Raw genomic sequence first — 48,490 nt, 5'->3', positions numbered from 1 at the left:
CGCTCGCCTAGGGGTATTTCGAGGCGGAACACGAACAAGAAAAACGCGCCGCGGATGAAACCGGGGCGCGTCTTGGAAATCAGCAGGTCGATGCCTGATTCACTTTTCGGCGCTCTTGACGAGGGTTGCCTTCTTGCCGACGCGTTCGCGAAGGTAGTGCAGCTTGGCGCGACGCACCTTGCCTTTGTGAGTGACCTCGATCTTGGAAATGCGCGGGGTGTGAAGGGGGAAGACGCGCTCGACGCCTTCGCCGTAGGAAATCTTGCGCACGGTGAATGAGGCGTTCACGCCGGATCCGCGACGGGCGAGGACGATACCGGCGAAGATCTGGATACGCTCCTTGCCGCCTTCCACCACGCGGGTGTGAACCTTGACGGTGTCGCCAACGTTGAAGTCTGCAACGTCGCTCTTCAGTTGCTCCTGTTCGATCTTATTGATGATGTCCATGGCGTCGTCCTTTACTTTAAATGCAAAAAAAATGGTTCCTCGCCAGAGCGAGGGGCGGGATAACTAGGGGAACTCCACCCTCTTTGCAACCGCGAAGTTCGGAGTTTTCCGGGAATTTTTCAGGCCTTTCCGTAGACGCTTTCGGGGTCGAAAGCCTTGCCGTCCTCGATGAAGCTCATTTCGCCCGTGGAGGTCTCGATTTTGCGGTAAAAACAGCCGCTGCGGCCGGTGTGGCAGGCGCCAGCGCCGATTTGCTCGACGTAGAGAACGAGGGCGTCCTGATCGCAGTCGGTGCGGATTTCCCGGATTTTCTGGACGTGGCCGGAAGTGGCGCCCTTATGCCAGATTTCCTGACGGCTGCGCGACCAGTAGACGGCTTCGCCTTTTTCCAAGGTGAGCTGGAGGGACTCGGCGTTCATGTAGGCGAGCATCAGCGGTTCCTTGGTGGTGGCGTCGATCGCCATCGCTGGCATCAGGCCATCGCCATCGAATTTCGGGGAGAAGCCGAGACCTTCTTCGATCTGCTTCTTGTCGCCTCGTGCGGGGAAAGTGCTCACGTGCGAGGCTTTAGAGACGGACGGGGCCAGGAGCAAGCGGGTTTCTGTCTGGTCCGGCTAGCCGGACGATCCGCCGAAGCTCCGATACTTGAATCGTTCGCGACAGCTCGGGCAGGTGGTGCAGTTCCACTCGTCCCCTTCGTGAACGATTCTCCCGTGGCTCTTTGTCCTGACTTTGCAGCGATCGCATTTCGGTGTGAGGACGATGAAGAAGCAGGGGAGACAGATGAGCCAAGCCGCCCCACCTGCGATGAAGATCCAGGTGAGAAGCACCTGCAGGGCAACAGCTTCTGAGGAGGATGGTTCGCGGTTGGTCGCGATGATGCCTGCGGTGAAGGGAATGAAAAACAGGCTAGTGGCCTTGAGGGCGACTTCCGTGTGAAACCTTTTGGCAATTCTCGCTGAGCTTTGATCCATGACCCCCCCCTGCGTGGATATTCGGGCTGGATGAAGCAGATCATGCTGGGTCGGAGGAGTCGAGCTTGCTGGTGATTTTCCATTGGCACTGGCGGGGGATTACGGGCATAGGGGCGACGCTTTTCCGCTATGGATTCACTAACAGTCATCAAGGCAGGGACGGGAGTGCTGACGAAGGTCAGCGATGGGACGCTCGATGGGGCGTCGCTGGTGCGTCTGGTGACGGCGATCGCGGAGCTGACCGAGCAGGGGCATCGCTGTTTGCTGGTGAGCTCCGGGGCGGTCGGCGCGGGGGTTTCGGCGTTCGGGCTGGATGGTTATCCTTCGGATATTGCGACCAAGCAGGCTTGTGCGGCGGTGGGTCAGGCGCGCTTGATGCATATTTACGAGAGTTTGTTTCGGAACTTCGATTTGTCGGTGGCTCAGGTTTTGTTGACTGGGGAAGATTTGCGAACGGAGGCTCGCAGCACGAATGTGCGGAATACCTTGGAGCGATTGCTTTCTGAAAAGGGGATTGTGCCGGTGATCAATGAAAACGACTCGGTGGCGGTACAGGAGCTGAAGTTTGGCGACAACGACATGCTTTCGGCGAATGTGGCGCGACTGATCGGGGCGAAGCGGCTGATTTTGCTGACCAGTGTGGATGGTCTGCTTTCGCCTGAGGATGATGCCTTGATTCCGGAAGTGGCCGAGGTGGACCAGGTGATGGCCTTTGTTAAGGATGAGCAGGGCAAATTCTCGATCGGTGGGATGACTTCGAAGCTCAAAGCGGTGAAGTTGGCGGTCGAATCGGGGGTTGAGACTCACATTGCGAACGGACGTTGTCCGGAGAGACTGGGCGGAATCCTTGCGGGGCAGTCCGGGATTTCGACGCGCTTCTTGGTCGGGTAGCCGTCAGGCTTGCCCTGGATGGATTACCGAGGGTTGCAAGCGGGGCGAAGGGCTGTTTGATTCCGGCCATGAACGAAGGCGAGGTCCAGGCAGCGGTTGAAGTGATGGCGCGGCAGGCGCGGGCGGCGGCCTTGAAGTTGTCGCAGCTCACGACGGAGCAGAAGGATGCCATCCTGCTGGCGATGGCGGCGGGGCTGCGGGCGGCGACGGTGGAAATCATCGAGGCGAATGCCAAGGACATCGCGGCCGGGGAGGAGAAAGGGCTGGGGAAGGCGATGCTGGATCGGTTGCGGCTCGACGAGGTGCGGGTGGATGCGATCGCGGGTGGGATCGAACAGGTGGCGGCGCTGCCAGATCCTGTTGGAGCGGTGATGGAAAAGTGGGAACGCCCGAATGGCATGCGCTTGGAACAGGTGCGGGTGCCGATTGGAACGATTGGAATCATTTTTGAGAGTCGTCCGAATGTGACGAGTGATGCGGCCGCGCTGTGCTTCAAGACAGGCAATGCGACGATCCTACGTGGCGGCTCGGAGGCGATTCATTCGAACCGTGCGATCGCGAAGGCACTGCAGGAGTCCGGAGCGGCGGCGGGTTTGCCGGATCATGCGATTCAGTTGGTGCCTTTCACGGATCGTTCAAGCGTCACGGCGCTCTGTCAGATGGACCAGTGGTTGGACGTGATCATTCCTCGTGGAGGAAAGGGCTTGATCGAAACGGTGGTGGCGCAGGCGAGGATGCCGGTGATCAAGCACTACGATGGGATTTGTCACGTGTATGTGGACGCGGCGGCGGAACTGGAGATGGCAGTGAGTTTAGTGGTGAATTCCAAGACGCAGAAGCCAGGGGTTTGCAACGCGCTCGAAACGCTGCTGGTGCATGCGGATGTTGCGGATGCTTTCCTGCCGATGGTGGCCGAGGCGTTGAAGGCGAAGGGTGTCGAGTTGCGTGGGTGTGATCGGACCCGCGCGGTGATCGATTGCAGCGAGGCGACCGACGAGGATTGGGGGACGGAGTATCTCGATTTGATCCTGGCGATCAAGGTGGTGGATTCGCTGGAAGAAGCGGTGGAGCATATCAATACGCACGGTTCGCATCACACGGATTGCATTGTAACGGCGGACGAGGAAACGGCGGAAGGGTTTCTTCGGTCGGTCGACTCGGCCTGCGTTTTCCATAACGTCTCGACGCGATTTGCCGATGGGGAGGAGTTCGGTTTTGGGGCGGAGATTGGAATTTCGACGGAAAAGCTGCACGCGCGTGGGCCGATGGGATTGCGCGAGCTGACGAGCTATCAGTATCGGGTGCGTGGTGACGGTCAGGTGAGGGGGTGAGAGTCACCTGGAGAAATTGAACCGGCGCGACGCGCCGGGGTAAGAGATTCTGGCTCCATGGGCTGAAGCCAATGGCTAGCATGAATCGTCCCGACGGGACGGGGAATGCGATAGCAGTAAGCGCCTTGCTGGACGCTTGCTCGTTTGAATTGGGTAAGTAGGCTTCGCCCGTGTCAGACGAGGTAAGATCCGAGCAGAGCCCGAGGAGCGTCATGGGCTGGTTGGGTCTGATGTTTTTCCTGCTCGGGATGTCGCCCGGCTTTTATGTTCCGGCGCTGACCAATCTGCTGACCGAGAAGGGATTCAGCAGCATGATCATTCAATGGGCCTGGCTTGCGGGTCCGGTGGCGGCCTTGGTGTCACCACTTTGCGTCGGGGCCTTGGCGGACAATCGCTTTGCCGGCGAGAAGGTGATGGCCTGGCTTGGTCTGATCAGTTCGGTGCTGCTGGCCGCGGCCTTCCTTGTGCTCGATCTGGGCCTGCCGCCGTGGATGTTCGTGGTCTTGATGTTTTTGTGTGCGATCGTTTCCACTCCGATGTGGAGCATGCTTGCGACGATCTCGATGGTGCATCTGCGGTCGGGGGAGCGTGAGTTTCCGATTGTTAGATTGGGTGCGACCTTCGGTTGGGCGCTTGCCGGTTTGCTGACGAGTTATGTGCTGAACGCCGATGGCTCGGTGCTGTCCGGCTACGCGGCGGCGGCGGTGAAACTGCTGGGAGGGTTCGTGGCATTTTTCCTGCCATCGACGCCGCCGCCGGGGCGGTCGAGATCGTGGCGAACGCTGTTAGGCCTGAGTGCTTTTCGACTTTTGAAGGAAAGGGACCATCTGGTTTTCTTCAGCGTGACCGCTTTGTGGTCGATTCCGATTGCGGCGTTCTACATGTGGGCGCCGAGGCATTTGGCGGAGCTGGGCGATCAAAGGGCATCGGCGACGATGGCTCTTGGACAGGTCAGCGAGGTGGTGTCGATGATTGCCTTGGCGGCCTTGATGACTCGCTTTCGAGTGAAGACCTTACTGACGCTTGCGCTGGTTTTATCCGTGCTTCGCTATGCGCTTTTCGCGTGGTCCGGGATGGTCGGGACGCGGACGGGCTTGATGATCGGGATATCGCTCCACGGATTTTGCTACACCTTCTATTTCATCACGGCGCAATTGTTTCTCGATCGGCGGGTGCCTATCGAAATGCGAGGCCAGGCCCAAGGTTTGCTGTCGCTTTTCAGCAATGGGATTGGGACCTTGATCGGGACGGTGCTGGTGAGGCTGTGGTATGATTACGCGGTGGTGGGTGATCACGGAAGCTGGACGACCTACTGGACCTTGCTTGCGGTGGTGATCGTGGTGATCACGATTGGCTTTGTGCTGCTCTATCGCGGGGTGACGCCGGACCCGGATTCAGGGTAGTTTCCACGCCGAACGCCTGGCGTCGTACTCCGCTTGGGGAAGGAGGACGTAGAGCGGTTGTTTGGTGGGGTCGAGCCAGGCGATGAGTTGGCTCAGGTGGTCTTCGCTGAGTGTCGTGCAACCGGCGGTAGGCTTGGTTCCGCCGGCTCGCCAGATATGGAAGAAGATCGCGCTGCCACCGCCGGGTGTGACTTTCGGCGGGGCGTTGTGGGCGACGAAGAGTTTGAGCGAGTGGGCGTGGTCGCCTTGCCGCATTTGCTGCTTCTTTTCCCACGCGGTCGACGGTTCGTGATCGATGACGAGGTGGCGGTTGTAGCTTGGCGAGTTGGAGTCTTCGACCCACAAGTCACGTTTGGTGATCTGGCGGTAAGGGAGCTTGGGGTGTTTTTGGATGGCCTCATCGTATCCCCAGGCACCGCCGAGATGGAAAACGCCCGCTGGGGCGCGCCAATCGCCTTCTTTTTTCAATTTGGTGCCGGGTGGATTGGGATGAATTCCAAGTCCCCAGGCGAGTCCGCTTTTTCCGATCCGGCAGGGCCAGGGTCCGAGGGCCTTGACCCATTGATTGCCACGTTTCTCGTAGGCGGTGAGGGTGACGTGAGTGGCGCCCCAGTCGCTGGCAACGGCGACGACGCATTGGGTCGACTTGGAGGGGAGCTCGAAGGCTGACAGTGGGAGCGCCAGCATGACGAGTGCGAGGAGTGTGCGGAGCATGAGGGAAAATGGCATGAAGTGGGAGGCTTGCAAGATCACGTCCTAATGAAGTCGGCGTTGTTCGAGGCAAAGGAAGGCCGCGCCTGAGCCCGCGGGGTCGATGGCAAATTGATCGGCCGGGTCGTCGCGGTCCGCGAATGGTGCGAGAAACTCGGACTGGGAGAGAAGTGATACCATTGCGATGTCGCCTGCGGGCCACTGGATGAGATCGCTGAAATTAACGTCGGCCGTGAGGTCCTGATGACCGGGTCGTGCCCGGACTTCGGGGCCGGTCAGGCAGGTTTGGTGGAAGTAGGCACGCAGGCTCCCCATGGGTTGGCGGTGGTAGAGGTCGCGGTCCCGGGCTCCGTAGTCGATGGTGAGGAGTCGACCCTGTTTCCAGTGAGGCAGGGTCCGGTCGAGCCACTCGTGGTAGCTTTGATGGACTTCGACAACCTGAGCATCCTGCCAGTTTTGCTCGAAGATTGTGCTCGCAGGGAGTTGCTCAGTGGTTCTCCAGATCTCCTGTTGGGGGAGTAGAAAGGACTCCTCCCACTGTTCTCCGGTTTTTCGAAAACGGCGGATGGGGAAGGCATCGACAAACTCGTTGGAGTAGATGCAGGCCCTGCCGTCGCAGGCTTCGAGGGCATCTTCGATGCTTTGGTGCCAGTGAACCCGCTTGCCGAGCAGGGACTCTTGCTTGTCGCGGAGGGGGGCGGAGGTTTCGACCAAATGGAGGTGGGTACGCAGGCGGCGGTGCCAGGGGAGACTTCGGAGAACTGTCAGTGCGAGGGCTCCTTCGCCTGGTCCCAATTCGATCAGGTCGTGGCAGTTTTCCTCACGAAGCGAGTGGTTTGCCCATGCGGCGATGGCTTTGCCCAGCACCTGGGTCAGCCCGGGGGTGGTCGTGAAATCTCCGGATTGGCCGACTCCGCGGATACGGCGGGCATAGTAGCCTCGGGCCGGATCGTGGAGCGCGGCGGCCATGAATTCGTCGAATCTCAGGGCTTGGGTGGGATCGGTCCAGGGGAACATCGGCGGCTCAAGTCTGGGCGATGAGCGGAAAACTTACAACTCGAGGGAACGATTTGAACGACGCAGGCTTGACCCGACGCTGATCCATTGGAGCATGCAGAGAGTGAAGGGATTGGGAATTTTGTTGATATTGGCGATGTTCAGCATCGGCTGCAGGGAACGTGGAGAAGGACAAGTCCCCGAAGGAGAGCCCGTGTCGCCCCTCAAAAAAGTCGACGAAATCATTGAAAAGGTGGAGGGAGTGAAGCCTCCGATACCTCCTGTGAAGCCACCGCCGGCCGAAACGGGCGAGGAAGAGACCTTGACGATACCGGTAGCCGAAGCCGTTCCTGACAAGGCTGGCTTCGTGATCAGCCCTTACAATGGCAAGTGGATTGATGTGACCGGCGTGAAGCCGGGAACCTTGATGGCGGATCCCCATTTCACTGAAGAGAAGAAGTTTTTCCGAGTGCCCGAGATCGTGCTGCCACCAGCAGTTGAGCCAAAGACACCTAAGGCTGACACGGAATCCGAGGACACGGAGTCCGGGGAGGCGGAATCGGAAGACGCGGAATCGGAAGGGACAGAGGAAGAGCCGCCATCCACAACGGATGAAGCCGCGGCGGAAGTTTAGGGACGCTTCGGGTCAGCGGCTGGGAATCACCTCGACGGTGAATCCTTTCAGATAACTGGTCTCGGGGAGTGCGGGAAGCACCGGGTGGTCGGCTCGTTGGGAATGCTCGGCAACGAGGCGAAGGCTGCGTTTGGCATCGACCGAAGCGGAGACGATGTTCTGTAGAAAGAGTTCGCGGCTGGCGTGGTGTGAGCAGCAGAAGCTCGCGAGTTGGCCTCCCTTATCGAGAAGCTTGAGCGAACGCAGGTGGATTTCGTTATAGCCGCGCATCGCTCCGCTGAGGGTCTTCTTGTTACGGGTGAAGCTGGGTGGATCGAGGATGATGAGGTCGTAGGGGTCTTCGGCTGCTTTGAGGAAATCGAAGACGTTGTGTTCGATCACTTCGATCTCCAGGCCGTTGCGCTCGGCGTTGAGGCGGGCGCTTTCGCAAGCGCTGGCGGAGATGTCGACAGCGGTCACACTGGCAGCACCGGCCTTGGCACAGGCGAGCGCGAAGCCGCCTTGGTTGGTGAAGCAGTCGAGCACCCGCTTGCCTTTGGCGAGTCGCGCGATCTGGGCGTGGCTTTCGAGTTGATCGAGGTAGAGGCCGGTTTTCTGGCCGTCCATCAGGTCGATCTCGAAGTCGATCTCATTGGCATTAACGGTGAAGACGCCGGGATTGGCACCTTCGAGCATTCGGATCTCTTGTTCGATTCCCTCCGCTTTGAGAACGGGGGCGTCGTTTCGGAGGACGATCGCTTCCGGCGAGATCAATTCGCGCAAGGCGTGAGTGATCAGGTCGAGCCGTTGGCGCATGGCCAGGGTCAGAGTCTGGACCACGAGATTCGGACCGTAGCGGTCGACGATCAGGCCCGGGATGCCGTCGGACTCGCTCCAAACGAGTCGGCAGAGGGTTTCGTCGATGCCGAGTCGACGGCGCAGATCGATCGATTGGCGGATGCGGCGGAGAAAGAAGTCGGCGTCGAGGTCCTGCCGACGTCGCGAAAAACGTCGGGCAATGATCTGGGAATCTGGATTGTAAATCGCCGATCCGAGCGGCCGGTCGCGGAAATCCTTCAGGGTGACCACGTCACCTGGTTGGGGGTCACCGAAGGTTTTTTTGACTTCGGTGCCGTAGATCCATTCGTGGCCATGGAAGATTCGGGCGCGGGGAGCAATGACAAGGCCGGGCATGGCCGGGAAGAAACAGGGCAAATGGAGCCGAGGCGAGGAATAAGTCGAGTAGTCGGCCGCCTCATTGAGGTCCGTTGCTGGCCGATTTCGGGGACCTGATGGCTTGCTCTGCCGGGAACTCCTTGAGATTCCCCTTGCTAGGGCGGCGGGTGCCATCTAAATCCCAGCCCTTCAAGACCATGGGACAGAAGCACAGAACCACCGTAAAACGCCGCCGCAGGAAGAATTACCTCAAGCGAAAGAAGGAACAGGCCAAACTTGGTGGCATCGCCACGAAGAAGGTGGGTGCCAAGAAATCCGCTGCGCCAGCGAAAAAAGCGGCCAAGAAGGCAGCGAAGAAGGCCGCGGCTAAAAAGGCTCCCGCCAAGAAGGCCGCGGCTAAGAAAGCTCCTGCCAAGAAAGCTGCGAAAAAGGCTGCCAAGGAAGTCACCGAGGAGGTCACCAAGGAGGTGGATTCCGGCGAAACTCCCGCAGCCGAGTAACTTCTGGCTGAAAAGAATTTTCGAAGGGTCGATTGCCGATGGCAGTCGGCCCTTTTTGTTGGTCGAGACCGATGATTCACCGTTGCCGCAGGCATGGGGGGCTGGCAGCATTCGAGCGCGATGGCATTTACGGTGGATCAGGCAGTTTCGATGATCGAAGGCGCTCACGAGAGGCAGCGTCTGGCTCATGCCTTTCTAATCAGTGGCCCGCGTGGCTGCGGCAAGGAGGAGCTGGCGGCGCGCATCGTGAAGACTCTGCAAGGTGGTGGGGGAGGCATCGATCTTTTCGGCGAAGCCGTGAAGGAAGAGGTGCCACCGCTCGACGAATTGTCAGGGGAGTGGGTTCGGATTCTTCGCCCTCAGTCGAAGTCGCGACGGATTCGGGTGGAAGACATGCGCGAGCTGGAGAGATCGCTGCACATGGTGGCGGGACCGGATTGCTGGAAGATCGGAATCATTGTCGACGCTGACCGGATGATGCCGCAGGCGGAAAATGCCTTTCTCAAGACTTTGGAGGAACCACCTCCACGGACCTTGCTTTTGCTCCTGACCGGTAATCCGGGAGCCTTGTTGCCGACCGTGATTTCCCGCTGCGTCAGGATGCCCTTGCTCGGAAAGCCGGACCTCACGGGCGAGGGCGGCGAGGACTTGGTGGAGGCCCTGAATTTGGCGGCCTCGTCTGGTCTCGGTTCCGCAGCGGTGGCCCTGGGATTGAAGTCGGTTTTTTCCATGATTCTCGCCGAGCGGAAAGCAGAGGCGGAAGCATCGGCCCATGAGATTCTCAAGGAAGAAGAGAAAGCCCTGCGGCATGCCGTTGAGGGCGATTGGCTCAAACGTCGGGAGGAGGGACTGAAGGCTGTTGCCGAGTCGGAGTATCTTTCGGAGCGGGCACGACTCTTCGATGTGCTCCAGGCATGGCTTGCCGATGTGCTGCGGGTCAAGACGGGCTCGGCGGGCTTGGACTTTCCGGCGAATGAGGAATCGATCCGTGAAGTTGCCCGGATGGAATCCTTGCCTGCGTTACTGAAGCGGATGGAAGCCATCGAAGAACTCCGGGTGACGCTGGAGACCAATGCTCAGGAAGGACTCGCACTCGAGGTGGGATTTCTCAAAGCCTTCGGGTAAGTCCCGCTTCGCTTTAAAACTCGCCACCGCGGACTTCTTCGGGACTGACGGGAATTTCGAAAGTGCTGCCAACTTCCTTGGCCGCGGATTCGAGCAGGGGCTCCAGCCCTTCGAGGACGATCTCGATACCCTCTCCCCACGCTTGATCGGTCCATGCTGGTTCCGCGACTTCGAGCAGGTGGTTGAGTGCGGGTTCGCCGAGAAATGGTTCGAGTCCGTAGCCAACCATCAAGGCTGATTTTCCGACCACGGGGTCCAAGGCCAGGAGGATGGTGTGGTTGTCACCCGCGGTGTGAGTGGCCTTCGAGATGCCACCCATGTTGAACATCCAGAAGACGTAGAGCGGGAAAGGATGTTCGAGCGGAAAGCTGTGGCATGTCACTTGAATCGTGATTTGGGGAAATCGGGTCTCAAGTCTCTTGATCTTCTTGTGAAGACGGCGGCGGTCTCTCTCGTTGAGGGCCTGGGTGTCGTCGCTGATTCCCTTCTCAAGCCGTGGGACCGGCCCGAGCAGTGCAGCGGCACGGCTCAGGTTCATCTTGCATCCAGGGCATTCCTGAACGGTCTCGGTCAAGCGGGTCTGACAGTAGGGGCAGAGCATCTTATTCCTCCACCTGAGCGTTGTCTTCGGATGTGATGACGATGCGGATGGCGTTCTCGGGCTTGAGGTATCTCGCGGCCAGTTCGTTGATCTCTTCGAGGGTGATCGACTCGACGTCCGCCCGGCGATTGCGTGCGAGCTCGATTTTTCTGGGATCCTCCTGACTTCCGGAAAGCACGTTCGACAGCCAGTAGGTGTTGTTGCGTAGCGATTTGTCGATGTCCGCCAAGGCCGGCTTTAATGCCCGGTCGAGTTCATCTGCGGTGGCTCCGTTTTCCGCGAGGGTGGCGGCAAGGCTTTGGCTGACGTCGACGAGCCGCTCCACGTCCTCGGGCTTGCCGACGCTGAGCGTGATCATGTGGGCATAGTCGTCGAGTGCGGTCGAGCCGGTGAATCCCGCTTGCGGGCTGTAGGAAGCCCCGAGCTTTTCGCGAATCTCTTCGCGCAGTCGGTCACCGAGGATCTCACCAAGGATGTTCAAGCGGCGGGCGTGGACTTCATTTTTCCGAAGCCCTTCGGTTTCCCAGACGAGCACGGCCCGGCCTTGGGGGATCTTGCTTTCGTAGGTGAAGGTCTTGGTCTGCGGAGCTGTCGGAAACGAGACGCTGCGGGCGTCGTCCGGCAGGGTTTCCAGTTCCGTGCGTTGCTCAATGGCCCCGAAGGTTCGCAGCAGCGCGGGTAGGACTTTTTCGATCTCGAAATCGCCGACGATACTGATTTCGATGGGTGCCTTGGTGAAGGATTCCTCCAGCCATGGTTGAACGTCATCCACGGTGTAGGCGAGCAGGGTCGCGGGGTCTTCCGGAAAGCTGAAACGAGGATCATCTCCCTTGAGCCAGCCGCTCATTTGCTGCATCGGGCCGGCGGCCGTGTGTTTGAGTTGCTGGAAAAGATTGGGAATGTTCTTGCGGAACTGGGAGACCGCCTCGGAACGGTAACCCGGGTAGAGGATTTGGGCGGCCATGGCTTCGAGTTGAAGGTCCAGATCTTCCGGAGTGGTTTGCCCGCTCAGTCCGAAGGAATCTTCTCCCACCTGAAAGCCAAAGCCGATGTTCCTGCCGGCGAATATCCGCTGCAGGTCATCGACGCTGTGTTCGCCGATTCCGCCATCTTCGATCACCGCGGTGGCGAATTCCGCCAGACCGATCTTGCCCTCGGGCATGCTGAGGCGACCGAGTCCGATCCGGATGCTGATGGAAATACTGTTCTTCTCGAAGTCGGTAGGCTTGAGGTTGACGGCCACTCCATTCGAAAGGCGCATGCGGGTAATGCCGAGGTCTTCGATTTCCTCCCGGAGCTCGACCGTGCCCGGCTCTCCTAAATCCGTGTAGGCGAAGTCGATGACTTCCTCTTTCTTAGGCGGATCCACCGGCTGATTACTGGATTCCTCGTAGAGCTTGGCGAGGGTTTCATCGGCACCCGGAGGTTCCTGCTTTGTCGTGAGGATCAGGTGCATGCCGCGGTCCGCCCAGAAGTCAGTGAATGCCTTGTGGCAGTCGGCGGCAGTCAGTTGCTCGAGCCCCTGCTCGACGATCGCGAGGTCGGTTTCCGGCGTGGTCAGCACCCGGCCGTCATTCAGGGAGCGTGCGATGGCGGTGGCCAGTCCGTCGGAACGGCGGGTGTCGGCGGACTTCACGGCTTGCTGGTAGGCGTTGAGGAGGTTGGCCTTGGCTTCGGTGAGTTCGGCAGCGGTGAAGCCGTATTCCAAGGCGCGTCGAAACTCCTGTTCGAGCACCGGCACGGAGTCCTGCCAGCGATCATCGGCGACGCTGATATCGATGCTGCCGAGTTCGACGAAGTTGAAGAGATCCTGTCGGCTCGCCGAACCTCCGAGGATGGGGGAGTCTTCCTCCTTGGCCAGACGATCGAATCTTAATCCGAGGATCGAGTGGGCGACGCTGAGAGGAATGCGTGAAATCCGGGTCTCGGTGGTGTCGGTTTTCGGAGTGTATTCGGAGACGGTCAGCAGGCCGAGATCGGTTCCGGCAACTTCCGCGTCGGCAAAGACGGCGGGTTCGATTCCTTCCGCAGGAGTCAAGCTGCCCAACTCGGGATCGCCTCCTGCATTTTCGGGGTTTTTGAGGCTCCCGAAGGTTTCCCGAATCCGGGCTTCGATTTCGGCGGGATCAATGTCACCGACGACGATGAAAGTCATCCGCTGCGGCGTGTAGTAGCGCTGATAGAAATCGACGAAGCGTTCGCGAGGTGCGGTGCGGATGACTTCCTCTTCACCAATGGGAAAGCGCTCCATCAAAAGGGAGTCGGGGAGAAGTTGGGAGAACTGTTTCTGCATCAGACGGTATCCGACGGAGTCACGGCTGGTTTTTTCCGCGAGAATGACGCCGCGTTCGTTGTCGATTTCCTCTTCCTTGAGCAGGGCACCATCGGTGAAATCACGCATCACGGTGAAGCCGAGCTTCATTGTTTCCGGGCTGAGGTCCGGAAGATCGAGCATGTAGACGGTTTCGTCGAAGGACGTGTAGGCATTGACGTGGGCCCCGAAGGCGATTCCGAGACGCTGCATTCTTGGAATGAGCTCGGCGGGGGTGAAGTTCTTCGAACCATTGAAAACCATGTGCTCGAGGAAGTGGGCGAGGCCACGCTGGTCCTCGGATTCCATCAGTGAGCCGGCGGCGATGTGGAGGCGGAGGGAAACCCGATCAGGTGGCTCTGGATTCGGCAGGATGATGTAGCGCATGCCGTTTTCCAGGGACTTGAAGATCGCTTTGGGATCGGCGGGGATGTCGCTTTTGTCGTGCGCCCATGGACGGGGTTCCACGACGACTGCGACCGCTTCGTCATCTTCGGGATCTTCCAGGATGGCTTCCTCCACCGCGGCTGCTGGCGCGGCGGGTTTCGGAGACGGCTCTTGGGCAGGATCGGGCTTGCGCAGGATCAGGAAGAGAGCGGCGGCTGCAAGGAGCAGCGAGAAGAGCAGGGGTGCGGGGTTGCGCATGAGTTCAGATTGAGAGTTGGTGGCCGGGCTTGGCAACGGCTAAAGCGTCAGCAAGCGGTGTGATTTTTCCACGAATTCGTGTTGCAATGCGGGAGTCCTCATGATGTTTTCCCGGCCCGCCGAGAAATCGGCGTCAACGCGCGCGTGGCGGAATTGGTAGACGCGCATGATTCAGGTTCATGTGGGAGTAATCCCGTGGAGGTTCGATTCCTCTCGCGCGTACCATTTTTCCAGCTGCTTTCGGCGTCGGCCACCCATCGTAGGGGTGGCCTTTTCCTTTTCTGCGAAGCCGACCTAGCCGAGGAGGGGGAGAGCATCGGCAAGTTTGCTGACTGCGGCGGGCGGATGGGTGGCGGAGAGGGAGATGCGCAGGCGGGCGGTGCCGCGTGGCACCGTGGGGTAGCGGATCGCCGGAACAATGAAGCCTTGATCCGCAAGCAGGGCGGAGGCGCTTAGGGCGGCCTCGTTGTCTCCAAGCAAAAGGGGAATGATCGGGGTGCGGGCAGAGGGCTGAATTTGGCGGATGTTTTCCTCCAAGGCCTTCCGTCGATCATCGGCCGATCGGATGATCTTAAGCGCTGCCGAAGCCGCGTGGGCCAGAGCGGGGGGGGGCGCCGTGGAATAGATGAACGAGCGGGCACGATTCACCAGGAGATCGCGCCAGATGCCGGAGCAGGCAATGTAGGCACCTGATAGACCGGCGGCCTTGCTCAGCGTGCCCATGTGGAAATCGATGCGATCTTGCAGACCGAGTTCTTCGGCGAGCCCCATGCCTGTCGGTCCGAGGATGCCGAAGCCGTGAGCTTCATCGAGAAGAAGCAGGGCGTCGTGTTGGTCCTTCAAGTCGACGATTTCACGGAGCGGGCAAAGATCGCCATCCATCGAGAAGACGGACTCGGTTAGAATAAGAATCCGCTCCTTCGACTTGCTGCGGATGGAGACCAACAGCTCGGCGAGTCGCTCGACATGATTGTGAGGAAAGACCCTCAGTGTGGCACCGGAGAGACGCGCACCATCGATCAGACAGGCGTGGGAAAGCTTGTCGACGATGATGTGATCACCTTTTCCGACGATGGCGGGAATGGACCCGAGGGCGGTGGCGAAGCCTGAGGAAAACATCAGCGCGCTTTCCGTGCCTTTGGCATCCGCCAGTTGTTGTTCGAAATGTTCATGGGGTGGCAGGGTGCCGGTGATCAGTCTTGAGGCGGCGGATCCGGCACCGAACTGGTCGAGTCCTTCCTTGAAGGCTTCGATCAGACGGGGATCGTTGGCGAGGCCGAGGTAGTCGTTGGAGGCGAAGTTCCACAGGCTGCGACCCTCTCTAACAACCTTGGGACCGGTCGGCGATTCCAGCGGCCGGAGGGTTCGCAGAAGACCATCCTTGGCAAGTTGCTGGAGTTCTTCGTCGGGCTGCATGGGTCGATAAAAAGGAAAGCAGAAGCCCGTGGTGCGATGTCATTCAGCCTCCTTCCGGGCGTTCGAGAGCCCAGCGGAGGAGTTTTTCGGAATCGTTCCAGATGTGGGTCGAGTTGCTCTTCAGGACGACCACGATGGCGGCACGTCCATTGAGCTCACCGGTCGCCACGAGGCAACGCCCGGCGGCGTTGGTGGTTCCCGTTTTCATGCCGTCGCAATAGGGGACACGCTTCAGGAGTTTGTTGGTGTTGGTCAGCAGTTTGGTGCGACCGTTGGAGAAGCGGAAAGTGTAGGCCTTGGTCTCGGCCCACGAGCGGATCAACGGGACATTGTAGGCTGCTCGCGAGGCAATCGCGATGTCCCGGGCGGTGGAATACTGGCCTTGGGCAGGAAGTCCGTTCGGATTGATGAAGCGGGAGTTTCTCATGCCGAGCGAGGCGGCCTTGCGATTCATCATGGCGGAAAACCCTTCCTGGGATCCACCGACGTCGCGAGCCAATGCGCGGGCCACATCATTGCCGCTTTTGACCATCAGGGCCTTCATCAGTTCCTGCCGGGTGTAGGTTTGACCCGGGCTGACGTAGAGTTTGGTAGGCTCACACTGGGTATCGCTCGACTGAATCACTACCGGTTTGTTGACATTTCCGGCACTGATGACGGTGAGTGCCGTGACGATTTTCTGGGTCGAGGCCACCGGACGGATTTGATCGGCGTTCTTGGCGTAGAGCACGCGGCCCGAGTAGGCATCAATGACGATGGCGCTTTCACCATAGACTTGCGGGGGTGCCTGCCGGGGGATCGTTCCGACGCGGACTGGAGCGTTCGCCGTCGGTTGGCTGAGACGAGTATCGTTGGGGTAGCGGCCCGTTTCGCCGCCACCACAGGAGGTCATGGCCATGGCCATGGCGGAGAAAACGATGGAGTGGAGGATCGAGCGCCGGAGCATTGCGGGGGATCAAAGCTCGAATGAGGCGGGGGCTCAAGAGGGATTGTTGGGGGTTCTTAAGGTTCTCTTTGGGCTTCAATTGAGGAGGAACCGATAATAAGTGAGGGAAAGAGGCAGTTTGGGCTTGCATCGCTGTGGTGGTGGGGTATTTCCCGCGCCCCGAATTATGGCTAAATCAAGCTGGATTGCACGCAACGAGCGGAAAAAACGCACTGTCGCCAAGTATGCTGACCTTCGTCACAAACTGAAGGCAGAGAAGGATTATATCGGACTGACCATGCTCCCGCGTGACGCCAGCCCGACCCGTTTGGTGAATCGCTGTGCGCACTCCGGTCGCCGTCGCGCTTTCATCCGCCGTTTCCGTCTTTCCCGTATCAGCTTCCGTGAGCTTGCCTCACATGGAATGTTGCCGGGCGTGACGAAGTCGAGCTGGTAAACAAGCCGAAGTTCTGCTTTGGTTGATGGGAGGCGGAAACTGCTCGTCCTCCCATCGAGAAATGCCGATATACGAATACATTTCCGAGCAAGCCGACGATCCTGAACGATCGTGTGGCATTTGCCGCCGGGGCTTTGAGCTCCGGCGTCCTATCGACCGGGCACCCCTTGAAAAGTGCCTTTCGTGTCGTAACCCTATTCGCAAGGTGATCTCGCGGATCAATACGCCGAAAATTCTGAAGCCGCTCTCGGTGAGTGACGCGAAGAAGGCGGGTTTCACTGTGATGGAGAAACGGGACACGGGCGTTTACGAGAAGCTCTGAGCGTCGGATGAACGTATTTTCGGATATCTGGTTGCTTGCCTCCGGCAGTGAAGAACTCGCCCATGACCTTCCGGGTTTGGGTAAGACTTTGCTCTATCTGTCGGGGATTGCCTTCTTTCTGCTCCTGAACGCCTTCTTCGTGGCCTCCGAGTTCGCGATTGTGAGGGTCCGTCCAAGTCAGTTGGAAACCTATGAGAAGGAGAACCCTGGGAGCACAAGGACAGCAACCAAGGTGGTGGAGAATCTCGACGGCTACATTTCGGCCAATCAGCTCGGGATCACGATTTCGTCGCTGGCCTTGGGATTTCTTGGTCAGCCCTTTGTTCAGGCTCTGGTTTCGCCCTTGCTGTTCATGGCTGGCATGCCAGAGAGCGTGCAGCTTCTGTGGCTGACGCTTGAGCCCGTCCGCTGGATATCCTTCGCGCTGGCAATCGCGTCGTTCACCTTCCTTCATGTCGTGATCGGCGAACTTTTGCCGAAGTCGATCGCGATTCGTAAGGCGGTGGCGACGACGCTGCTACTGACGAAGCCGCTGCATGTGTTTTATCGTGCGTTTCACTGGGCGATCCGGGTGTTGAATGGCACGGCGAACTTTCTTTTGAAGCATGTCTTCCGGATTGACCCGATCTCGGAGGGGGAACGGGTCCACTCGGCTGCGGAACTGGCCTTGCTGGTGACGGAGAGCGGCGACGCGATGGAGGTGACCGACACGGAGCGTGAGATCGCGATCAATGCGCTCGAGTTGAATGAACTCTGGGTCCGCGATGTGATGACGCCACGTCAGGATGTGGTGGTGCTCGATGCGGACGAGGACTTTGAAAAGTCGCTGGAGATGGCCAAGCGCACCAAGCACACCCGCTTTCCACTGGTGAAGGGCGGTCACCTCGACAACCACATCGGGCTGATTCACATCAAGGATGTGCTGAAGCTTGTTGGCGAGCCGGATCCGGATTTGATGCGGATCAAGCGCGAACTCAAGTTGGTGCCCGATACGATGCCGCTCGATGCCCTGTTGAAGTTCTTCCTGCAGGAGCGCGCGCATCTTGCCGTAGCTGTCGATGAGTTCGGCACACCCGTCGGCATTGTGTTCCTCGACAACGTGATCGAAGAGATCGTCGGCGACATTCAGGATGAATTCGACAATGAGCATCCCGAGTTCGTTCGAATCAACTCCGAGGAGTTTGTGATCGAGGGCTCGCTCACTTTGAATGATCTCTCCGATGTTGAAGAGGCGCTGGAGTTGGATAGTGGTGAGGTGACGACGATCGGTGGTTACATCACGCAGCAACTCGGACGCTTTCCAGAAGTTGGCGAGATGATCGAGATCAATGGCTGGGAGGCGAAGGTGACGAGTACCGACGGACGCCGTGTCGGACAGATTCACTTCCGCAGGCTTGAGCCGGTTGTCGCCGAGGGGGAAGAAGAGGCTTCCGAGTCGAATTGATTGAGCTTTTTTAATCTTCCGATGTCGCGGTCACCTTGCGCGCCACGATGGTGATGATTTGGGAGTCCTCGTCGACGTGGAGTTCCTCATCAAAATCCGCCACCGCATTTTCGACGATGAAGCCGGCGTTTGTCAGGAGAGTGCGAAGTTGGATGGGTGTGAACCACCGCACGCTTTGCTTGGAGAAGTGTTCTTTGGTTTTCGCGCCATCAGTGAGGCGGTAGTGATGCTCCCGATGAAGGGTTTGGGCTTCGATCTCGATCCTGAAGCGGGTCTCCAGGGAGGCCTTTCTTCCATCCGCGAGCGTCATTTGATGATCGGGATACCATTCGTTCTCCGTGAGCTCCCCGTCGATTTCAGCAAAGGGGATGAACACGGTCAGGTAGAGCAGCCCGCCCGGAATGAGGAGCTGGTGGAAGTTGGCAATGGCGGCTGCCGGGTCATTGGCAAGTTGCAGGGTGAAAGCCGGAACGAGCAGGGAGTGGTAGGGGTCGATGGATGAGAAACTTGTCATGTCGCCCTCGTGGAGGATGACCTCGCTTCCTGAGTTGCGTGCCGATTGCCGGCAGAGCTGGAGCATGTCGCTGGATGATTCCAAGCCCTCCACTTGGTGACCTTTTGAGATCAGGGGCAAGAGTAGGCGACCTGACCCCGAGCCGATCTCAAGGGCACGCCCGGGATGGTCACGAAGGATGGCATCGAGCCATTCCAATTCCGGCGTTTCCTCCTCGTTCCAGAAGGCATCGTGGAGTTCAGCTTCGAGGGAAGTGTAGGAGCTGCGCACTCCATGAGTAGAACCGCCAAGTCGCCGGAGACGCAAAGCTTTGTTTGCGGGATTCTCCTGTGAGTCATTTTCGCCAGGCGTGCCTACGCATGCTGGCTGGTGAAGAAGACTTCCATGCGCCGATGCAGGTCGTCGTAAAAACTCTTCTTCATCGCTTCGAGCGCCGCGAGTCGTTCCGGGCCGGCGTGGGCAGCGGCTTCCTGTTCGAAGCGCATCTTCTCCTCGAAGGCTTTCTCCATATCGATCATGGAATCGAGGAACTCGCGGGCGGCGCGAGAGTGTTCGACGCCATCGACGAGGGCGTGCTCAAGGCGCTTGTTGCGGGTGACGGCGATCAGGTTGCCGCCGGCGAGTTGGTCCATGTAACGGCGGTGGCTGGTGCGGAAAGCACGGTGCTCGGATTCGTAAGCGATTTCGTCGCGGTCGAGGAGCGTGTCGTACGGGCCTGATTTGGTGAAGAACTTGACGACCAGTGGAATGGTATCGACCAGCATGAACAGCGCGGTCAGGACGACGTAGGTGTAGAAAGCGAATTGGCCTCCTTCGTTGCCGTTTTTAAACAGGTGGTGGAGGGCGAGGGTCTGGGTGAGGATGTCGCGACGTGGTTCGTTCTGCAGGGCGGTGATTCGTCCACGCTCTTCGTTTGCGATATCCGCGAGTTCGGCTTGGCTGCGTGCGAGTTCCTCGAGGCGGGTGTCGATCTGGAGCTTGATCGTTTCACGAAGGCCGTTCTGCTGGGTAACAAAAGCGTCGGCCTGATCTTCTTCGACCTGACGTTTCAGCAAGGCGACGCGTTCGGCTTCGGCACGGTTGGCGAGTTCGATTTCCGCCAATTTTGTTTCAAAGGCGGCGATGGTGGATTGTTCGGCGGCCCGGACCTGAGATTGGAGTGTGGTCTTTTCCGAAGTCAGATGTTCGAGCAGTCCACCCATGCGTTGGGCTTCGGTGCGGCGTGGCTCGAGTTGGTCCGCCTTGATGGATTTGGCGCGTGGACCTTCGCCGACGAGACCGGAACGTTGGCCGTTGAGTTCGCGTTCGTACTCCGTTTGCCAGAAGCCGAGCTCGGTTTGGATTTTGGCGTATTGGGGCGAGAGTTCATCATACTGCGATTGAACGACCTTGAGTCTTTCCGTGAATGGGGCCGTGGCATCGGCAATTGAGGAATCGAGTTCCTTTTGCTGCTCGATGGTCAGGCCGGGAATGGCGGTATCGGCGTCTTCGCGATCCTGAATGATGAATTTGGCCTGAAAGGTTTCGGTCCAACTCTCGCGCAGTCCGGCGACGGCATTTTCGAGCTCATCGATTTCGACTCCGGCGCGATCCTTGGTGATGGTGAACTCGGCGCGGACTTGATCGATTTCCTTGGCGCGGTCTTCTTCAATCACGGAGCTGATGGTATCCCGGAAAAGAAGGAGGACGAGGGGGTGGGCGATTGTCAGGCCCATCAGGATGGCGACGCAGAGACGCAGTGCGAATTGGGATAGCTTGCGCCACCATGATTGGAACGGGCGGTAGCCGGCGAGCAGTGCGCGGTCGATCGTCAGGATGATCAGCGACCAGACGGCGGCGATCGGGTAGATGATCCTGGGATTATCGGTGAGGGTGGAGAGGGCGTAGGCGCAGGCGATGAAGGCGAAAGCGCAGGGGACGAGAACGGTGGCCCCGAAGGCGACGTACTTGCGCTGCTCCCACGTCGGGCACTGCTCCAAGGTTTCGGTTCCGGCACCGGACAGCCAGAAGAACAGACGTTTCAAGGAAGTCAGCATGAAGGGTGTATACTAGAGACTGTCGGAGACTTTTTCACCGGCCTCATCGATCTCGGCAACTAGAAAGTAGAGCGTCGTCCCGGGAGCGATTTTTTCAATTTCCGTCGGCGCGGGTCTGAGGCCGCGTGCCTCGTCAGAAAGGAAAAGAATCACCGGGGACTGGCCCTTGTAGGTCAGGAAGAAGTCCTCGAGGGTGAAGATATCCGATATTTTCGACTTCTTCATCACAGTCCCTGAAGCGACGAGTCGCTGAAGATCGGCGTGATTCGGGGCCCCGCTGAAGCAAGTCTGGGAGCGGACGTCGGAGGCGGCTGCGGTCTTGTGGTGCTTGTCCCGGTCAATGGCGGCGAGCTGCCAGACGCCAGCGCGGCCGAATTGATGGATGAAACGCTGGGAGGCGATGGAGTTGACTTCGTCGTTCGGGGTTCCGGCGACCAGTGATCCGAGTCCGTTGAAGTCGAGTTCTTCTTCAGCAAATTCGGAGAGGATGTTGGCGCGGTGGGCATCGAGGCCGAGCATTTTGGCCTTTGAGATATTCGTGAAATTGGTATCGAGCAGCATCACCCGGTGACCGTCATCGTGGAGGGCTTTGGCAGCGACTCGTGCCCAGGCATCGGCACCGGCAAAAAGGACTCCAGTGGAGTTTTTCGAGGCCAGTCCGAGGAAGCGGGCGAGGGGGGATGCGGCGAGTCCGTAAATGGCGACGGTGCCGATGATGATCAGGAAGATCAGGGCGACCAGTTCGTTGGCTTGGGTGGCGATCAGGCCAGCTCGTTCTCCGAAGCGACTGCCGGCGGTCGCAGCGGCCTCGAATTCGAGGGCGAAGATCGAGGTGACGGCGGCGGCGACGATTCCGCGGGGGGCGAGGAAGGCGAGAAAGATGCGCTCCTTCCTTGTCGTTTTGTCCGATCCAATCAGTGAGCCGAAGACCGAGAGCGGTCGGCCGATCAGGATCAGGAAAGCCAGCAGAGCGAGTCCTTTGCCGAGGCTGTTGTTCAGATCTTCGATTCCGATGCGTCCGGAGAGAACGATGAAGAGCGAGGAAATGATCAGGGTGCGGAGGTTCTCCTTGAATTCAAGAATGTGGCGAACCGAGACCGAACGTTGGTTGGCGAGGACGATGCCAAGGACAGTGACCGTGACGAGTCCGGCTTCCTTCTCGATTTGGTTCGAGGCGGTGAAGGCCACCGCAACGACGGCGAGCAGGAAGACGGGTTGAAGGTAGTCGGGGATCAAGTGGTGGCGGAGCAGCCACTCGATGAGCTTGCCGAGGAGATAGCCGCCGAGGACACCGACGAGCAGCATCTTGCCGATGGCGATTCCGGAGCTTGCCCACGCGGCGTCGACATCCGATGCCATCGCCGCCTTGAAAACGAGCACCGCGAGCACGGCACCGATCGGGTCGACGACGATGCCCTCCCACTTGACGATTGAGGCGACCTTGCGTGTCGGGTTCACATGGCGCAGCAGCGGAGCGATGACGGTAGGGCCAGTGACGGTTAGAATGGCTCCGGTAAGTGCGGCGAGGCGGATGTCGTAGCCAAGGATCTTCCACATGAAGAGGGTCGTTGCTGCCATGGAGATCGCGACAGCGATGGTGCAGAGACGCAGGATGGGAAGTCCCGAGACGCGGAGTTCATTAAACTTCAGGGTAAGACCCCCTTCGAAGAGAATGATCGCGACGAAGAGTCCGACGGCGGAGAGCAGTGGGCTGGCATATCCGCTCCCTGCCGCGAGGTAGTCATCAATCCTGACTCCGGTCCATTGACCAAGACCGAAGCCGAATGCGAGCAGCAGCAGGATGGAGGGGAGTCTGAACTTCCAAGCAAGCCACTGGGCGAGGACGCCAAGAGCGAGGATCAGGGTGAGGTAGACGAGCGGTGACATCGCCAGGCTGGAGGCCTCGGCAAGAGGAAGGAAGTTCAGCATGCGCGTGGGAGTTCTAACGCAGTCTGCAGGATCGGCTACGGAAAAATGTGCGCGGCTCCGACAAGGAAATTACGTGATTGCGGAGCCGTGATTGCGGAAAGGAAATGAATTCAAAGTGGAACTTAGTTAAGGTAAGTTGATTTCCATGGCTACCAAAGAAGAACTTAACCGTATTTTTGAAGAGGCGCTCAAGCAACCCGAAGCGCCGATCGCGACCGCCGCACCTGTCAAAGCTGCTTCCCTTGCTCAGCCGATGGCCGAAGCTCCGGCGGCGGAGCAAACGGCTGTGCCGACTGAAGCTGGCAAAATCGAGCATGCTCCGGTGACCGAGACGGATCCTGAGTTTGGCGCCTTGCTCGAAGAGCGCGAGGGTCGCATCAAGAAGAAGGCGTCTCGTGCCCGTTGGGCCGTGAATCTTTTGCTGATTGGTCTCTTTGGTGGCACCGCGACGGCGTTTACTGTTTCTCCGACGCTGCGTGGCAAAGTCGAGCACCTCACCGTGAGCCTCAAGGAAGGCGTCGAGGACGTGAAGATGATGGGCAAGGGCTCGGAGAACTACGACGAAGCTTTGGAAGAAATCGGCCAGCGCGGTAACCAGATCGATGAAGCGAGCCGTATGATGGGCGTCGATCCGACGACGGTGGACCCAGGAGATGATCCGAACATGCTTGCCGAGATCAATCAACTCGCGGGTGAGGACGTCGGTTTGGATTCCCGTCTTGGGAAGCTTCAAAGTCTCGGCAAGATTGGCCAGGCGATTACCGGTGCTGAAGGTCCCAAGACCAGGAAGGACTTTGCTTCTCCAGAAGTCGCTGCCGAGTGATCGGTGGCGTGATGCCATCCCGAAAGCCGCTTCTTTCTTCCGCCCGATTTGCTTTGCCCGGCCGACCCGGTCCGGGCTAAGCAAGAGGGGCGATGGAGAATGGGTTCTACGGAAAGTTTGATAGCGAGCGGCATTCGGGGAAGGAGAGCGATGGCGACTTTCGAACTCCGTTTCAGATTGATCGGGACCGCGTCCTTCACACACCCGCCTTCCGCCGACTTCAGAACAAGACGCAGGTCTTCTGGAGTGGCGAGTATGATTTCTACCGGACACGCCTGACCCACTCGCTGGAAGTGGCGCAGATCGGACGCTCGATTTGCCATTGGCTCAAGTCAGAGGGAGACCTGCTTGCGGATGATTTCTTCATCGATCCGGATCTGGTGGAAGCGGCCTGCCTGTCTCATGACCTCGGTCATCCGCCTTTCGGGCATGCTGGTGAAAGAACCCTGAATCATCTAACAGCCGGTTGGGGAGGCTTCGAGGGAAATGCGCAAACGCTGCGGCTCCTGACCGAACGGATTTTCTCGGTGAAGGGAACGGGGATGGATCCGAGCCGGGCTTTTCTCGATGCGGTGCTCAAGTACAAGTCGCTGTGGAGCGAACGAAAGTACGTCGACAAGGAAGTCCCGGAGAATCACTTCCTCTACGATTTTCAGAATCCATGGCTCGACTGGGCCATGGGCGGGCATGACTTTCCAGCGGAGTACGCACCGGGCGACGCGCGGGATGCCTTCAAGTCGATCGAGTGTCAGATCATGGACTGGGCGGATGACACCGCTTACTCGCTCAACGATCTCTCCGACAGTGTTCGGGCGGGTTTTCTCACCATCGAGAAGATTGAGCGGTGGGCGGAGAAGAGTGGGGTTTCGTGCGGAGAGGGATCGCCACTTGGCAAGCTGATGGCGGCGATTCGAACCCAGCGGGTCGATCCCTTTGTGGGAAGTCGGATCGGGAAATACATCCGGGCATGCCGTCTTGAGAGCGACGTCAATTTTCTGAGTGCCGAAAGCAATCGCTACCGTTTTCGACTGGTGGTCGATCCCGAGGTGAAGGCCGAGTCGACCGTCTTCAAGAAGCTGGCCTATGATGTGGTTTTCCTCTCGCCCCAATTGAAACAGCTCGAGCACAAGGGCAGCTTCCTTCTGCGGGGTCTCTGGGAGGTCTTGGAAGAACGCTACGTCCGTGGCAATGCTGTCGACGGCCAGCTTTTCCAGCTGCTCCCGGAGGACGCCGCTGCGGGGATCGAAGCGGCAGGGAGCGAGTGGGATCGTGCCCGATTGGTTTGCGACTTTCTGGCAGGGATGACCGATGGCTATGCAACGAGAATGTACAAACGTCTCTTCACGCCTGACTTTGGATCGATTGGCGACTTGATCGGGTGAGCCCGCCCGAGGATCGATCCGGCGCTCGCAGTCGGGCGGACGGCTTAACGAAGATCTGGTCCTTGCGCATGGCGGCTTAGCGGCTTTGATTCGGCGCAGTGAAGAAAGTCCCGCGAATCATCGTTCGAATCCTGGCTGCGCTGGGCTTGCTCGTGTCTGTCTGGCTGACCTGGCTGAAGCTCAGCGGTCAGATCTCGTCGATCGCCGGTTGTGGGGCGGGAAGTGGCTGCTCCAACGTGCTCGGCTCGCGTTGGTCCGAGTGGTTTCTGATGCCGGTGAGCCTCCTTTCTTCTTTCCTGTATCTGGGTCTTCTGGGGCTGACCTTTCGTCCGCGGAGCACGCCTCTGTTCATCATGGCAATGCTTCTGATCGGGGCCGCAGTTTGGTTCATGGGTCTCCAGGTTCTGGTGCTGAAAAGTTTCTGTCCTTGGTGTCTCGCGAGCCATTTGCTCGGCCTGAGTAGCGGGTTCGTGATCCTTTTTGGTCTCAAGCCGAAGCTTGCGAAGCCCGGTCTTCCGCTGGCAACATCCGCGATGATTCTGGGGATCTTAATCCTAGGTCAAATCGCTGGTCCTCATTCTCATACGCATGTTATTACGGAGGAAGTATTTACGGTAAATTCGCTCAGTCCGGACTCCGAGAGTGGGCAATCCCCGCCGGATTCGGCCCTTCGAAGCGTCTCGTTTTTCGGTGGTGCGAAAAGCTATCCGGTCAAAGAGCTTCCCCACTTTGGGCCGGTCGAAGCACCCCACGTCGTGGTGGAATATTTCGACTATCTCTGTGCTTCATGCCGCGATCTCCACGGCGATTTGAAGACGCTTCAAGCAACTTATCCGGATCAGGTCACGGTGATCTGCCTACCCACTCCGCTTGATCGGGCGTGCAATCCAAACATGACGCCAGCGATGAGCAATCATGGTGGGGCTTGTGAGATTGCGCGGATGGCACTGGCGATTTGGAGGATCAAACCGGAGGCCTTCGAGGCGATCCATAACGCACTCTTCGAGGCCTTTCCCGCCACCCCGGATTTCGTGCGCGAGCTCATTCTCCAGCAGGTGACGGAGGAGGAGTTGGAAGCCGCGCTCGAGGATCCATGGATTGAGAATCAGTTGGCGGCCAATTTTGCCGACTTCGCGCGCTGGACCGCCAAAACGCCAAAAATGCCCAAACTTTTGGTCAAGGATTCGACCATGATGCACGGCACCAGCAGTTCGGCCGAGGCTTTCCTCGAGGCGATGAGCGAATTGCTGGAATTGGAAGAGCCGGTCCGCTGAGCCTCGAAATGGGAGCCGCGAGGGATTCTCTCGACGGTGCTTGATGGGGAATCGAGGCCCGCTCAGGGGCTCGGCATAAGCACTTGGAACTTAGGTGTATGTAGTTGGAAGTCGCTGATTGTGAACACCTACGCCATCGCGTAGAATAGTAAAAACAGATTTACTTTCAAGGCTTTGAAAGGTATTTCGCGATTGCTGTCTCACCCACGCAAACACACATGAAAACAACCAGCCTGCTCTATGGATTGGTCGCAGGGGTCACGGTGCTTTTGGCATCGTGCGCGACTGATCTGGACACAACGCGTGTCCCGATGTCCGCCGCGACCACGTCCAATGATTCTTCCGTCGCCGGGAAGTTGCGTCAGTCGATCACCCAGTATCGTCAGTCGATCGGTAAGTCTCAGATTCCCCGCCATGCGGCCCTGGATCGGATGGCCATGGATCATTGCCACTTTATGGCGAGAAACCGGGGGAAGTTCACTCTGGGTTCTGACAACATTTCCCACTATGGATTCGAAGAACGCTCGCTTCTCGCCCAGCGCCAGTTCGGAATGGCTTCGGTCGCTGAGAACGTCGCGGGCGGCGTGATTCGGGGCGACATCCCCAGTCAGCTTACCCATGCATGGACGTCTTCAAAGACGCACGCATACAACCTCAAGCAGAACTGGGATGCCACCGGCATTGGCGTCTACGTGGCCGATGACGGCATGGTCTATGCCACCCAGATTTTTGCCACGAAGACCAACTCGCAGATGCAGATGGTCGATCGTTTCCGTCAATTCTGAGTGCGGCAGGCGGTCCGCCGCTCATTCGATGGAGGAGGTTCCCAACGGGGCCTCCTCCTTTTTCTTACTCGCCAAGCAAGCACCTTACGGTAGTCGTAGTGGCCTTCGCGACCAGCGTCTTGGATGATGGAGGAAGCGGATGAAATCAACCGAGAAGCTCTGCACGATGCCTGACCTTTCCCTCGAAGCTGATTGTCACGCCCGGGGCTTCAAGATGGTCGCGGGGGTGGACGAGGCAGGTCGTGGTCCTCTTGCGGGACCGGTGTCGGCGGCGGCAGTCGTGCTGCCTCCCGGTTTTTCCTGCGCGGATCTCGACGACTCCAAAAAGCTCAGTGCCGCCAAGCGCGAGCGGATTTTTGAATCCCTCATGGCGACGCCCGGTCTGCATTGGTCGCTGGCTTACGCCGAACCCGCAGAGATTGATCGGATCAACATCCTGCGTGCGACGCATGCGGCGATGGCGCGGGCCGTCGCTGGCCTGGGTATCGAGGTCGACCACTGCCTGATCGATGGTCTGGCGGTGCCGAACTTTGCCTATTCCCACAAGGGCGTGGTGAAGGGGGACGGACTTTCGCTATCCATCGCGGCTGCAAGCATCATCGCCAAAGTCGCGCGTGACCGGCGGATGCTGGATTACGCCGAAGAGTTTCCGGATTACGGCTTTGAGCGGCACAAGGGCTATGGTACGAAGGGGCATCTTGAAGCGCTCCGTCGTCATGGCCCGTGTGGCATCCATCGTTTCTCGTTTCAGCCCGTCGCTCAATGCTCCTTGCCAATTGACCGGAGCTGATGGCCAGCGCGTGACCCCGGCGGAGATTGGTCTCCGTGGCGAAAAAATTGCGCAGGCCTGGCTGCGCTCGACCGGCGCGAAACTTCTCTACAACAACTTCCGGGCACCTCAGGGTGGCGAAGTGGACATTGTGGCGAAAGATGGCGCCGTGCTGCTTTTCACCGAGGTCAAGACGCGGACCTCGACGGATTTTGGTCGGCCACTCGATGCGGTCAACCGGGCCAAGCGGAAGCTGATTCGTCGCGGTGCCAATGAATGGCTGCGGCTGCTTGGTACCCGGGATATCCCGTGGCGATTTGACGTGATCGAAGTGATCCTTCAGGAAGGGGAAAAGCCGAAGGTGAACCGGGTGGAGAACGTCTTTTAATTCTTTCCGGGGTTCTCTGGTGCTTCCGCGAGGATACGATGATAGGGCGAAAGATCGCCAAGGATCTCGGTCCAGAGGCGGTCGTTGTGTTCCTTGCCGAAGAGCGTGGGATGGGGCTTGGCTGGGATCCACGACTCTCGACGCAGTTCGGATTCCAGTTGGCCGGCGGTCCAGCCGGAGTAGCCAACGAATGCCCGGACGATGATTCCGGGTTGCTTCGATCGTTCGATCGCTTCGTGCGCGGGCAGGCGCAGTTGCCAGTGGAGGCCGTCGTGGGGGTTCCACCAGAAGGCAGAGAAAGTCAGTTGCTCGCGCGACACCGGTCCGCCGACATATACGGGAATTCTTGCGAGATGGGAAAAGGCCTCGTCTTTGAGAAAGTCCCCGACGTCGTGGCCGGTGGGCTGGTTGAGGATCAGTCCGTGGGCCCCCTCATCGGCGGAGTGACTGGCCAACAGAATCACCGAGCGGTTGAAGAAACCGTCGCGTAGTGAAGGGTCCGCGAGAATCAAGGTGCCCTCGAGCTGGATCTGAGAATCTGCCATTTTCTGAGGGAGGCTAACCCCGCTTCCGCCATTGCGAAAGGAGTTCTTGGATTTGTGCGGCGAGGATTCCCTCTGAAATCGCTGGACGGGAAGGGTTGAAAAGCCCACACGCTGCGCTCAGCATCCACGGAAAGCAGCATGTTTATCGATCACATCAGGATTTTTGCCAAGGCGGGCGACGGGGGAAAAGGACATGCCTCCTTTCGTCGGGAGAAGTTCGTGCCGAGGGGCGGTCCGGATGGGGGCGACGGTGGCAATGGCGGCCATGTGGTCCTCAAGGTCGACTCGTCGACCGATCACCTTCGGCAGTACCATTTCGATCCGAAACTGATTGCGGAAAACGGCAATCCCGGCGGACGCCACAAGAAGACCGGCAAGGGTGGCAAGACCATCATTGGCAAGGTGCCGCCAGGAACCGTGGTCTATCGTTCGACGGCCAAAACCCCCCAGGAAGCGGCGGAGATGGAGCGATCCGAAGAGGGCATCGACCTCGAACCGGTGGCCGATCTGACCGAGGAAGGTCAGGAATTCAGACTCTGCGAAGGGGGAATCGGAGGCAAGGGCAACGTCCATTTCAAAACGGCAACCCACCAGACGCCGACCGAGTTCACTCCTGGAACCGAAGGGGATTTTGGAGTCTACTATCTCGAACTGCGGCGCATCGCGGATGCCGGCTTGGTGGGTTTTCCGAATGCCGGAAAGTCGACGCTGATCAGCAAGCTTTCGCATGCTCATCCCAAGGTCGCCAGCTACCCCTTCACCACGCTGAAGCCGGTGGTGGGTGTGGTCGAGTTCCCGGGGTTCAGGCGCTGCACGCTGGCCGACATTCCGGGGCTGATTGAAGGGGCGCACGAGAACCGCGGACTCGGTCACGAATTCCTGCGGCACATCACGCGTTGCCGGATGCTGCTTTTCGTCGTCGATATCGCAGGGAGCGAAGGACGCGATCCGATTTCCGATCTGCAGATTCTGCGGACGGAAGTGAAACAGTATGACGAGGACTTGGCGGCCTTTCCCTGGATGGTGATTGCCAATAAAATGGATGTCGAAGGTGCGGAGGAGAACCTCAAGATTTTCGAGCAGCGCTTTCCCAAAATCAAAGTGATCCCGGTTTCCGCCGAAGAGGGTGAGGGCATGGATGAATTGCGGAACTACCTTGATAACGAGATCGGGTATCGGGGTTAGGTCGATGAAGATTTGAAACGCCAAGTCGCCAAGGACGCGAAGTGATGGATGACTTGGGCATCAGGGATGAAGTGAATGTCTGATGGCGGTCATCTGGTTTTTGTTTACGGCACGCTGAGACGCGGGGCGTCGAACGCGTTTCGCATGGAGGGTGCGGAGTGGATGTATCCTGGATTTGTTAGAGGGCTTCTCTATCGGGTCGATTGGTATCCGGCGATTGTCCTCTCTGACGAAGGAGGCATGGTTGCCGGGGAGCTTTGGAGGGTCGATGACGAGAAGCTGCGGGACTTGGATGCCTTCGAAGGGGAGGAGTATCGGAGGACCAGGGTTACTGTTTTTTCCGGCAACTCGATTCACAAAGGAAACGAGTGGGAAGGCGAGCAGACGGAGGCCTGGATTTGGGAGTGGAAGGGGGAAACCAAGCTGCTCGAACGAATCCTCAGTGGTGATTGGATTGATATTGAAGCGCCAGGAGCCCCGAGGATATGCACCTCCATGGGCTGCCTGAGCTTGCTGGCCTTGCCAATTGGAGGCGGGGCCATTGCGGCGTTCCTTGAGAATCTGATCGGATGGAATGATTTGGTGGGAAAAGTGTATTCGGGAGTGATCCTGCTGGCGGCTCCTGTTCTGGCGCTGTCTTTGGTCCAGATGGCCGATCGAAGAAGGGAGAGAGGTCAGGGTTGGCGGGACATCACCACGGCTGTGTCAGTGATTTGGTTGACTGTCCTGGTGCTGGTGGTTGTGGTTAAGATGATCGGGTTTTTCCTTGGTTGAGTTCTCTTCGATTCCTGGATCTGAGTCCTGGGGTTGGCGCTGCTCTCTAACAGGTCGGCGGAGGGCTTCACGGCGCCGGGTTCGAAAGTGGTGATGGTGGAAGGGGGCATCGAAGGTGAAATGCCCTTTTTCGTCGCTTCTTCTAACAGGCTGGCCGGGCGTGTAGGCCTGGAGGATCGGGCCGACACGGGTAGCAGCGATTTTCATCCAGAGGACGAGGCCGGGTTCAGGGGATTCGAGGTGGACGATGGTGCGCTTGTTTTCCCAGAGATAGGCAAGGCCTCGGGTCAGGGCTTGGTCTCGCGTGACGCAAGGTAAGTGGATGAATCCCGAGTGCCATTGCGCAAGGCCAATGCTCTGGGGAAACTAGCTGCCCCTTTAAAAGGGGTAAATCCTTCGCCAGAATCAATTACACGGGTTCATCGATTTGAATCAAAAGATCGTAAAAGATGCCATAGATCTTTTGCAAGGTTTCCACGTCGGTGATTCCTTTTTCAATGGCCAGTTCCAGTTTTCGATCGTGGGCACTCCCAGTAATGCCCATGTTGAAATCAGTGCCCAATCCAATGATGAATGACCGAACCGCCTGGCTGGAAAAAAGCATCCGTGTCCGTTCGTCGTTATTGGTTTTCACGACCACCTTCCTGTCGAATTCGGGATAGCCCAATTCCACATCCTGCATCCCAAAAAACTTACCGATCTCGTCGATAAACTCTTCGTTATGAATGGCAAATTTGTAGTCACTGCTGCTGGTTAGACGGGCGGAGAAAATCGTCAATTCAAAGCCGCCTTCAAAGCCGCCGCCCCAATCAATATCAATGATCAGAATGGTTTGGTGACCTCCCTGGTTTATCTGCGCATGATAGTCAAATATTTCGGTGCTGCCCAGATCGGCCGCAATCTGCTTCCAGATTTCGGATTCGTTGTTGCCGGAAAATGTTTTGATCTTGTGCATCGGACCAACGGTTTTGGTTCCGAGTATCGCAAACGTGGTGTTGTCTCGCTAGCGATTTTTCTGAAAACGTTCGCTCTTTGTTTGGGATAGAAACGCTCTGACTTCCTTCAGCGTCCGTGTGTTCAGCACATCCTGCCTGCGGAGCCAGCCTTTGCGGGCGACTTGGGCACCGAGGCGGAGGAACTGGAATTGAGACGGGTGGTGGGCGTCGGGGTTGATGGAGCAGAGCACGCCCTTGTCGCGGGCCTTGTGCCACCAGCGCCAGTCCATGTCGAAGCGCTTGGGGTTGCAGTTGAGTTCGATGATGGTTCCAGTGGCAGCGGCGGCATCGATGAGCTTTTCGTGATTCACGGCGTAGGCGTCGCGGCGCAGGAGGATGCGGCCGGTGAGGTGGCCGATCATGGTCAGGTGTTCGTTCTCCATGGCCCGGATGATGCGCTTGGTCATGGTTTCCTCATCGAGGGAAAAGGCGTTGTGAACGGAGCCGACGCTGTAGTCGAGCTGGGCGAGGATCTCGTCGTCGAAGTCGAGGGTGCCGTCCTTGAGGATGTCGACTTCGGAGCCGGCAAAGATGTGGAGTTCGTCGCCGCGTTGCTCGTTCCATTTTCTGATCTCCGCGACTTGTTCGAGCAGTCGATCCGGATGGAGGCCATTGGCCTGGGGTGAGGATTTCGAGTGGTCGGCGATGCCGAGGTAGCGCAGGCCGAGTTCGATGGCGGCTGCGGCCATTTCTTCGAGCGTGGCTTTGCCGTCGGAGGCGGTGGTGTGGTTGTGGAAGGTGCCGCGCAGGTGTTCCCAGTGGATGAGGTTCGGAAGATCACCGGACTCGGCGGCTTCGATTTCGCCACGGTTCTCACGGAGTTCGGGTTCGATGAATTCGAGTCCGAGACAGCGGTAGATGTCACGCTCGTCGTTGACGGTGGGAATGGGATCGTGCTGGGTACTTTTCCCGGCGGCGGTGAAGCCGTATTCGTTGAGGGAGAGGCCTTGCTTGAGGGCGCGGGAGCGAAGGGCGACGTTGTGTTCCTTTGAGCCGGTGAAATACTGGAGGGCGAAGGGGAACTGCTCGTTGGAGACAGCGCGGAGGTCGCACTGGAGTCCGTTGTCCAAACGAATGGAGCACTTCGTGTCGCCGTGGACGATGACGTCGCTGGCGATGTCGAGTTTTGAGAAGAAGTCGGTCAGTTGGGCCGGCTTTGAGGTGGCGACGATGAAGTCGAGATCGCCGATGGTCTCTTTGGATCTGCGCAGGGATCCGGCATACTGGGCGCGTAGTACTTCGGGGTGGGAACGCAGTGTTTCCAGGATCTGCTCGGCGGCGATGGTGGCGTTGTCGAGACGGAAGCGATCGGCGAACTTGTCGCGGCGGGCGATGGCTTCGAGGATCTTTTGCTCGGTCTTCTTGCCGAAGCCGGAGAGTCCGGCGACCTTGTTCTGCTCGCAGGCGGTTTTGAGGGAGGCGATCGAGTCGATGCCGAGTTCCCTGTGGAGGGCACCGACCTTTTTCGGGCCGATGCCTTCGAGGTCGAAGAGCTCGAAGAAGGAGTCGGGGTAGTTGCCCCGGAGTTCTTCGTGGAACTCGAGTTTGCCGGTGGTGGCGAGTTCGTGGAGTTTTTGCTGCAGGGCTTCGCCGATGCCCTTGATGCCCGAGAGTTCATTGGCCTTGGCGAGCGCGAGGATGTCTTCGTCGTGGGTGCGCACGATCTCGGCACCGTTGCGGTAGGCGCGGGTCTTGAAGGGGTTGGCACCCTCGACTTCGAGGAGCAGGGCGATCTCGTCGAGGACGGCGGCGAGGGATTCGCGGGTAGGCTCGTGCATGGGGGAATTGAAACGCCTAGACGCCAAGGGCGCAAAGGATTATGGGGGATCGAGTGGAGCCGCGGAGAGTTAGGGCGGGCTTTTGGGGATCGGGATTCAGGGGGCAGTGGTCAGAAGGGCAGAAAGGCTGAAGAGTAAGAGGGCGCGAAAGCGCCTGCTGTCTTTCTGACCCCTGGATCCTGAATCCTGTACCCCAAAGCTGGAACGATGGGCGACGAAATTTCCCGACCTTCGAATGAAGCGCCGACTGAAGTCAGCGGTCCGGGCGCTCGCTTAGTTCAGCAGCAGGTCGGCGACGACCATTCGGTGGTCGGAGTGGCGCGTGGTGACGGCGCGGCAGCGGACGGGGGTAAAATGGCGGGTGGTGTGGATTTGATCGAGCCTGAGGATCGGGATGCGGCGCTGGAAGGTGTTGCCCCAGCCGGTGCCGGCGCGATTGAAGGCATCATCGAAATCGCGTTCCAGAAGCCGGGCAGTGGGATCGGTGGGCGGGGCGTTCAGATCGCCGCCAAGAATCACGGCTTGTCCGTAGGGAAAGTCGGTGGTGTCTTCGAGGACCTTGAGGGCGACGGCGATTTCGACTTTGCGTTGTTTGCGGTTCGCTTGGTGATTCCGCCAGCACTGGCGTTGCCAGAGTCGGAGGTCGGTGGAAGCCGAGGAGAGGTGAAGATTGACGACTTCGATGGTGGGTCCGCTGGGTGGCTGGACCGTGACGTTGTAGTTGAAGTAGAGGAACTTCGGGTCGCTATTTCGCACTTCCCTCAGAATTTTCCAGCGGGTGACGACACCGTTTTGGGCGAAGGCCCGAAAGTCACCGGTTCCTCCGTAGAGTCGGTCGGCGATCTTCTTCACTTGGAATGGGGTGGCTTCCTGCAGCAGGACGATGTCGGGTTGCCAGGCGGCGATGTCTTCGGAAGGATCCCCGAAGCGGAAGAGGGCCGTATTGAGGGTCAGGACGCGGATGGGTTGGACGCCGTCGATGGGCTCGGGTTTGCCGCGTTTCGGAGCCGGGGTGGCGAGGTTGCCGATGACGCGAGCCTCGTCGGCTCCGAGCAGGATGGTGAGTGCCCAGATGGCGGTGACCAGCAGCGACAAGGGGGCACGGAGAAAGTAGAATGCGCTGGATGAAAGGAGCAGTCCGATGCCGCCCCAAACCCAAATCGGCATGACCGTGAAGGCGGCCAGTCGGTCCGGCTGACGGGCGAACGCGTAGACTGTTAGAAGATGAAGCGCCAGCGACAGGCCGACAAGCAGCCAGCCGGAACTTCGGGTGAAGGGAGTGGTGCGCATGGGCCGCCTGGGCGGAGTTTCCGATGATCGATGTTCCAATGCCGAATCGGGGGAAGGAGCGGAACTGCTGGCGGAAATTTGGCCGTCCGGGGAGCGGCGATCACAGCGTTACGATGGGTGCTCTTGGGCCTCTTACATGCCCGGGAGACCCATGCCGCCGGTGAGGCCTTTCATTTCCTCGGCGGTTGCTTGCTTGCCTTTGGCGATGGCTTCCTGGACGCCCTTGAGGACGAGGTCCTGGAGGAATTCGACATCCTCGGGGTCGACGACTGCGGGATCGATGGTGATGGATTTCACATCGCCCGCGCCATTGGCGACGACGGTGACTTTCCCGCCGCCGACGGAGGCTTCGAAATCGGTGGCAGCGAGTTCTTCTTGTTTGGCGAGCATGCCGGCTTGCATCTGCTGGGCCTGCTTCATCATTTTCTGGAGGTTCATAGGATTGTTGGTGGGGTGGGATTGAATGGTTGGGGCTCGCTTAGCTGGGTGGCTGAATTTTCAATGCTCAATTTTCCAATGTAAAAACGGATGGAAGGCTGACGCCTGGGGGATTTATTTTAGAGTGGCTTGGAACATGGTGAGAGCTTTCTGGATCAGGGGGTCCTGATAGAAATCGTCTTCCGGTTCCTTGGCCGCTTCGGGTTCAGGCTCGGGCTTTGGGCTCTCTGCTTTGATTGGGGCGGCGGGTTGCTCGGCAACATCGGGAGCGGCGTCGATGAGGGCGTCGATATCGGGTGCTTCTTTTTGGGGATCTGCGGCTTTTGGGGGCGCAGGAGTAGCCGCAGGTTTGGGTTTGCTGGGCGCCGGCTGGGATGATGCCGGCTCTTGAGGTTTGGCCGCCGCTGGGGTCGGGGATGGCAAATCCCCGCTGCTTGAGGGGAACTGGTCGGCGGCTCCGGCGAGGACTTTGATGACGTCGGAGATGCGGACTTCGCCCAGCGTCTGGATGGCCTTGATCAGGCCGAGTTCGAGGTGGAGTCGTTTGTTGGTTGCCCAACGCATGCGGCCTTCGGTTTCGGCGAAGACGTCGATGACGGCGAGCATGCGGTCCGGAGTATAGCCGGAGGCGGCTTCGGTGAGCGATTTCCACGTTTCCTCGGGGATTCCTTCGGCACCAGTGGAGGCATCAAGGCCAGCGATCAACAGGGCGCGAAGGCAGCCGATCAGTTCGTTGAGGAGCTGGGAGAGTTCGCGTCCTGCCTCGGCTTCACGCTGGACGAGTCCCAGTGCGGCGGGCGTGTCCCGGCTGAGCAGCGAAGTCACCAGTGAGGCAATCGTTTCCCGCGAGGTGAAGCCGAAGATATCGAGCACGTTGGCTTCGAGGATGGTGTCGCCGCAGAAGGCCACCAGTTGATCGAGCATCGACTGGGCGTCGCGCATGCCGCCATCGGCTCCTTTGGCGATGGCCCAGGCGGCGGACTCTTCGAGGGTGATGCCTTCTTTGCCCGCGATGTGGAGCATGTGTTGGGCAATGATTTCCGCAGGGATGGGGCGGAGGTCGAAGCGCTGGCAGCGGGAAAGAATGGTGGCGAGGATCTTGTGCGGCTCGGTGGTGGCGAAGATGAACTTCACGTGTTCCGGCGGCTCTTCCAGAGTCTTCAACAAGGCGTTGAAGGCCTGGTTGGTGAGCATGTGGACCTCGTCGATGTAGTAGATCTTGAACTGGCCGCGGGCGGGCGCGAAGTTGACCGTTTCGCGGATGCTGCGGATGTCATCGACCGAGTTGTTCGAGGCGCCGTCGATTTCGAGGACGTCGAGTGAACGGCCTTCGGCGATTTCGATGCAGAGGTCGTTTTCGGGGTCGAAGTCCGCCATGGGTCCGCCCGGACAATTGAGGGCCTTGGCGAGGATGCGGGCGGTGGTGGTTTTCCCGGTGCCGCGCGGGCCAACGAAAAGGTAGGCGTGGGCGAGACGCTTCTGTTCGATGGCATTCCTCAGCGTTCGAACGACGTGGTCCTGACCGAGGACGTCATCGAAGGTTTTCGGGCGATATTTTCGGGCGAAGACCTGGTAGCTCACGGCGCTGAAAGTATGCAGGATTGCGCGTTTGTCAGCCCTCGGTTTTGATTCGGCGCGTGATTCCTGATTCTAGCGAGAAAAGCAGGCTCTACCGCGAGGCAGAGCTGCGGATTTCCGGGCTGCTGGATGGTGAGCCGGACGCGCTGGCCCGAATGGCTGGCGTGGTGGCGGTGCTGCACGGAACGATGCCCCACTATTTCTGGACCGGCTTCTACCGGGTGGTCGGGAGTGCGCTGGTGATCGGGCCGTATCAGGGGACGCCGGGATGTGGGCGGATCCCGTGGGGTCGGGGAGTCTGCGGCACGGCTTGGAAGACGGGAGCAACGCAGGTGGTGAAGGACGTGCATGCGTTTCCCGGGCACATTGCCTGCGATGCTCGTTCGGAAAGTGAGATCGTGTGCCGGTGCGGGATCGCGAAGGCAGGGTGCTCGCGGTCTTCGATGTCGACTCCGAGGACAAGGGGGCCTTCGACGAAGTCGACCGCGAATGGCTGGAGCGGATTCTTGGTCGGGTAGGTCCGCGGATGTCCGGGGGTGGGGGAGAAGCTGCATGAGTGATACCGCGGGTAGGTTTGATCGTCCAAACGGCGTGCCTTGCCGTTGCAATCCCCGCTTTCCTCGGGGTTTCCCTTGAAGGGGGGCGGCGCATCGCCTACGCCCTCGGGCCGCTCATGGCTGAATCGACTGCTACTCCTGCCGAATTGAAGCGCGAAGTCGCGCGCCGGCGTTCGTTTGCGATCATCTCCCACCCGGATGCGGGGAAGACGACGCTGACGGAGAAGTTCCTACTTTACGGAGGGGCTCTGAATTTGGCCGGCAGCGTGACGGCGCGGAAGGATCAACGAACGACGACTTCTGACTGGATGGAGCTTGAGAAGCAGCGGGGGATTTCGATCAGTTCGACGGTCCTTCAGTTCGACTACAAGGACTGCGTGATCAATATTTTGGATACTCCGGGTCACAAGGATTTCTCGGAGGATACCTACCGCGTGCTCACGGCGGTGGATGCGGCGGTGATGGTGGTGGATGCGGGCAAGGGGATCGAAGCCCAGACGCGGAAGCTTTTCGAAGTCTGCCGCAAGCGAGGCGTGCCGATTTTTACTTTCATGAACAAGATGGACCGTCCGGCACGTCCGTCGTTGGAGCTGCTGGACGATCTTGAGAACGTGCTTGGGATTCAAGCCTTCCCCCTGAACTGGCCGCTGGGTGATGGGCCTCGTTTCAAGGGAGTTTACGATCGTGAAAAGAAGCAGGTGCACCTTTTCGAACGGACACCCAAAGGTGCCTTCAAGGCGGCGGTCGAGGTGAGTGATATCAGTGATCCTGCCGTTCGAGAGAAGCTCGACGCCGATGTTTACGATCAGGTCACCGAGGAGTTGGAATTACTTGATGGAGCGGGTGCGGATTTTGATTTGGCGGCGGTGGCGGCGGGGGAGTTGACGCCGGTGTTCTTCGGTAGTGCCGCGAACAACTTCGGGGTGCAGTTGTTACTGGATCGTTTCATCGAACTGGCGCCGCCACCGGCGCCACGCACCAGTGCTGGCAAGACGATCGAGCCGGAGTCTCCCGAGTTCTCGGCCTTCGTGTTCAAGATCCAGGCGAACATGAATCCGAAGCACCGCGACCGAGTGAGTTTCATAAGGATCGTGAGCGGCAAGTTCGAACGGGACATGAATGTGATCCACACCCGCACAGGGGACAAGGTGCGGCTTTCGAATTCGATGCGCCTGTTTGCGCAGGACCGCGAGACGGTGGACGATGCTTATGCGGGGGATGTGGCTGGATTGGTGGGCAATCACGATTTCCTGATCGGTGACACGCTATCCACCAGGAAGAGCCTGAGCTTCGATGAGATTCCGCGCTTCGCGCCGGAGTGTTTTGCGTGGTTGAACAACGCGAGCACGGCGAAGTTCAAGCGCTTCCGTGCGGGGCTGAGTCAGATGCTCAAGGAGGGGGTGGTGATGGAGTTCACGCCGATCGAGGCGACGGGGTCCTACGTGCCGCTGTTAGGCGCGGTGGGTCCCTTGCAGTTCGAGGTGCTGCAGCATCGCTTGCAGGGTGAGTATGATGCCGAAACCCGGATCGAGTCGGGGTCGTGGTCGATCGCCCGTTGGATCAGGAAGAAGGAGGGTGAGACCCATGAGGACGACCGGCCGGAAATGTCGATGGGGATCACTTTGGTCCGCGACGCGCACGGGCATCTGGTGGCACTGATTCCAAGTGAGTGGGTGCTCAATACCTTTGCCGAGAAGAACTCGGACTGGATCGTGAGTGATTCTCCGTTTCCTCCGCCAAGCGGTGAGTGAGGAATCCGAGCGGCGGGCTCGATTCTACTCTAATCCTCGGTGAAGTCGCCGCTCCTGAGTTTTTCGCGGCGCTCGCGGATCAGGCGGACGACGAGTGCGGTCCATCCCGTCTGGTGGGAGGCGCCGAGGCCTTCGCCCGTTTCGCCATGGAAGTACTCGTGGAAGAGAAGAAGGTTCTGCCAGTGGGGGACCTTGCTGTAGCGCTTGGCGTCGCCAAAGCAGGGACGCTCGCCATTTTCATCGGGAAGGAAGAGCGAGATCAATCGATCACAGAGGTTGATGGCAATTTCGCGTAAAGTATGCAATTGGCCGGAACCGGTGGGATACTCGAACTTCAGGTCATCGCCGTAGTAGTAATAGTATCTCTCAAGGGCCTCGATGATCATGAAATTGGTCGGGAACCAGATCGGTCCACGCCAGTTTGAGTTGCCGCCGAACATGTCGGTGTCCGCTTCGCCGGGGGAGTAGCGGACATCGTTGGTCTGGTCGCCATGAGTGAAGACGAAGGGCTTCTTTTCATGAATCTTGCTCAAGGAGCGGATGCCATAATCGGAGAGGAATTCAGCGGGATCAAAGAGTCGAGTGAAGGTCCGGCGCAGGCGGTCCTCGGTGGGAATGGCGAGGAGGCAGCGATGGGGATTTTTCTGACCATCAACGCGCCTGACGCTGATGTATTTGAGAAGGTCGGGTCGATTGACGAGGAACCAGTCCATCCGTTTCCTGAAACCGGGCAGGGCGTCGATGGTCTTCTTCTTGAGCACAGTGACTGCGATCACCGGGAGCAGGCCAACGAGTGAGCGGGTTTTGAGGTGGATCGGCTTGTCATGGTCGAGGATCAGCTGGTCATAGTAGAAGCCGTCCTTTTCGTCCCAGAGACCGGTGCCGCCGAGTGAGTTGATGGCATCGGTGATGTTGACGAAGTGTTCGAAAAACTTGGAGGCGATGTCCTCGTAGGCAGGCTTGGTGACCGCGAGTTCAAGGGCCATGGCGAGCATCGTCAGGCAGTAGGACGCCATCCACGCCGTGCCATCAGCTTGATTCAATTGGGCTCCGTCGGGTAGGCAGTGGGAGCGGTCGAAGACCCCGATGTTGTCGAGTCCGAGGAAGCCGCCACCGAAGACATGGTTGCCGGCAGCGTCCTTGCGGTTGACCCACCAGGTGAAGTTGAGCAGCAGCTTCTGGAAGCAGCGTTCGAGGAAGTCGAGGTCACGCGAGCCTTTCGAGTCGGAGATCTTGTAGACCCGCCACACGGCCCAGGCGTGGACCGGGGGATTGACATCGGAAAAATTCCATTCGTAGGCCGGGAGCTGGCCGTTCGGGTGCATGTACCATTCTCGTAGTAGCAGCAGTAGCTGGCTCTTCGCGAAGTCGGGATCGACGGCGGCGAATGGGATCATGTGGAAGGCGGTGTCCCAGGCGGCGAACCAGGGATACTCCCACTTGTCGGGCATAGAAAGGATGTCGCGAGCAAAGAAGTGTTTCCAGTCGTGGTTGCGACCGGTAAGGCGCTCGGAGGGAGGCGGGCTGTCCCGATCGCCCTTCAGCCAGTCTTCGATGACGTAGTAGTAGAACTGCTTGGTCCACAGGAGTCCGGCGTAGCCCTGGCGGAAGATCAGTCGCTCTTCGGGTTTCGAATCCGTGGGGATGATGCCGTCGTAGAAGAGATCGGCCTCGGCGATGCGCTCGGCGAAGGTTTCCTCGAAGTGATCGAGGCCTTCGAGGTCATTGGTTTCGCGCAGGGAATTGAGGCGGCAGCGAACGGTGACGGATTCACCGGGAGGGACGACGAAGTGAAGGAGCGCGGCGGTTTTGGTTCCTGAGGGGAGGGGCGAGATGGCGTCCTTTTCGTCGTTGATGAGGAAACGGTGGAAGGCATCCTTGGCGTAGGGGGTTTTGGCCTTGGTGCCGAAGACGGAAGGCGCGTGGGTCTCGTTTTCGGTAAACAACCAGCGTAGGGGTTTTTTAAGATCGGGAGAGTCGGCGTGGAAGTGGTAGTGGCCGAGCTTTTCGTGGCTGGCGAGAACCGGGAGGCCGTCGAGCTGGAGGTGGGGTTTGACGCGGGGTTCCTCACGTTCGTTTCCCCAAGCCCAGACATTGCGGAACCAGAGGGTGGGGAGGACGTGGATTTCGGCGGGATCGGGACCGTGGTTGGTGATGGTGATGCGCCACAGGATGTCTTCAGGAGTGCGCTTGGCGACTTCCTGGACGACATCGAAATAGCGTCCCTCACTGAAGATGCCGGTGTCGGCGAGCTCGAGTTCTGGCTCGGTGCGGCTGCGGCGTGCGTTTTCGTCCCTGAGGTGGATGTAGGGGTATTCCGCCTGGGGGTATTTGTAGAGCGCCTTGGTGTAGGAGTGGGTGGGGGTGGAATCGAGGTAGTAGTAGCACTCCTTGACGTCTTCGCCGTGGTTGCCCTCGTGTCCCCCCAGACCGAACAGGCGTTCCTTGAGGATCGGGTCCTTGCCGTTCCACAGGGCGGGGGCGAAGCAGAGGCGGCCTTTGCGGTCGGACCAGCCTTGGAGGCCGTCCTCGCCCCAGCGGTAGGCGCGGCGACGGGCGTGGTCGTGGGGGAAGGCGCCCCAGCTCCAGCCGCTGGCTGAGTAATCCTCGCGGACGGTTCCCCACTGGCGTTCGCTGAGGTAGGGTCCCCAGCGTTTCCAGTTTTTCGTTCGCTCGCGGTCTTCGGCCAGGCGTTGCTTCTCGTGAGGCATCTGGGGGAGGGAAAGCACGAAGTGAGCAAACTGGCGAGTCAGACTGGCATCAAATTTTGTGGAATGGGGATAAATTGGTCGATGATCCTTGATTTTCAGAGTCTTTTTAGAGCTTGGGGTTCAGCGCGAAGAGAAAGATTTTGCAGACAAATCCCTGAAATGGCGGCATTTTCCCATTGAATGAAGGGAGGAAGCGCGAGTGAGTGGAAACAGTGGCTGTCGGAAAACGGCCACCGTCTGCTGTTGTTTGCGCGTGGCTGGGCCCCTTGCCGGGAGGATGCCGAGGATCTGGTGCAGGAGGCGATTGTCCGGCTTTGGAATTTGCAAAAGGAAAAGGGAGGAGGTCCTCCTGATCTGCCCTTGGTGTTTTCGACGATTCGGTTTTGTGGCTTGAACCGCCACCGATCGGACAAGCGGCGACGGAAGCGCGAGGAGTCGATTATTTACCTCAACGATTTCGAGGATGTCTGGCTGGATCCTGCAGTGGAGGAGGATGAGGAAGCCTTGCTCTTGCGAAGGGCGGTCCAAAGACTGAGCGACAAGCTGCGGGAAGTGGTGACGATGAAGATTTGGGGTGGTCTGACGTTTGCTCAGATTTCCGAGAGTCTGGCGATTTCGCCGAACACGGCGGCTTCCCGCTATCGATATGCTTTGGAGCAATTGGCGAACGAAATGCGGCAAGTGAAGGAGGAACGATATGGAAACGCCTGAGTCCATTGAACGCATGCTCGAACGGCGGCTGACGCCCAGTGCCTTCAGTGTGGAAGGTTCCTTGGCGCTTGAGTCACTCATCGACGAGCTGGCTGGTGGGAGTCCGGCGACCTCGCCGAAGTGGGGACGGTATTTCTCAGGTGCGGCAGCGGCAGCTCTGGTGATGTTCGCGGCCATTGCGGTGTCGATCCCATCTGGAGAAGTCGCACCCGTCGTGGCGATGGATGGTCTTTTTGCGGAGCCTTTGGATGTGGTGCTGCTTGAAGACAAGGAAGGCGTGGTTTCCGCTGAGGAAAACGAAGCGCTGGTGACCGATGCTGACGGGACCTTGCACCGTGCTTGGCACGTACATGTGGTCAGTGAGGAGCGCTTTCATGATGAGCAGTCCGGACAGGAAGTCCGAGTCGTTCATCCGCGTGATGAGCTGGTGCTGATGCCGGTAACCTCTTTTTAAGTGTCGAAATGAGAGCAATTCTCCCGTGGCTCCTCATGCCGCTTCTTGTTCTGCCGCTGGCCGCCGATGAGGAGGCGGGAAAGAAGTCGACGGTCTTACCTGTTTTGCCCGGAGTGGCTGTTGGTTGGGGCTCGATCCCTTGGGTCGGATTGGTGGTGGCCAGTCTTGATGAAAGCATGCGGGCCCAGGTTCCCGAGGTGCCGAAAGGTGTGGGTTTTCTCATCGACTCGGTGGCCTTGGATGGTCCGGCGTCCAAGGCAGGATTGCAGCGCTACGACGTTTTGTGGAAATTCGAGGACCAGATGCTGATCAATGAGGCGCAGTTCGCGACCTTGTTGAGGCTCAAGAAAGCAGGAGATCCGGTGAAGTTGTCGGTGGTTCGAGGGGGAGAGTCACTCGAAGTGGAGCTGGTATTGGGCAAGGCTCCTGATGATCCGAAGTCGGCAAGAATCTCGCCCTCGGAGCTGCCTCTCATTCCAACCGGCGTGCCGGGCATGCCGCAGGTCAGGGTAACGCCGCAGGAGCGTGTCGCTGAAATCACCCGCGCCGATGGGAGCTTGGCAAAGCTGTATTATAAAGGAGATGAGGCATGGGTGACCATTCAGGAGGCCGACATGAAGGTGATCTATGACGGCCCGGTGCGTGCAGATGGTGAGTTCCTTGCGCCTGACGATTGGTCATGCTCGATCGGGGCCATGTTTCGGAGTCTGTACAAGGCAAAGAATCCGAATTGGGCCCCGCGCCGACCCCGTCCACGGGTCGTAATGCCCGCTGATTCAAGCGAGCGCTGACAGGATCGTTTGAAAAACGTCCGGATGGGCCTTGCGTTTTTGGGCGGTCGTTCGCAATTTCCCCTTCGCGATGCATCCAGACCTGCAAAAACTGCTTGAAGCAGAGAGAATCAATGAAGCCGTAGCCGAACGTCTGGACAAAGTCGCCCCTGGCAGCTTTCTCCTCCACAAGTCATGGGGAGCGGGAAAAGTGATTTCCTGGGATCTGGCGACGAAGAAAGTGACGATCGATTTCGAGCAAAGCAGCGGGCAGGTCATGGACCTCCAGTTTGCGATGCAGAAAACCGAATCCCTCGAAGACGACGACTTCCGCGCCCGCAAGGTCGAGGAACTCGAGTCACTCCGGGAACTCGCCAAGTCCGATCCTGTGGGCTTGGTCGTGCTGCTTCTCGAAAGTCACGGAGGCTCAATGACGGTCGACGCCCTCGAGGTGGAAATTTCCGGAGCCGTGGTCGAAGCCAAGGCCTTCAAAAAATGGTGGGAAGCCACCAAGCGTGCCCTGCGTGAAAGCAAGAGGGTCGTCGTGCCTGCCCGTCGGACCGAAGCGCTGACGCTCCGCGATGGCGATATGACACCAGCTCAGGCCTTGCTCGCCGACTTCGAAGCCGCGCGAGATCTGAAAGGGATGTCGAAGGCGCTCGAGGCGATCACCTCGGACGTCAGTCTCTTCAAGGACGACCTCGAGTCGCTGAAGCGCATTCTCGCCGAGATCGATGAAACGGCGAAGAAGGGCACACGCATCCATCTTGGCCCTGCCATCGAGTTGCTCTCCCTGCGCGACGCGCTGATCAAGGCGGTCGACGATTTGGCGCACGCCGATGAGTCGCTGCGTCTGGCGAATGTCCTGCTCGCAGAGGAGGCAAGACTGGCAGACGAGATCGGTGCTCTTCCTTCCGCGCGCCAGCGTGCCATCTATGAAGTCTTCCCTGAAGCCTTCGGGGATCGCTGGGTGGAAATGCTGACCACGATCTTCGATAGCGTTGGTTCCCGCGGCGTTTCAGAAATTGCGAAGCTTCTCCACGAGAAGGAGGAAATGAAAGCGCTCGAAGAGCATCTTTCTTCCGCCCTTGCCCGTCGTTCGCTTGGTCCGGATGCCCTGGTCTGGGTCGCACGCGAGCGGAATGGTATGGCCGCCAAAGTCTTCGGACCAGACGTCGGTGCTTCCATTCTCGCCCTGCTCGAAACCGACCACCTGGCGGATGGACCGAGGACGACGACTCGTCTTCAAGCTCAGTTGGGCGACGACAAGAAGCTGCTTGCCGATATCGTCAACTCGATGGGTGCCACTGAAGCACGCAACTTTGGTCGTCGACTCATGGAGTGCCCGACTTTCAACGAACTGGACCGCAAGTCGCTGATGGCCCGCGTGATCAAAGCCCGTCCCGAGACCGGCGAACTGGTCAGCGGCGAGACCAAGAAGCGCGAAGAAGCACTTGTCGTTTCATGGGAAAGCCTCGAACGCAAACGGGCCGAACTCGACGACCTGATCCGCAACCGGATTCCTCAGAACACCAAGGACATCGCGGTCGCCCGCTCCTACGGTGATCTTCGAGAGAACTTCGAATACAAGGCCTCCAAGGACATGCAGAAGATCCTGCTGCGCCGCAAGAGCGACCTGGAGAAAGAAATCGATCTCGCACGTGGCACCGACTTCAAGGGTGCTGATCCATCCGCTGCCAATATCGGCACGATCATCACGGTGAAAAATGCGGCAGGCGACTTGGCGGTACACACCCTGCTTGGTGCCTGGGACTCCGATCCCGAGAAGAACATCGTCTCCTATCTCTCCGAGACCGGAGCCGCGCTGTTTGGGCAGGTGGTCGGTGATGAGGTCGAAATCCGCGACCACGACACCGACCAGTTGGTCATCTGGACGATTGATTCGATTACTCCGTTCAACCCTTGAACTTCCAACCATTCCTAAATCATGGACTACACCACCATTGTTGAAATCCGCGCCCGCCAGATCATTGATTCGCGAGGCAATCCTACTGTTGAAGTCGACGTGCATCTCGAAGGAGGTGCGCTGGGACGTGCTGCCGTGCCAAGCGGTGCCTCCACCGGCGAACACGAAGCTCACGAACTGCGCGATGGCGACAAGTCCGTGTTCCTAGGCAAAGGCGTGCTGAAGGCCGTCGAGAACGTCAACACCAAGCTCGCGCCCGCGCTTTGCGGCATGAATGCCATCGATCAGGCCTCGATCGACGCCGCGATGATCGCGATCGACGGCACCAAGAACAAAAAGGACATCGGTGCCAACGCCATCCTCGGCGTTTCGATGGCAGTGGCCAAGGCCGCAGCGATCCAGCTCGGCATCCCACTTTACAAATACCTCGGCGGACCGAATGCCAAGGTGCTGCCCGTGCCGATGATGAACATCATCAACGGCGGTTCGCACTCCGACGCGCCGATCGCCTTCCAGGAATTCATGATCCGCCCCGTCGGTGCTCCGACTTTCAGCGAAGCGATCCGCATGGGCGCCGAGTGTTTCCACAGCCTCAAGAAGGTGTTGCACGACCGCGGACTTTCCACCGCCGTTGGTGATGAAGGCGGATTCGCTCCGACCTTCACAGGCACCGAGGATGCGCTCGATACGATCTCCTCAGCCGTCGAGAAAGCTGGCTACAAGGTCGGTGAGGATATCACTTTCGCACTCGACTGTGCGGCTTCCGAATTCTTCGAAGATGGCGTCTACAACTACGCCAAGTTTGAAGGGGACAAGGGTGCCAAGCGCGGTTCCGAAGAGCAGGCGGCCTACCTTGCCGAGCTCACCGAAAAGTATCCGATCGACTCGATCGAAGACGGCTGCGATGAGAACGACTGGGATGGCTGGAAGGCGCTCACCGACAAGATCGGCGACAAGGTCCAACTGGTCGGCGATGACCTTTTCGTCACCAACGTCGATTTCCTTCAGAAGGGCATCGACCTCGGCGTGGCCAACTCGATTCTCGTCAAGGTGAACCAGATCGGTTCATTGACCGAGACATTCGATGCCGTGGAGCTCGCCAAGGAAAACAGCTACACCGCTGTGCTCAGCCACCGTTCTGGTGAAACCGAGGACAACACCATTGCCGACATCGCCGTCGCAACGAACTGCGGTCAGATCAAGACCGGTTCGATGAGCCGTTCCGACCGGATCGCGAAGTACAACCAGTTGCTCCGTATCGAGGAAGAGCTCGGCAACGACGCGGTCTACGGCACGAGCAAGTTCAAGCAGCGTTGATCGCTGGTTGAGACTCTGAGTTTTCCAAGAAGCCCGCCGGAGATCTCCGGCGGGCTTTTTTTCGGGAGATGGGAGATGGGTGATGCCTGTCGTTCGCCCTGTGAGGGCGAATCATGATAGCCGGGGACTTCAGTCCCCGGGTTTGAGGGTAGTAGAAAGGAGCGTCGCGTAGTGAGGCATCAATGAGGTAGGCGAGGTCTCCCCAAATGAGCCGTCACTACGTGACGCCTTCATTTCGCGCCCATGCTCCGTGGACTGAAGTCCACGGCTATCATGGATCGTCCCGATGGGACGGGGGTGCAGATAGTGATCAGGCTAGGTTTTCTGCATCTTTGGTTTTCACGATGATTCCATTCTAGAAAAATGGCGCCTTGATGTTGGGTGTTGTGGCCCCGAAACCAAGTGCCGGGAGACGCACGTTTGGATGCGAACCAAGGTCCGACGCCTTTTAGGTTGAGTGCGATTTGCAGGCTCGTCACTGAGGCTTCGCTCGTATCATCAGAGTTCCGGTGAGCCCTTTTTGGCTGGCCGGGACGGTGATGTCGGCGTTATAGGCAGTCATGGTTGGTCGATTTTTTGTGTTTAGTCTGGTAGGTTTTTTGTCCGCATTATCCGGCCCTCTGGAGGCACGCGTGTTCACCGATGTGCAGGGGCGGACGCTGGAGGCGGAGTTGGTCTCGGTCTCGGAGGAGCGAATCATCGTTAAATTGCCGAATCGAAAAGAGGTGCCGATCAAGATCGAAACCTTGAGCGAGGAAGATCGCGATTTTGTGGCCGAGTGGGCGGCGGAGAAGGAATCGAATGAGGCCGAACGGAAGGCGATTGAGGAAGCTCAGATGCTGGCGGTCGAGCAGCGTGCCAAGGTGGTGGCGTTTTGTGAATCGAATCTCAAGCAGAAGGTTGGCAATGGCGAGTGTTGGACCTTGGCCGATGAGGCATTCAAGGCAGCTGGGGCAAAACGGCCTGCAGGAGAATCGCGAGTGTGGGGTCGACTGGTGAACTTTGAAAAAGAGCAGATTGAGCCGGGGGATGTGGTGGAGTTTCGTACCGCAGCGATCTCTGGCTATGGCAAGACTGGTCCTGCGCACACCTCGGTGGTCATTGAGGGTGGGCGGCGGGGGCGCTGCAAGATTGCGGAGCAGAACTGGAGTGGAAACAAGACGGTCAGGACGACGGAAATCGATCTGGGTTCGTTGACGTCCGGTGAGGTTTTTGTTTATCGGATTGAGGCCACTCCTTGAGATAGGCTGCTTAATACGGCGACTATCGTAGTAAGTGATTGGATTTCGGATTCGCCTCGCCAGAATCTGGAGAACTTGTCTGAGTTTGACGGGTCCTGCGAATTCTTGCGTCACGACGTGACGCATTTCTCAGTGCATGGCTGTCCGTGGAATGTAAGCGGGGTAAACGCCCCCCTCTTGACAGGTTCAGGCGGCGGCCTTTTTCCGGGCTCGGGCGGCGGCGATCCGCGCCGGGGTCAGTGAGGCGATCACTTCCGGATCGGTCACGCCGGGCAGCGCC

45 protein-coding genes, 1 tRNA gene and 1 pseudogene are annotated in these 48,490 nt (G+C 58.9%); 26 read left to right on the top strand and 21 right to left on the bottom strand.

Annotation, left to right across the window (positions count from 1 at the left end; translation table 11 throughout):
- Positions 1 to 99: 99 nt before the first annotated feature.
- The 3 genes from rplS to WBG04_RS11475 form a co-directional block, all read right to left on the bottom strand.
- Positions 100 to 447, bottom strand: a complete 348-nt coding sequence (gene rplS, locus WBG04_RS11485) for a 50S ribosomal protein L19 (RefSeq protein WP_424314569.1) — start codon at positions 445 to 447, stop codon at positions 100 to 102.
- 119 nt (positions 448 to 566) lie between these two features.
- Positions 567 to 1,004, bottom strand: a complete 438-nt coding sequence (gene hisI / locus WBG04_RS11480; RefSeq protein ID WP_424314568.1) for a phosphoribosyl-AMP cyclohydrolase — start codon at positions 1,002 to 1,004, stop codon at positions 567 to 569.
- 57 nt (positions 1,005 to 1,061) lie between these two features.
- On the bottom strand, positions 1,062 to 1,421 hold the full coding sequence (locus WBG04_RS11475; protein WP_424314567.1) for a hypothetical protein: 360 nt from the start codon (positions 1,419 to 1,421) through the stop codon (positions 1,062 to 1,064).
- Positions 1,422 to 1,550: 129 nt separating this feature from the next.
- Here WBG04_RS11475 and proB point away from each other — a divergent pair, with 129 nt between their 5' ends.
- The 3 genes from proB to WBG04_RS11460 all read left to right on the top strand — a co-directional run bounded on the left by proB (position 1,551) and on the right by WBG04_RS11460 (position 5,046).
- Positions 1,551 to 2,312, top strand: a complete 762-nt coding sequence (proB, locus tag WBG04_RS11470) for a glutamate 5-kinase (RefSeq protein WP_424314566.1) — start codon at positions 1,551 to 1,553, stop codon at positions 2,310 to 2,312.
- A gap of 68 nt (positions 2,313 to 2,380) precedes the next feature.
- Positions 2,381 to 3,643 (top strand): glutamate-5-semialdehyde dehydrogenase, encoded by a 1,263-nt coding sequence (locus tag WBG04_RS11465; protein ID WP_424314565.1) that lies wholly within the window; start codon positions 2,381 to 2,383, stop codon positions 3,641 to 3,643.
- Between the two features lie 170 nt (positions 3,644 to 3,813).
- The gene (locus WBG04_RS11460) at positions 3,814 to 5,046 is read left to right on the top strand and encodes an MFS transporter (protein ID WP_424314564.1); all 1,233 of its coding nucleotides are present in this window, start codon (positions 3,814 to 3,816) and stop codon (positions 5,044 to 5,046) included.
- Here WBG04_RS11460 and WBG04_RS11455 read toward each other — a convergent pair.
- Positions 5,038 to 5,775 carry a L,D-transpeptidase family protein gene (locus WBG04_RS11455; RefSeq protein WP_424314563.1) on the bottom strand — a complete coding sequence of 246 codons (738 nt, stop codon included), beginning with the start codon at positions 5,773 to 5,775 and terminating at the stop codon, positions 5,038 to 5,040. The genes WBG04_RS11460 and WBG04_RS11455 overlap by 9 nt on opposite strands.
- 27 nt (positions 5,776 to 5,802) lie before the next feature.
- Positions 5,803 to 6,774 (bottom strand): SAM-dependent methyltransferase, encoded by a 972-nt coding sequence (locus WBG04_RS11450; protein ID WP_424314562.1) that lies wholly within the window; start codon positions 6,772 to 6,774, stop codon positions 5,803 to 5,805.
- Between the two features lie 193 nt (positions 6,775 to 6,967).
- Between WBG04_RS11450 and WBG04_RS11445 the strand changes: the two genes are divergently transcribed.
- On the top strand, positions 6,968 to 7,387 hold the full coding sequence (locus tag WBG04_RS11445) for a hypothetical protein (protein WP_424314561.1): 420 nt from the start codon (positions 6,968 to 6,970) through the stop codon (positions 7,385 to 7,387).
- A gap of 12 nt (positions 7,388 to 7,399) precedes the next feature.
- Here the strand turns inward: WBG04_RS11445 and WBG04_RS11440 are convergent, their stop codons facing one another.
- Complete coding sequence (locus WBG04_RS11440) at positions 7,400 to 8,560, bottom strand: class I SAM-dependent rRNA methyltransferase (RefSeq protein ID WP_424314560.1); 1,161 nt, start codon at positions 8,558 to 8,560, stop codon at positions 7,400 to 7,402.
- Between the two features lie 179 nt (positions 8,561 to 8,739).
- Here WBG04_RS11440 and WBG04_RS11435 point away from each other — a divergent pair, with 179 nt between their 5' ends.
- Positions 8,740 to 9,042, top strand: a complete 303-nt coding sequence (locus WBG04_RS11435) for a hypothetical protein (RefSeq protein WP_424314559.1) — start codon at positions 8,740 to 8,742, stop codon at positions 9,040 to 9,042.
- Positions 9,043 to 9,162: 120 nt separating this feature from the next.
- Positions 9,163 to 10,167, top strand: a complete 1,005-nt coding sequence (locus WBG04_RS11430; RefSeq protein WP_424314558.1) for a hypothetical protein — start codon at positions 9,163 to 9,165, stop codon at positions 10,165 to 10,167.
- Between the two features lie 13 nt (positions 10,168 to 10,180).
- Here WBG04_RS11430 and WBG04_RS11425 read toward each other — a convergent pair whose 3' ends face one another.
- Together WBG04_RS11425 and WBG04_RS11420 are read right to left on the bottom strand one after the other, a co-directional pair.
- The gene (locus WBG04_RS11425) at positions 10,181 to 10,705 is read right to left on the bottom strand and encodes a TPM domain-containing protein (RefSeq protein WP_424314557.1); all 525 of its coding nucleotides are present in this window, start codon (positions 10,703 to 10,705) and stop codon (positions 10,181 to 10,183) included.
- Positions 10,706 to 10,769: 64 nt separating this feature from the next.
- Entirely contained in the window at positions 10,770 to 13,724 is a 2,955-nt protein-coding gene (locus WBG04_RS11420; RefSeq protein ID WP_424314556.1) for a M16 family metallopeptidase, read from the bottom strand.
- A gap of 138 nt (positions 13,725 to 13,862) precedes the next feature.
- Between WBG04_RS11420 and WBG04_RS11415 the strand changes: the two genes are divergently transcribed.
- Positions 13,863 to 13,949, top strand: a tRNA-Leu gene (locus tag WBG04_RS11415).
- A gap of 69 nt (positions 13,950 to 14,018) precedes the next feature.
- Here the strand turns inward: WBG04_RS11415 and WBG04_RS11410 are convergent.
- Together WBG04_RS11410 and WBG04_RS11405 are read right to left on the bottom strand one after the other, a co-directional pair.
- Positions 14,019 to 15,140: an aminotransferase class I/II-fold pyridoxal phosphate-dependent enzyme gene (locus tag WBG04_RS11410; protein ID WP_424314555.1), complete on the bottom strand. Its 1,122-nt coding sequence runs from the start codon at positions 15,138 to 15,140 to the stop codon at positions 14,019 to 14,021.
- 43 nt (positions 15,141 to 15,183) lie between these two features.
- A complete protein-coding gene (locus tag WBG04_RS11405) occupies positions 15,184 to 16,086 on the bottom strand; it encodes a D-alanyl-D-alanine carboxypeptidase family protein (RefSeq protein ID WP_424314554.1) in 903 nt (300 codons plus the stop codon).
- Between the two features lie 166 nt (positions 16,087 to 16,252).
- Here WBG04_RS11405 and rpsN point away from each other — a divergent pair, with 166 nt between their 5' ends.
- From rpsN to WBG04_RS11390, 3 genes are all read left to right on the top strand, one after another.
- Entirely contained in the window at positions 16,253 to 16,522 is a 270-nt protein-coding gene (gene rpsN, locus WBG04_RS11400; protein ID WP_424314553.1) for a 30S ribosomal protein S14, read from the top strand.
- A gap of 61 nt (positions 16,523 to 16,583) precedes the next feature.
- Positions 16,584 to 16,844, top strand: a complete 261-nt coding sequence (locus WBG04_RS11395) for an FmdB family zinc ribbon protein (protein ID WP_424314552.1) — start codon at positions 16,584 to 16,586, stop codon at positions 16,842 to 16,844.
- A 7-nt stretch (positions 16,845 to 16,851) separates the two neighbouring features.
- Complete coding sequence (locus tag WBG04_RS11390) at positions 16,852 to 18,288, top strand: hemolysin family protein (protein ID WP_424314551.1); 1,437 nt, start codon at positions 16,852 to 16,854, stop codon at positions 18,286 to 18,288.
- 10 nt (positions 18,289 to 18,298) lie between these two features.
- On the opposite strand, the gene WBG04_RS11385 is transcribed toward WBG04_RS11390, so the two are convergent.
- The 3 genes from WBG04_RS11385 to WBG04_RS11375 form a co-directional block, all read right to left on the bottom strand.
- The gene (locus tag WBG04_RS11385; RefSeq protein WP_424314550.1) at positions 18,299 to 19,072 is read right to left on the bottom strand and encodes a class I SAM-dependent methyltransferase; all 774 of its coding nucleotides are present in this window, start codon (positions 19,070 to 19,072) and stop codon (positions 18,299 to 18,301) included.
- Between the two features lie 83 nt (positions 19,073 to 19,155).
- Positions 19,156 to 20,838 carry a DUF4407 domain-containing protein gene (locus WBG04_RS11380; RefSeq protein WP_424314549.1) on the bottom strand — a complete coding sequence of 561 codons (1,683 nt, stop codon included), beginning with the start codon at positions 20,836 to 20,838 and terminating at the stop codon, positions 19,156 to 19,158.
- Positions 20,839 to 20,850: 12 nt separating this feature from the next.
- Positions 20,851 to 22,767 (bottom strand): cation:proton antiporter, encoded by a 1,917-nt coding sequence (locus WBG04_RS11375; protein WP_424314548.1) that lies wholly within the window; start codon positions 22,765 to 22,767, stop codon positions 20,851 to 20,853.
- Positions 22,768 to 22,912: 145 nt separating this feature from the next.
- Here WBG04_RS11375 and WBG04_RS11370 point away from each other — a divergent pair, with 145 nt between their 5' ends.
- The 6 genes from WBG04_RS11370 (at position 22,913) to WBG04_RS11345 (ending at position 28,188) form a co-directional block, all read left to right on the top strand.
- Positions 22,913 to 23,590: a hypothetical protein gene (locus WBG04_RS11370; RefSeq protein WP_424314547.1), complete on the top strand. Its 678-nt coding sequence runs from the start codon at positions 22,913 to 22,915 to the stop codon at positions 23,588 to 23,590.
- A gap of 92 nt (positions 23,591 to 23,682) precedes the next feature.
- Entirely contained in the window at positions 23,683 to 24,972 is a 1,290-nt protein-coding gene (gene dgt, locus WBG04_RS11365) for a dGTP triphosphohydrolase (RefSeq protein WP_424314546.1), read from the top strand.
- A gap of 98 nt (positions 24,973 to 25,070) precedes the next feature.
- Positions 25,071 to 26,246 carry a vitamin K epoxide reductase family protein gene (locus WBG04_RS11360; protein WP_424314545.1) on the top strand — a complete coding sequence of 392 codons (1,176 nt, stop codon included), beginning with the start codon at positions 25,071 to 25,073 and terminating at the stop codon, positions 26,244 to 26,246.
- Between the two features lie 218 nt (positions 26,247 to 26,464).
- Positions 26,465 to 27,031 (top strand): CAP domain-containing protein, encoded by a 567-nt coding sequence (locus WBG04_RS11355; protein ID WP_424314544.1) that lies wholly within the window; start codon positions 26,465 to 26,467, stop codon positions 27,029 to 27,031.
- Positions 27,032 to 27,170: 139 nt separating this feature from the next.
- Positions 27,171 to 27,821, top strand: a complete 651-nt coding sequence (locus WBG04_RS11350) for a ribonuclease HII (protein ID WP_424314543.1) — start codon at positions 27,171 to 27,173, stop codon at positions 27,819 to 27,821.
- On the top strand, positions 27,808 to 28,188 hold the full coding sequence (locus tag WBG04_RS11345; RefSeq protein WP_424314542.1) for a YraN family protein: 381 nt from the start codon (positions 27,808 to 27,810) through the stop codon (positions 28,186 to 28,188). Before WBG04_RS11350 ends, WBG04_RS11345 begins: the two co-directional genes overlap by 14 nt.
- Here WBG04_RS11345 and WBG04_RS11340 read toward each other — a convergent pair.
- A complete protein-coding gene (locus tag WBG04_RS11340) occupies positions 28,185 to 28,733 on the bottom strand; it encodes a YqgE/AlgH family protein (protein ID WP_424314541.1) in 549 nt (182 codons plus the stop codon). The two genes, WBG04_RS11345 and WBG04_RS11340, sit on opposite strands and share 4 nt — an antisense overlap.
- A gap of 138 nt (positions 28,734 to 28,871) precedes the next feature.
- Here WBG04_RS11340 and obgE point away from each other — a divergent pair, with 138 nt between their 5' ends.
- Positions 28,872 to 29,918: a GTPase ObgE gene (gene obgE / locus WBG04_RS11335; RefSeq protein ID WP_424314540.1), complete on the top strand. Its 1,047-nt coding sequence runs from the start codon at positions 28,872 to 28,874 to the stop codon at positions 29,916 to 29,918.
- 75 nt (positions 29,919 to 29,993) lie between these two features.
- Complete coding sequence (locus WBG04_RS11330; RefSeq protein ID WP_424314539.1) at positions 29,994 to 30,692, top strand: gamma-glutamylcyclotransferase family protein; 699 nt, start codon at positions 29,994 to 29,996, stop codon at positions 30,690 to 30,692.
- Here WBG04_RS11330 and WBG04_RS11325 read toward each other — a convergent pair.
- From WBG04_RS11325 to dnaX, 6 genes are all read right to left on the bottom strand, one after another.
- Positions 30,624 to 30,983 carry a phosphatidylserine decarboxylase gene (locus WBG04_RS11325; RefSeq protein WP_424314571.1) on the bottom strand — a complete coding sequence of 120 codons (360 nt, stop codon included), beginning with the start codon at positions 30,981 to 30,983 and terminating at the stop codon, positions 30,624 to 30,626. The genes WBG04_RS11330 and WBG04_RS11325 overlap by 69 nt on opposite strands.
- A 118-nt stretch (positions 30,984 to 31,101) precedes the next feature.
- Complete coding sequence (locus WBG04_RS11320) at positions 31,102 to 31,647, bottom strand: hypothetical protein (protein ID WP_424314538.1); 546 nt, start codon at positions 31,645 to 31,647, stop codon at positions 31,102 to 31,104.
- A 48-nt stretch (positions 31,648 to 31,695) separates the two neighbouring features.
- Complete coding sequence (polX, locus tag WBG04_RS11315; protein ID WP_424314537.1) at positions 31,696 to 33,465, bottom strand: DNA polymerase/3'-5' exonuclease PolX; 1,770 nt, start codon at positions 33,463 to 33,465, stop codon at positions 31,696 to 31,698.
- Between the two features lie 273 nt (positions 33,466 to 33,738).
- A complete protein-coding gene (locus WBG04_RS11310) occupies positions 33,739 to 34,755 on the bottom strand; it encodes an endonuclease/exonuclease/phosphatase family protein (protein ID WP_424314536.1) in 1,017 nt (338 codons plus the stop codon).
- 132 nt (positions 34,756 to 34,887) lie between these two features.
- On the bottom strand, positions 34,888 to 35,193 hold the full coding sequence (locus WBG04_RS11305; RefSeq protein WP_424314535.1) for a YbaB/EbfC family nucleoid-associated protein: 306 nt from the start codon (positions 35,191 to 35,193) through the stop codon (positions 34,888 to 34,890).
- A gap of 114 nt (positions 35,194 to 35,307) precedes the next feature.
- The gene (dnaX, locus tag WBG04_RS11300; protein WP_424314534.1) at positions 35,308 to 36,774 is read right to left on the bottom strand and encodes a DNA polymerase III subunit gamma/tau; all 1,467 of its coding nucleotides are present in this window, start codon (positions 36,772 to 36,774) and stop codon (positions 35,308 to 35,310) included.
- Positions 36,775 to 36,818: 44 nt separating this feature from the next.
- On the opposite strand from dnaX, the pseudogene WBG04_RS11295 reads away from it, so the two are divergent.
- Together WBG04_RS11295 and WBG04_RS11290 are read left to right on the top strand one after the other, a co-directional pair.
- Positions 36,819 to 37,327 (top strand): annotated as a pseudogene (locus tag WBG04_RS11295) (GAF domain-containing protein).
- 117 nt (positions 37,328 to 37,444) lie between these two features.
- Positions 37,445 to 39,079 (top strand): peptide chain release factor 3, encoded by a 1,635-nt coding sequence (locus tag WBG04_RS11290; RefSeq protein ID WP_424314533.1) that lies wholly within the window; start codon positions 37,445 to 37,447, stop codon positions 39,077 to 39,079.
- Positions 39,080 to 39,108: 29 nt separating this feature from the next.
- Here the strand turns inward: WBG04_RS11290 and WBG04_RS11285 are convergent, their stop codons facing one another.
- Positions 39,109 to 41,790 (bottom strand): MGH1-like glycoside hydrolase domain-containing protein, encoded by a 2,682-nt coding sequence (locus WBG04_RS11285; protein ID WP_424314570.1) that lies wholly within the window; start codon positions 41,788 to 41,790, stop codon positions 39,109 to 39,111.
- Positions 41,791 to 41,970: 180 nt separating this feature from the next.
- Here WBG04_RS11285 and WBG04_RS11280 point away from each other — a divergent pair, with 180 nt between their 5' ends.
- The 6 genes from WBG04_RS11280 (at position 41,971) to WBG04_RS11255 (ending at position 48,210) form a co-directional block, all read left to right on the top strand.
- Positions 41,971 to 42,501: an RNA polymerase sigma factor gene (locus WBG04_RS11280; protein ID WP_424314532.1), complete on the top strand. Its 531-nt coding sequence runs from the start codon at positions 41,971 to 41,973 to the stop codon at positions 42,499 to 42,501.
- Entirely contained in the window at positions 42,488 to 42,955 is a 468-nt protein-coding gene (locus tag WBG04_RS11275) for a hypothetical protein (RefSeq protein WP_424314531.1), read from the top strand. Before WBG04_RS11280 ends, WBG04_RS11275 begins: the two co-directional genes overlap by 14 nt.
- 8 nt (positions 42,956 to 42,963) lie before the next feature.
- Positions 42,964 to 43,746, top strand: a complete 783-nt coding sequence (locus WBG04_RS11270; RefSeq protein WP_424314530.1) for a PDZ domain-containing protein — start codon at positions 42,964 to 42,966, stop codon at positions 43,744 to 43,746.
- Between the two features lie 70 nt (positions 43,747 to 43,816).
- Complete coding sequence (locus tag WBG04_RS11265; RefSeq protein WP_424314529.1) at positions 43,817 to 45,652, top strand: GreA/GreB family elongation factor; 1,836 nt, start codon at positions 43,817 to 43,819, stop codon at positions 45,650 to 45,652.
- Positions 45,653 to 45,673: 21 nt separating this feature from the next.
- Entirely contained in the window at positions 45,674 to 46,969 is a 1,296-nt protein-coding gene (eno, locus tag WBG04_RS11260) for a phosphopyruvate hydratase (RefSeq protein ID WP_424314528.1), read from the top strand.
- Positions 46,970 to 47,568: 599 nt separating this feature from the next.
- Positions 47,569 to 48,210, top strand: coding sequence for a hypothetical protein (locus tag WBG04_RS11255; RefSeq protein ID WP_424314527.1), 642 nt, complete (start codon positions 47,569 to 47,571; stop codon positions 48,208 to 48,210).
- Positions 48,211 to 48,490: the final 280 nt, after the last annotated feature.

The sequence above is a fragment of the Haloferula sp. genome (genome assembly GCF_049672945.1).
Lineage (GTDB): Bacteria > Verrucomicrobiota > Verrucomicrobiia > Verrucomicrobiales > Akkermansiaceae > Haloferula.
Note: the sequence above shows the minus strand (reverse complement) of the source record. Positions and strands in the feature narration are given on the sequence as shown.

Excerpts from the sequence above, each read along its gene's own strand:
- rplS (WP_424314569.1), bottom strand. The coding sequence starts at position 447 with ATGGACATCATCAATAAGATCGAACAGGAGCAACTGAAGAGCGACGTT.
- WBG04_RS11475 (WP_424314567.1), bottom strand. The coding sequence starts at position 1,421 with ATGGATCAAAGCTCAGCGAGAATTGCCAAAAGGTTTCACACGGAAGTC.
- proB (WP_424314566.1), top strand. The coding sequence starts at position 1,551 with ATGGATTCACTAACAGTCATCAAGGCAGGGACGGGAGTGCTGACGAAG.
- WBG04_RS11465 (WP_424314565.1), top strand. The coding sequence starts at position 2,381 with ATGAACGAAGGCGAGGTCCAGGCAGCGGTTGAAGTGATGGCGCGGCAG.
- WBG04_RS11455 (WP_424314563.1), bottom strand. The coding sequence starts at position 5,775 with ATGCCATTTTCCCTCATGCTCCGCACACTCCTCGCACTCGTCATGCTG.
- WBG04_RS11450 (WP_424314562.1), bottom strand. The coding sequence starts at position 6,774 with ATGTTCCCCTGGACCGATCCCACCCAAGCCCTGAGATTCGACGAATTC.
- WBG04_RS11440 (WP_424314560.1), bottom strand. The coding sequence starts at position 8,560 with ATGCCCGGCCTTGTCATTGCTCCCCGCGCCCGAATCTTCCATGGCCAC.
- WBG04_RS11435 (WP_424314559.1), top strand. The coding sequence starts at position 8,740 with ATGGGACAGAAGCACAGAACCACCGTAAAACGCCGCCGCAGGAAGAAT.
- WBG04_RS11430 (WP_424314558.1), top strand. The coding sequence starts at position 9,163 with ATGGCATTTACGGTGGATCAGGCAGTTTCGATGATCGAAGGCGCTCAC.
- WBG04_RS11425 (WP_424314557.1), bottom strand. The coding sequence starts at position 10,705 with ATGAACCTGAGCCGTGCCGCTGCACTGCTCGGGCCGGTCCCACGGCTT.
- WBG04_RS11420 (WP_424314556.1), bottom strand. The coding sequence starts at position 13,724 with ATGCGCAACCCCGCACCCCTGCTCTTCTCGCTGCTCCTTGCAGCCGCC.
- WBG04_RS11410 (WP_424314555.1), bottom strand. The coding sequence starts at position 15,140 with ATGCAGCCCGACGAAGAACTCCAGCAACTTGCCAAGGATGGTCTTCTG.
- WBG04_RS11405 (WP_424314554.1), bottom strand. The coding sequence starts at position 16,086 with ATGCTCCGGCGCTCGATCCTCCACTCCATCGTTTTCTCCGCCATGGCC.
- rpsN (WP_424314553.1), top strand. The coding sequence starts at position 16,253 with ATGGCTAAATCAAGCTGGATTGCACGCAACGAGCGGAAAAAACGCACT.
- WBG04_RS11395 (WP_424314552.1), top strand. The coding sequence starts at position 16,584 with ATGCCGATATACGAATACATTTCCGAGCAAGCCGACGATCCTGAACGA.
- WBG04_RS11390 (WP_424314551.1), top strand. The coding sequence starts at position 16,852 with ATGAACGTATTTTCGGATATCTGGTTGCTTGCCTCCGGCAGTGAAGAA.
- WBG04_RS11380 (WP_424314549.1), bottom strand. The coding sequence starts at position 20,838 with ATGCTGACTTCCTTGAAACGTCTGTTCTTCTGGCTGTCCGGTGCCGGA.
- WBG04_RS11375 (WP_424314548.1), bottom strand. The coding sequence starts at position 22,767 with ATGCTGAACTTCCTTCCTCTTGCCGAGGCCTCCAGCCTGGCGATGTCA.
- WBG04_RS11370 (WP_424314547.1), top strand. The coding sequence starts at position 22,913 with ATGGCTACCAAAGAAGAACTTAACCGTATTTTTGAAGAGGCGCTCAAG.
- dgt (WP_424314546.1), top strand. The coding sequence starts at position 23,683 with ATGGAGAATGGGTTCTACGGAAAGTTTGATAGCGAGCGGCATTCGGGG.
- WBG04_RS11355 (WP_424314544.1), top strand. The coding sequence starts at position 26,465 with ATGAAAACAACCAGCCTGCTCTATGGATTGGTCGCAGGGGTCACGGTG.
- WBG04_RS11350 (WP_424314543.1), top strand. The coding sequence starts at position 27,171 with ATGAAATCAACCGAGAAGCTCTGCACGATGCCTGACCTTTCCCTCGAA.
- WBG04_RS11340 (WP_424314541.1), bottom strand. The coding sequence starts at position 28,733 with ATGGCAGATTCTCAGATCCAGCTCGAGGGCACCTTGATTCTCGCGGAC.
- obgE (WP_424314540.1), top strand. The coding sequence starts at position 28,872 with ATGTTTATCGATCACATCAGGATTTTTGCCAAGGCGGGCGACGGGGGA.
- WBG04_RS11330 (WP_424314539.1), top strand. The coding sequence starts at position 29,994 with ATGTCTGATGGCGGTCATCTGGTTTTTGTTTACGGCACGCTGAGACGC.
- WBG04_RS11320 (WP_424314538.1), bottom strand. The coding sequence starts at position 31,647 with ATGCACAAGATCAAAACATTTTCCGGCAACAACGAATCCGAAATCTGG.
- polX (WP_424314537.1), bottom strand. The coding sequence starts at position 33,465 with ATGCACGAGCCTACCCGCGAATCCCTCGCCGCCGTCCTCGACGAGATC.
- WBG04_RS11310 (WP_424314536.1), bottom strand. The coding sequence starts at position 34,755 with ATGCGCACCACTCCCTTCACCCGAAGTTCCGGCTGGCTGCTTGTCGGC.
- WBG04_RS11305 (WP_424314535.1), bottom strand. The coding sequence starts at position 35,193 with ATGAACCTCCAGAAAATGATGAAGCAGGCCCAGCAGATGCAAGCCGGC.
- WBG04_RS11290 (WP_424314533.1), top strand. The coding sequence starts at position 37,445 with ATGGCTGAATCGACTGCTACTCCTGCCGAATTGAAGCGCGAAGTCGCG.
- WBG04_RS11285 (WP_424314570.1), bottom strand. The coding sequence starts at position 41,790 with ATGCCTCACGAGAAGCAACGCCTGGCCGAAGACCGCGAGCGAACGAAA.
- WBG04_RS11280 (WP_424314532.1), top strand. The coding sequence starts at position 41,971 with ATGAAGGGAGGAAGCGCGAGTGAGTGGAAACAGTGGCTGTCGGAAAAC.
- WBG04_RS11275 (WP_424314531.1), top strand. The coding sequence starts at position 42,488 with ATGGAAACGCCTGAGTCCATTGAACGCATGCTCGAACGGCGGCTGACG.
- WBG04_RS11270 (WP_424314530.1), top strand. The coding sequence starts at position 42,964 with ATGAGAGCAATTCTCCCGTGGCTCCTCATGCCGCTTCTTGTTCTGCCG.
- WBG04_RS11265 (WP_424314529.1), top strand. The coding sequence starts at position 43,817 with ATGCATCCAGACCTGCAAAAACTGCTTGAAGCAGAGAGAATCAATGAA.
- eno (WP_424314528.1), top strand. The coding sequence starts at position 45,674 with ATGGACTACACCACCATTGTTGAAATCCGCGCCCGCCAGATCATTGAT.